This is a genomic window from Devosia sp. 63-57 (assembly GCF_001899045.1).
GTDB lineage: Bacteria > Pseudomonadota > Alphaproteobacteria > Rhizobiales > Devosiaceae > Devosia > Devosia equisanguinis.
On record NZ_MKUY01000005.1, the window covers coordinates 2,159,681 to 2,216,085 of the forward strand.

Annotated in this window: 56 protein-coding genes, 2 tRNA genes and 1 pseudogene (2 of these 59 running past the window's edge); 29 read left to right on the plus strand and 30 right to left on the minus strand. The window is 60.5% G+C overall.

Annotated elements, in window-relative coordinates:
* On the plus strand, positions 1–525 hold the final stretch of the coding sequence (locus BGO80_RS18630) for a Gfo/Idh/MocA family protein (RefSeq protein ID WP_126151615.1). 627 nt of this gene lie to the left of the window's left edge; the window shows 525 of its 1,152 coding nt (coding positions 628–1,152); the start codon falls outside the window, past its left edge; its stop codon occupies positions 523–525.
* A gap of 65 nt (positions 526–590) precedes the next feature.
* Here BGO80_RS18630 and BGO80_RS18635 read toward each other — a convergent pair whose 3' ends face one another.
* The 4 genes from BGO80_RS18635 to metC form a co-directional block, all read right to left on the minus strand.
* Positions 591–1,457, minus strand: a complete 867-nt coding sequence (locus BGO80_RS18635) for a TraB/GumN family protein (RefSeq protein ID WP_286722898.1) — start codon at positions 1,455–1,457, stop codon at positions 591–593.
* A gap of 127 nt (positions 1,458–1,584) precedes the next feature.
* On the minus strand, positions 1,585–1,890 hold the full coding sequence (locus BGO80_RS18640) for an ETC complex I subunit (protein ID WP_286722899.1): 306 nt from the start codon (positions 1,888–1,890) through the stop codon (positions 1,585–1,587).
* A 28-nt stretch (positions 1,891–1,918) separates the two neighbouring features.
* Positions 1,919–1,995 (minus strand) — tRNA-Pro (locus BGO80_RS18645).
* A gap of 96 nt (positions 1,996–2,091) precedes the next feature.
* Positions 2,092–3,279 carry a cystathionine beta-lyase gene (gene metC / locus BGO80_RS18650; protein ID WP_286722900.1) on the minus strand — a complete coding sequence of 396 codons (1,188 nt, stop codon included), beginning with the start codon at positions 3,277–3,279 and terminating at the stop codon, positions 2,092–2,094.
* A gap of 220 nt (positions 3,280–3,499) precedes the next feature.
* Between metC and BGO80_RS18655 the strand changes: the two genes are divergently transcribed.
* From BGO80_RS18655 to BGO80_RS18675, 5 genes are all read left to right on the plus strand, one after another.
* Positions 3,500–4,516: an amino acid ABC transporter substrate-binding protein gene (locus BGO80_RS18655; RefSeq protein ID WP_126151611.1), complete on the plus strand. Its 1,017-nt coding sequence runs from the start codon at positions 3,500–3,502 to the stop codon at positions 4,514–4,516.
* Between the two features lie 109 nt (positions 4,517–4,625).
* Entirely contained in the window at positions 4,626–5,816 is a 1,191-nt protein-coding gene (locus BGO80_RS18660) for an amino acid ABC transporter permease (RefSeq protein WP_286722901.1), read from the plus strand.
* Between the two features lie 9 nt (positions 5,817–5,825).
* A complete protein-coding gene (locus tag BGO80_RS18665; protein ID WP_126151609.1) occupies positions 5,826–6,953 on the plus strand; it encodes an amino acid ABC transporter permease in 1,128 nt (375 codons plus the stop codon).
* Positions 6,954–6,957: 4 nt separating this feature from the next.
* On the plus strand, positions 6,958–7,758 hold the full coding sequence (locus tag BGO80_RS18670; protein WP_286722902.1) for an amino acid ABC transporter ATP-binding protein: 801 nt from the start codon (positions 6,958–6,960) through the stop codon (positions 7,756–7,758).
* 229 nt (positions 7,759–7,987) lie between these two features.
* The gene (locus BGO80_RS18675) at positions 7,988–9,010 is read left to right on the plus strand and encodes a transporter substrate-binding domain-containing protein (protein WP_286722903.1); all 1,023 of its coding nucleotides are present in this window, start codon (positions 7,988–7,990) and stop codon (positions 9,008–9,010) included.
* Between the two features lie 6 nt (positions 9,011–9,016).
* On the opposite strand, the gene cls is transcribed toward BGO80_RS18675, so the two are convergent.
* Positions 9,017–10,435 carry a cardiolipin synthase gene (cls, locus tag BGO80_RS18680; protein ID WP_286722904.1) on the minus strand — a complete coding sequence of 473 codons (1,419 nt, stop codon included), beginning with the start codon at positions 10,433–10,435 and terminating at the stop codon, positions 9,017–9,019.
* Positions 10,436–10,710: 275 nt separating this feature from the next.
* Between cls and BGO80_RS19440 the strand changes: the two are divergent.
* Positions 10,711–10,875 (plus strand): annotated as a pseudogene (locus BGO80_RS19440) (glyoxalase superfamily protein); the annotation flags it as partial.
* A 633-nt stretch (positions 10,876–11,508) separates the two neighbouring features.
* Here the strand turns inward: BGO80_RS19440 and BGO80_RS18690 are convergent.
* The 5 genes from BGO80_RS18690 to scpC form a co-directional block, all read right to left on the minus strand.
* Positions 11,509–12,555: a cysteine synthase A gene (locus BGO80_RS18690; protein WP_286722906.1), complete on the minus strand. Its 1,047-nt coding sequence runs from the start codon at positions 12,553–12,555 to the stop codon at positions 11,509–11,511.
* Between the two features lie 162 nt (positions 12,556–12,717).
* On the minus strand, positions 12,718–14,130 hold the full coding sequence (locus BGO80_RS18695) for a cryptochrome/photolyase family protein (RefSeq protein WP_286722907.1): 1,413 nt from the start codon (positions 14,128–14,130) through the stop codon (positions 12,718–12,720).
* A 65-nt stretch (positions 14,131–14,195) separates the two neighbouring features.
* Positions 14,196–14,648 carry an SRPBCC family protein gene (locus BGO80_RS18700; RefSeq protein ID WP_286722908.1) on the minus strand — a complete coding sequence of 151 codons (453 nt, stop codon included), beginning with the start codon at positions 14,646–14,648 and terminating at the stop codon, positions 14,196–14,198.
* Positions 14,645–15,865 (minus strand): MFS transporter, encoded by a 1,221-nt coding sequence (locus BGO80_RS18705; RefSeq protein WP_286722909.1) that lies wholly within the window; start codon positions 15,863–15,865, stop codon positions 14,645–14,647. The genes BGO80_RS18700 and BGO80_RS18705 overlap by 4 nt, the downstream gene beginning before the upstream one ends.
* 116 nt (positions 15,866–15,981) lie before the next feature.
* Positions 15,982–17,487, minus strand: coding sequence for a succinyl-CoA:acetate CoA-transferase ScpC (scpC, locus tag BGO80_RS18710; RefSeq protein WP_286722911.1), 1,506 nt, complete (start codon positions 17,485–17,487; stop codon positions 15,982–15,984).
* A gap of 333 nt (positions 17,488–17,820) precedes the next feature.
* On the opposite strand from scpC, the gene ssb reads away from it, so the two are divergent.
* Entirely contained in the window at positions 17,821–18,345 is a 525-nt protein-coding gene (gene ssb, locus BGO80_RS18715) for a single-stranded DNA-binding protein (protein WP_126151600.1), read from the plus strand.
* A gap of 72 nt (positions 18,346–18,417) precedes the next feature.
* On the opposite strand, the gene BGO80_RS18720 is transcribed toward ssb, so the two are convergent.
* A complete protein-coding gene (locus tag BGO80_RS18720) occupies positions 18,418–18,942 on the minus strand; it encodes a hypothetical protein (protein WP_286722912.1) in 525 nt (174 codons plus the stop codon).
* A gap of 128 nt (positions 18,943–19,070) precedes the next feature.
* Entirely contained in the window at positions 19,071–21,470 is a 2,400-nt protein-coding gene (locus BGO80_RS18725) for an efflux RND transporter permease subunit (RefSeq protein WP_164550446.1), read from the minus strand.
* Positions 21,471–21,698: 228 nt separating this feature from the next.
* Here BGO80_RS18725 and BGO80_RS18730 point away from each other — a divergent pair, with 228 nt between their 5' ends.
* The 11 genes from BGO80_RS18730 to BGO80_RS18780 all read left to right on the plus strand — a co-directional run bounded on the left by BGO80_RS18730 (position 21,699) and on the right by BGO80_RS18780 (position 31,571).
* On the plus strand, positions 21,699–22,106 hold the full coding sequence (locus tag BGO80_RS18730; protein ID WP_286722913.1) for a winged helix-turn-helix transcriptional regulator: 408 nt from the start codon (positions 21,699–21,701) through the stop codon (positions 22,104–22,106).
* A 66-nt stretch (positions 22,107–22,172) separates the two neighbouring features.
* Positions 22,173–22,769 carry a winged helix-turn-helix domain-containing protein gene (locus BGO80_RS18735; RefSeq protein ID WP_286722914.1) on the plus strand — a complete coding sequence of 199 codons (597 nt, stop codon included), beginning with the start codon at positions 22,173–22,175 and terminating at the stop codon, positions 22,767–22,769.
* A complete protein-coding gene (locus BGO80_RS18740) occupies positions 22,766–23,989 on the plus strand; it encodes an MFS transporter (protein ID WP_286722915.1) in 1,224 nt (407 codons plus the stop codon). The genes BGO80_RS18735 and BGO80_RS18740 overlap by 4 nt, the downstream gene beginning before the upstream one ends.
* Positions 23,990–24,075: 86 nt before the next feature.
* Positions 24,076–26,826: a DNA gyrase subunit A gene (gene gyrA, locus BGO80_RS18745; RefSeq protein ID WP_286722916.1), complete on the plus strand. Its 2,751-nt coding sequence runs from the start codon at positions 24,076–24,078 to the stop codon at positions 26,824–26,826.
* 64 nt (positions 26,827–26,890) lie between these two features.
* Positions 26,891–27,391: a GNAT family N-acetyltransferase gene (locus tag BGO80_RS18750; RefSeq protein WP_286722917.1), complete on the plus strand. Its 501-nt coding sequence runs from the start codon at positions 26,891–26,893 to the stop codon at positions 27,389–27,391.
* Positions 27,392–27,460: 69 nt separating this feature from the next.
* Positions 27,461–27,955: a pantetheine-phosphate adenylyltransferase gene (gene coaD, locus BGO80_RS18755; RefSeq protein WP_126151593.1), complete on the plus strand. Its 495-nt coding sequence runs from the start codon at positions 27,461–27,463 to the stop codon at positions 27,953–27,955.
* Positions 27,952–28,539: a peptidylprolyl isomerase gene (locus BGO80_RS18760; protein ID WP_286722918.1), complete on the plus strand. Its 588-nt coding sequence runs from the start codon at positions 27,952–27,954 to the stop codon at positions 28,537–28,539. Before coaD ends, BGO80_RS18760 begins: the two co-directional genes overlap by 4 nt.
* Positions 28,540–28,661: 122 nt before the next feature.
* On the plus strand, positions 28,662–29,174 hold the full coding sequence (locus BGO80_RS18765; RefSeq protein ID WP_126151591.1) for a peptidylprolyl isomerase: 513 nt from the start codon (positions 28,662–28,664) through the stop codon (positions 29,172–29,174).
* A gap of 173 nt (positions 29,175–29,347) precedes the next feature.
* Entirely contained in the window at positions 29,348–29,797 is a 450-nt protein-coding gene (locus BGO80_RS18770; protein WP_126151590.1) for a DMT family transporter, read from the plus strand.
* Between the two features lie 68 nt (positions 29,798–29,865).
* Positions 29,866–30,948 carry a tRNA preQ1(34) S-adenosylmethionine ribosyltransferase-isomerase QueA gene (gene queA / locus BGO80_RS18775; RefSeq protein ID WP_126151589.1) on the plus strand — a complete coding sequence of 361 codons (1,083 nt, stop codon included), beginning with the start codon at positions 29,866–29,868 and terminating at the stop codon, positions 30,946–30,948.
* On the plus strand, positions 30,945–31,571 hold the full coding sequence (locus BGO80_RS18780; protein WP_286722919.1) for an exopolysaccharide biosynthesis protein: 627 nt from the start codon (positions 30,945–30,947) through the stop codon (positions 31,569–31,571). The genes queA and BGO80_RS18780 overlap by 4 nt, the downstream gene beginning before the upstream one ends.
* Positions 31,572–31,575: 4 nt before the next feature.
* On the opposite strand, the gene cysW is transcribed toward BGO80_RS18780, so the two are convergent.
* The 4 genes from cysW to BGO80_RS18800 all read right to left on the minus strand — a co-directional run bounded on the left by cysW (position 31,576) and on the right by BGO80_RS18800 (position 34,790).
* Positions 31,576–32,385, minus strand: coding sequence for a sulfate ABC transporter permease subunit CysW (cysW, locus tag BGO80_RS18785; protein ID WP_286722920.1), 810 nt, complete (start codon positions 32,383–32,385; stop codon positions 31,576–31,578).
* The gene (cysT, locus tag BGO80_RS18790) at positions 32,385–33,221 is read right to left on the minus strand and encodes a sulfate ABC transporter permease subunit CysT (RefSeq protein WP_286722921.1); all 837 of its coding nucleotides are present in this window, start codon (positions 33,219–33,221) and stop codon (positions 32,385–32,387) included. The genes cysW and cysT overlap by 1 nt, the downstream gene beginning before the upstream one ends.
* 109 nt (positions 33,222–33,330) lie before the next feature.
* Positions 33,331–34,329, minus strand: a complete 999-nt coding sequence (locus tag BGO80_RS18795) for a sulfate ABC transporter substrate-binding protein (protein ID WP_286722922.1) — start codon at positions 34,327–34,329, stop codon at positions 33,331–33,333.
* 209 nt (positions 34,330–34,538) lie between these two features.
* On the minus strand, positions 34,539–34,790 hold the full coding sequence (locus BGO80_RS18800) for a GlsB/YeaQ/YmgE family stress response membrane protein (protein ID WP_126151584.1): 252 nt from the start codon (positions 34,788–34,790) through the stop codon (positions 34,539–34,541).
* Between the two features lie 159 nt (positions 34,791–34,949).
* Between BGO80_RS18800 and BGO80_RS18805 the strand changes: the two genes are divergently transcribed.
* Positions 34,950–35,864, plus strand: coding sequence for a phosphotriesterase family protein (locus BGO80_RS18805; protein ID WP_286723090.1), 915 nt, complete (start codon positions 34,950–34,952; stop codon positions 35,862–35,864).
* Positions 35,865–35,972: 108 nt separating this feature from the next.
* Positions 35,973–36,710, plus strand: coding sequence for a GGDEF domain-containing protein (locus BGO80_RS18810; protein ID WP_286722923.1), 738 nt, complete (start codon positions 35,973–35,975; stop codon positions 36,708–36,710).
* A gap of 13 nt (positions 36,711–36,723) precedes the next feature.
* Here the strand turns inward: BGO80_RS18810 and rimO are convergent, their stop codons facing one another.
* Positions 36,724–38,049, minus strand: coding sequence for a 30S ribosomal protein S12 methylthiotransferase RimO (gene rimO, locus BGO80_RS18815; protein WP_286722924.1), 1,326 nt, complete (start codon positions 38,047–38,049; stop codon positions 36,724–36,726).
* A gap of 232 nt (positions 38,050–38,281) precedes the next feature.
* On the opposite strand from rimO, the gene BGO80_RS18820 reads away from it, so the two are divergent.
* Together BGO80_RS18820 and BGO80_RS18825 are read left to right on the plus strand one after the other, a co-directional pair.
* A complete protein-coding gene (locus BGO80_RS18820; RefSeq protein ID WP_126151581.1) occupies positions 38,282–38,665 on the plus strand; it encodes a DoxX family protein in 384 nt (127 codons plus the stop codon).
* A gap of 158 nt (positions 38,666–38,823) precedes the next feature.
* Positions 38,824–38,907, plus strand: a tRNA-Leu gene (locus BGO80_RS18825).
* Between the two features lie 239 nt (positions 38,908–39,146).
* Here the strand turns inward: BGO80_RS18825 and BGO80_RS18830 are convergent.
* The 3 genes from BGO80_RS18830 to BGO80_RS18840 form a co-directional block, all read right to left on the minus strand.
* Complete coding sequence (locus BGO80_RS18830; RefSeq protein ID WP_206437868.1) at positions 39,147–39,707, minus strand: DUF3817 domain-containing protein; 561 nt, start codon at positions 39,705–39,707, stop codon at positions 39,147–39,149.
* Between the two features lie 109 nt (positions 39,708–39,816).
* Entirely contained in the window at positions 39,817–40,125 is a 309-nt protein-coding gene (locus BGO80_RS18835; protein ID WP_126151580.1) for an AzlD family protein, read from the minus strand.
* Positions 40,109–40,837, minus strand: coding sequence for an AzlC family ABC transporter permease (locus tag BGO80_RS18840; protein ID WP_126151579.1), 729 nt, complete (start codon positions 40,835–40,837; stop codon positions 40,109–40,111). The genes BGO80_RS18835 and BGO80_RS18840 overlap by 17 nt, the downstream gene beginning before the upstream one ends.
* A gap of 273 nt (positions 40,838–41,110) precedes the next feature.
* On the opposite strand from BGO80_RS18840, the gene BGO80_RS18845 reads away from it, so the two are divergent.
* The gene (locus BGO80_RS18845; RefSeq protein ID WP_286722925.1) at positions 41,111–42,469 is read left to right on the plus strand and encodes an MATE family efflux transporter; all 1,359 of its coding nucleotides are present in this window, start codon (positions 41,111–41,113) and stop codon (positions 42,467–42,469) included.
* Between the two features lie 70 nt (positions 42,470–42,539).
* On the opposite strand, the gene BGO80_RS18850 is transcribed toward BGO80_RS18845, so the two are convergent.
* Positions 42,540–42,812 carry a hypothetical protein gene (locus BGO80_RS18850; protein ID WP_126151577.1) on the minus strand — a complete coding sequence of 91 codons (273 nt, stop codon included), beginning with the start codon at positions 42,810–42,812 and terminating at the stop codon, positions 42,540–42,542.
* A 96-nt stretch (positions 42,813–42,908) separates the two neighbouring features.
* Positions 42,909–44,492 carry a serine hydrolase gene (locus tag BGO80_RS18855; protein WP_286722926.1) on the minus strand — a complete coding sequence of 528 codons (1,584 nt, stop codon included), beginning with the start codon at positions 44,490–44,492 and terminating at the stop codon, positions 42,909–42,911.
* Positions 44,493–44,823: 331 nt separating this feature from the next.
* Between BGO80_RS18855 and clpS the strand changes: the two genes are divergently transcribed.
* The 5 genes from clpS (at position 44,824) to BGO80_RS18880 (ending at position 49,946) form a co-directional block, all read left to right on the plus strand.
* Positions 44,824–45,237 (plus strand): ATP-dependent Clp protease adapter ClpS, encoded by a 414-nt coding sequence (gene clpS, locus BGO80_RS18860; protein WP_502686574.1) that lies wholly within the window; start codon positions 44,824–44,826, stop codon positions 45,235–45,237.
* 9 nt (positions 45,238–45,246) lie between these two features.
* Entirely contained in the window at positions 45,247–47,586 is a 2,340-nt protein-coding gene (gene clpA, locus BGO80_RS18865) for an ATP-dependent Clp protease ATP-binding subunit ClpA (RefSeq protein WP_286722928.1), read from the plus strand.
* 156 nt (positions 47,587–47,742) lie between these two features.
* The gene (locus BGO80_RS18870; RefSeq protein WP_211199031.1) at positions 47,743–48,333 is read left to right on the plus strand and encodes a TetR/AcrR family transcriptional regulator; all 591 of its coding nucleotides are present in this window, start codon (positions 47,743–47,745) and stop codon (positions 48,331–48,333) included.
* Positions 48,334–48,346: 13 nt separating this feature from the next.
* Positions 48,347–49,555 (plus strand): GDSL-type esterase/lipase family protein, encoded by a 1,209-nt coding sequence (locus BGO80_RS18875; protein WP_126151573.1) that lies wholly within the window; start codon positions 48,347–48,349, stop codon positions 49,553–49,555.
* 25 nt (positions 49,556–49,580) lie between these two features.
* On the plus strand, positions 49,581–49,946 hold the full coding sequence (locus BGO80_RS18880; RefSeq protein WP_126151572.1) for a YciI family protein: 366 nt from the start codon (positions 49,581–49,583) through the stop codon (positions 49,944–49,946).
* 75 nt (positions 49,947–50,021) lie between these two features.
* Here the strand turns inward: BGO80_RS18880 and BGO80_RS18885 are convergent, their stop codons facing one another.
* From BGO80_RS18885 to BGO80_RS18920, 8 genes are all read right to left on the minus strand, one after another.
* Positions 50,022–50,654 carry a pyridoxamine 5'-phosphate oxidase family protein gene (locus tag BGO80_RS18885; RefSeq protein ID WP_126151571.1) on the minus strand — a complete coding sequence of 211 codons (633 nt, stop codon included), beginning with the start codon at positions 50,652–50,654 and terminating at the stop codon, positions 50,022–50,024.
* Between the two features lie 92 nt (positions 50,655–50,746).
* Entirely contained in the window at positions 50,747–51,394 is a 648-nt protein-coding gene (locus BGO80_RS18890) for a YoaK family protein (RefSeq protein ID WP_286722929.1), read from the minus strand.
* 54 nt (positions 51,395–51,448) lie between these two features.
* Positions 51,449–51,865, minus strand: a complete 417-nt coding sequence (locus tag BGO80_RS18895; protein WP_126151569.1) for an HIT family protein — start codon at positions 51,863–51,865, stop codon at positions 51,449–51,451.
* 16 nt (positions 51,866–51,881) lie between these two features.
* The gene (locus BGO80_RS18900; RefSeq protein ID WP_286722930.1) at positions 51,882–53,009 is read right to left on the minus strand and encodes a hypothetical protein; all 1,128 of its coding nucleotides are present in this window, start codon (positions 53,007–53,009) and stop codon (positions 51,882–51,884) included.
* Positions 53,010–53,062: 53 nt separating this feature from the next.
* On the minus strand, positions 53,063–54,259 hold the full coding sequence (locus tag BGO80_RS18905) for a GNAT family N-acetyltransferase (protein WP_502686566.1): 1,197 nt from the start codon (positions 54,257–54,259) through the stop codon (positions 53,063–53,065).
* On the minus strand, positions 54,228–54,989 hold the full coding sequence (locus BGO80_RS18910; RefSeq protein ID WP_286722931.1) for a glycerophosphodiester phosphodiesterase family protein: 762 nt from the start codon (positions 54,987–54,989) through the stop codon (positions 54,228–54,230). Before BGO80_RS18910 ends, BGO80_RS18905 begins: the two co-directional genes overlap by 32 nt.
* A 79-nt stretch (positions 54,990–55,068) precedes the next feature.
* Positions 55,069–55,527 (minus strand): RidA family protein, encoded by a 459-nt coding sequence (locus BGO80_RS18915; protein WP_126151566.1) that lies wholly within the window; start codon positions 55,525–55,527, stop codon positions 55,069–55,071.
* Positions 55,524–56,405: the 3' portion of a DNA polymerase IV gene (locus BGO80_RS18920; protein WP_286722932.1), read on the minus strand. 447 nt of this gene lie beyond the right edge of the window; 882 of the gene's 1,329 nt are visible here — the last part of the coding sequence; its start codon lies beyond the right edge, outside the window; its stop codon occupies positions 55,524–55,526. The genes BGO80_RS18915 and BGO80_RS18920 overlap by 4 nt, the downstream gene beginning before the upstream one ends.

A 56,405-nucleotide genomic window follows, 5' to 3' on the forward strand; every position in this document is an offset into this window, starting at 1 on the left:
CTCGCCCGCTTCGTCACCGGTCTCAAGACCGATTCCGTGTCGGCCGATCTCACTGCTTTTGTGCCGGGCCGTCAGCTCGACGACAATGTGCACATCATGTTGCGTTTCGAGGGTGGCGCCAAGGGCATGCTCTGGGCCAGCCAGGTTGCCGTGGGCAACGAAAACGGCCTGCTGCTGCGCGTTTATGGCGAGAAGGGTGGCCTTGAATGGCGTCAGGACAACCCGAACTACATGTGGTTCACCGAGTTCGGTAAGCCCAAGCAGCTTCTGACCCGTGGTGGTTCGATTTCGGTACCGCCGGCCGCGTCGATGAACGTGCGCATCCCCTCCGGCCACCCCGAAGGTTATCTCGAAGCCTTTGCGACGCTCTATAGCCAGTTCGCCGCCGTCATCCGTGGCGAGGGTGCTGATTACGAAAGCCTCTTGCCCAGCATGGCAGATGGCATCGAAGGCATGCAGTTCATCGTTGCGTCGGTGCAGTCGAGCCAGAACGACAGCAAGTGGACCAAGCTAAGCGCCGTTTAAGCGCTTGTCCCCCGCTCCAATAATGAATGCCCTCCGGCTTTGCCGGGGGGCATTTGCTTTTGCTGCTATTGTATGCGCTCGCTGGCATAGCCGCGCTTTTGCAGCATCTTGACCACGCTGGTCGAGCCGGTCATATGCGCGGCGCCGACAATCAGGAGCGCCTCCTCGTTTCGCTCCAGCATGCCGGCAATCTGGTCTGTCCAATTGGCATTGCGCTGATCGATGAGCCGGCTGACCATGCCACTGTCATATCCGCCCATCTGTTCCATGAAGATTTCGCCCAAGGCATCCGGATCACCGTCCATCCATGCGGCAACCATGGCGTCGAGGTCGGTCATCATGACGTGGAGCGTGTCGAGCGTGGCCTCGAGCATGGCAATCTGCTCGTCCATGGTTCCGCCGCCGAGAAAGCCGATCTGCTCCTCCGGTGTTTCCAGAAAGCCCTGACGCTCTTTAGGCACTTCGCGGCCCAGCACATTTTCGACGCCGAGGGTCGGATCGTATCCCGACCCCGCCATGACGCCGACAGAAATGGTGGTAGCGGCCATCCATGGCTGCATGGTGAGAAGGAAGGGCATCGGCATGTCATAGGCCTTGGCGGCCTCGCGCAGCCGATCGGTCAGTTCCGGGCCGATATGCTGGTTGAGCAGGGTGCCGTCATTGCTGAACCCCAGCTTGATTGTCAGGGGCGTAATCGTCAGCTGCGCTTCCGGACTGATGTCGGTTTCGAAGTAGACCCGGTCGGCCGTCTGCAGAAGATCGTCCAGGACTTCGCTGCGCCAGTCGATGTCGGGTGGCAGCAAGTGCACGGAGCCAAACAGCCAGATTGAACTGTCCTCGTCGCTGATCTTCCAAAGCGCGGGTGCCGCTGACGCTGACGTGCACATGGCCAGAACTGCGGAGAAAGTAGCGAGGAAATGTCGGGCTTTCATGGGATCACTCCGGCAAATGGAACATCTGACCAGCCGGCGAACCGAGCTGAACACGCTTACCGTAGTGCAAAAAAGCAAAGCGCCGCAATCTCTTGCGGCGCCAGACGGAATCACAATGTCAGCTGGATCAGTGCGTCCAGGGCGTCTTGCGGTCGGACCTGAAGTTGTCCGGATAGCTGACGCGCTTGGGCGTCGGCTCATGCGCGGGCTGGACGGTATAGGCAATGCCGTTGCGCTGAGCATAGGCCTCGGCCAGTTCAAGCGTCTCGAACGACAGGCGTACCTGCTGCTCCATATCGGATGAGCTTGTATAGCCCATCAGCGGATCGATGGTGCGCGGAACCGCCAGTTCATGCACCAGAACCCATTGCTTCGACTTGCCCCTGCCGGACTGCATGGCGTTGCGGGCAGGGCGGTAGATACGGGCGGTCATGCAGAATCCTCAACACGATGCGGTGTGATGGTCGGAGTACAAAGATTCGAACTTTGGACCCCCGGTTCCCAAAACCGGTGCTCTACCAGGCTGAGCTACACTCCGAGATCACGTGCATCCGTTAGCCTGTTCCTGGGCAAAGGGCAAGTGCCGAGCGGCAGATGCGGGCAGATGTTCACTGCCCGCAAAAAAACTCTTGGCTTACCGGGCCTTGGCGTAACGCGCCAAGCCATCGGCGAGGTCGGACTTGAGGTCTTCCATGTCTTCGAAACCGATATGCAGGCGCAGCAAATGACCTTCACTGTTCCATGGGACAGCCGTACGGTTCTTCACCAGCTTGGCCGGTAGGCAGAGGCTTTCATAGCCGCCCCAGGAATAGCCCATGCTGAAGATGCGCAGATCATCGACGAAAGCGGCAAGGGCCGATCGTGGCCCCGGTGGCAGGAGGAAGGAGAACAGACTGCCCGAACCGGTGAAGTCGCGCTTCCACAGCGCATGGTCGGGATGGCTCGGCAGGGCAGGGTGTAGCACGCTTACGACGCCATCCTGTTGCTCCAGCCAGCTGGCGAAATCAAGCGCCCGACGTTCATGCTCGCGCATGCGAATGGCAAGGGTCTTTAAGCCACGCGACAGCAGGAAGGCTTCGTCGCCTGAAGTGTAGAATCCAAGCAGCCGGCGGGTGCTCTCCACATCTTTCCACGCGGCCTCCGTGGTCGAGATGGTGCCGCCAAAGGTGTCGGAATGGCCGGAAAACATCTTGGTTGCCGAATGCACCACAATGTCGGCACCGAGCGCCAGCGGCTTATAAAACAGGGGGCTCGCCCAGGTGTTGTCAACGATGACCCGGATGTCGTGCTTGTGGGCGGCGGCGGCGATCGCCGGCAGGTCCTGTACTTCAAAAGTCAGCGACCCCGGACTTTCCACGAAGATGGCGCGCGTATTGGCCTGAATCAGCTCGGCTATGCCTCCGCCGATGCGCGGGTCGAAATAGCGGGCCTTGATGCCGACCTTGGCCAGGTAGCCGTCGGCAAAGGCGCGGGTTGGCTCATAGGCGCTGTCGCTGATCAGCACATCGTCGCCCGAGCGCAGACAGGACATCAGCGCGACAGTGATGGCCGCGAGGCCTGAGGGCACCAGCTGGGTGCGATGAGCGCCCTCGAGTGCCGTCACCACTGATTCGACACCATCGGTGGTGGGATTGCCTGCTCGCCCATAAAGATAGGGCTGCTGCTGGGAATCCAGATCCGCCAGAGTTTTGAACAGCACAGTCGAGCCCCGGAAGACTGGTGTGTTCACAAAGCCGAAATGGTCGTTCGGCTCACGGCCGCCATGGGTCAGGATCGTCTCGACCGCCGTGTTTGCTGGGATTTTGTTGTTCTGGTCGCTCATCTATCGACTGCTCAAAAACGGATCACATTCATCATCTGGCTAAAAAAGAGACAGAGATGCTGTCCCAATGTACCTTCTGCCCTTGACGTTACGGTCAATAGACGCTTGCATGCTTAACAGCATCACAACCGTCACACAAAGGCGGTGGTGCAATCGGAGCCTCGGCAAACTTGATAGGTTCCGAATAGACGACAGGGTCAGGAAACAAAAAGGCAAATAAATGCAAAAAGCGCTCGTATCGATCGCAGTCGCGGCCTCGCTGGGGCTCGGCGCGACCGCCGCACAGGCGGCAATCCTTGATGATGTCAAGGCAAAGGGATTTATCCAGTGCGGCGTGACCGGTGGCGTCGCCGGTTTCTCTGCTCCCGACTCCAACAATGTGTGGACTGGCCTGGAAGTCGACTTCTGCCGCGCCATGGCTGCCGCAATCTTCAACGACGCGGACGCCGTTCGCTTCACATCGCTGACCAGCCAGGAGCGTTTCACCGCCCTTTCCGCTGGCGAAGTGGATGTTCTCTCGCGCACCACGACCTGGACCATGAGCCGCGATACCCAGCTGGGCATCAGCTTTGTGGGCACCATGTTCTATGACGGTCAGGGCTTCATGGTGCGCAAGGAAGACGCCATCGATTCCGCACTCGACCTCAGCGGCGCTGCTATTTGTATCGAGTCCGGCACCACCACCGAACTCAACGCCGCCGACTATTTCGCCGCCAACAGCATGGAATTCAACACTGTTGTGTTCGTTGATCAGGACGAAGTGGTGAAGGCCTACGAAGACGGCCGCTGCGACGTTTACACCACCGACTCCTCTGCCCTCGCGGCGGAACGTTCTAAGTTCGCCAATCCAGACGATCACATCATCCTGCCCGAGATCATTTCCAAGGAGCCGCTCGGCCCCGTGGTTCGCGCCGGTGACACGCAGTGGTTCAACATCGCTCGCTGGACCTATTTCGCGCTGCTCGAGGCCGAAGAGCTTGGTGTGAGCTCGGCCAACGTCGATGAACAGCTCGGTTCTGACAACCCGGCCATCAAGCGCCTGCTTGGCGTTGAAGGCGAGTTCGGTGCGCCGCTCGGCCTCGACAATGCCTGGGCCTACCAGATCATCAAGCTGGTCGGTAACTACGCCGAGAGCTACGATCGTAACGTGGGTCCGGATACCCCGATCGGGCTGGAACGCGGCCTGAATGCCCTTTGGCGCGACGGCGGCATCCAGTACTCCCCGCCGATCCGCTAAGCTGAACGAATTGAGCCGGCGCTCCTTTTGGAGCGCCGGACTTTTTGTTCCGTCGACTGCGCGCCGTCTTGGCTGCGCGGCGGCTCTTCGCGGCCAAGGGACAGCATAAATGACAACTTACGATACGGGCCCCCAATCGGCCCCACGGCCCAGCTTTCTCAACGACCCGATGATCCGAGGGATCATTTACCAGGTGGTCGTGGCTGGCATCATCATCGCCTTCATTTCCTGGATCATCGGCAACACCGCCGCCAATCTGGCAGCGCAGAACAAGACCACCGGCTTCGACTTCCTGTGGCGGACCGCCGGCTTCGACATCTCTTTCTCGCTGTTGCCCTGGTCCCGCGCCTCCTACTACTGGGAAGCGTTTCTGGTCGGGCTCTTGAACACTTTGCTGGTGGCCGTGGTGGGCATTATCTTCGCCACCATTCTTGGCTTCACCATCGGCATTGCTCGGCTGAGCACCAATTTCATCGTCTCCAGCATCGCCACCGTCTATATCGAGGTGATCCGCAACATCCCTCTGCTGCTGCAGCTGTTCTTCTGGTATTTCGCCGTACTCAAATCCATGCCGGCGGTTCGTAACTCGCTGGAACTGCCCTTTGATTCCTTCATCAACCAGCGCGGCGTGATGGTGCCGCGACCCATACCGGACGAGCAGTTCAACTTCGTCTGGCTCGGCCTGCTGTTGGCAATTATCGGCGTCATCGTGCTGAGGCGCTGGGCCAAGAAACGGCTCGAAACCACCGGCCAGCGCTTTCCGGTATTCCTGACGTCCGTCGTTATCCTGTTTGGCGTGACGGCCTTGGTCTTCTGGGTCAGCGGTGCCAGCGTGGCTTTCGAAATTCCAGTGCTGGAGCGGTTCAATTTCCGCGGTGGCCTGCAATTGCCGCCCGAATTCGTTGCCCTCGCCTTTGGTCTCACCATCTATACGGCAGCCTTCATCGCCGAGACGGTTCGCGGCGGTATCCAGTCAGTCAGCCATGGGCAAACTGAAGCCGCCGCATCGCTCGGGCTCAAGGAGGGCGACCGACTGCGTCTGGTCATCGTGCCGCAGGCCATGCGGGTGATCGTGCCGCCGCTCACCAGCCAATATCTCAATCTGACAAAGAACTCTTCGCTGGGCGCCGCCATTGGCTACCCCGAACTGGTGAACGTCTTTGCCGGCACCTCTCTCAACCAGACAGGCCGGGCGATCGAATGTATCGCCATCACTATGGCCGTCTATCTCACATTCTCCCTGCTCACCTCGGCGATCATGAATTGGTACAACGCCCGGGTTAAGCTGGTGGAACGGTAGGAGGGCGCCATGACAGATATTGGTTTCGTCCGATCCGAAATTGTTCCTGCGCGTCCTGCGCCGATCCGCACCAGCGGCATTGTGGCCTGGGCTCGCAAGAACCTCTTCGCAACGCCGCTCGATTCAGTGCTGACTGTGCTCGGCGCGGCTTTCCTGCTCTGGGTGGTGCCGCCGCTTTACGGGTTTTTCTTCGGCAATGCCGTTGGCCCTGGTGGCACGGTGGAACAGTGCCGGCTTGAAAATGCCGGTGCGTGCTGGGCCTATATCGCTGCTGAGATGAACTTCTTCATCTACGGCTTCTATCCGGTGCAGGAGTTCTGGCGTCCGAACCTGGTATTTGCGCTGGGTGCACTGCTCCTGACGCCGATGCTGATCCCCAAAATGCCGTTCAAGCGCCTCAATGCGGTGCTGTTGCTGATCGTCTATCCGATCGTCAGCTACATCCTGCTTGCCGGCGGCCTGTTCGGCCTGCGAGTTGTGCCAACCGAGCAGTGGGGTGGTCTTCTGGTCACCCTGATCATCTCGGTGGTCGGCATCACCTTATCTTTCCCCATGGGCATCGTGCTGGCGCTGGGGCGCCAGTCCAACCTGCCGATCATCAAGACCGTCTGCATCATGTTCATCGAACTGATCCGTGCGGTACCGCTGATCACCATCCTGTTCATGGCTTCGGTGATGTTGCCGCTGTTCATGCCGCAGGGCATGACCGTGGACAAATTCCTCCGTGCGCTCGTCGGTGTCACGCTCTTCACCTCGGCCTATATGGCTGAAGTGGTGCGCGGCGGCCTGCAGGCCATCCCGCGGGGGCAATATGAAGCGGCGGCGGCCTTGGGTTTGGGCTATTGGAGACGGATGTGGTTCATCATCCTGCCCCAGGCGCTCAAGCACGTGATCCCGGGGATCGTGAACAATTTCATTTCCTTGTTCAAGGATACGTCGCTCGTCTACATCGTCGGCATGAGAGACCTGCTCGAAGCGGTTAAGACCAAGAACGACTCCGCCATTGAATGGCAGTCGGCCAATACTGCGACCACCGGCTATATCTTCGCCGCCATGGTCTTCTGGGTCTTCTGTTTCGGCATGTCCCGCTACTCCATCTTCATGGAGCGCCGTCTTAACACTGGCTACAAGAGGTAGCTCTATGTCTCAGGTTTCCGAAACCACCGTCGACCGTGTCGTCAACACCAGCCACATGCAGGTCTCCCAGACCGAAGTCGCGATCGAAGTCATCGACATGCACAAATGGTATGGCGATTTCCACGTGCTGCGCGACATCAACCTCAAGGTGATGAAGGGCGAGCGCATCGTCATCGCCGGACCTTCCGGGTCCGGCAAGTCGACGCTCATCCGCTGCATCAATCGCCTGGAGGAGCATCAGGAAGGCCAGATCATCGTCAACGGCACCGAGCTGACCGCTGATCTCAAGCGCATCGACGAAGTGCGCCGCGAAGTGGGCATGGTGTTCCAGCACTTCAACCTCTTCCCGCATCTCACCATCCTGCAGAACCTCACTCTGGCGCCGATCTGGGTGCGCGGCATTCCCAAGGCCGAGGCCGAGGCGACGGCAATGCACTATCTCGAACGGGTGAAAATCCCCGAGCAGGCCAACAAATATCCCGGCCAGCTTTCGGGTGGGCAACAGCAGCGCGTTGCTATTGCCCGCTCGCTCTGCATGCAGCCAAAAATCATGCTGTTTGACGAACCCACCTCCGCGCTAGACCCCGAAATGGTCAAGGAAGTGCTTGAGGTGATGATCAGCCTGGCCGAGGAAGGCATGACCATGATTTGCGTGACCCACGAAATGGGGTTTGCCCGTCAGGTCGCCAACCGCGTGATCTTCATGGACCAGGGCCAGATCATCGAGCAGAACGAGCCGGACGCGTTCTTCTCCAATCCGCAGCACGAACGCACCAAACTGTTCCTCAGCCAGATTCTGCACTGAGGCCAGCGGAACTCCTGCCCATTCCGGGCATGCCTTGCGGCACAATTAGTAGGGGGTCGAGCCGGTCCACGGCTTGACCCCATTTTTCTGGCTGCCAATATACGGGCAGGGACTGAAGCGTTCCGGCCGAAGCAGCAATTGAATTGCCGCCGGCCGACGCGCCAAAACAAGGACTTAGATCGTTCGCCGATTCAGGGAAACCGGCGAAACGACCTGGAAAGCCGGCAGATTGATCCGTTTTTGCAAGCCATTGCTGCTTCTGGCCGCGCTTTCGATCGGCCTCGCTGCGCCGCCGGCCGCCGCCCAGACGCTGGACGCTGTGCGTGAACGGGGTTTTCTGGTCTGCGGCTCGGCCAATCCGCTGGCCGGCTTTGCCCAGCAGGACAGCGATGGCCGCTGGTCCGGTTTCGATGTGGACCTGTGCCGTGGCCTCGCGGCGGCGGTATTTGGCAATCCCGATCTCATTGAGTTCCGGGCCTTTCGCGGCGAAGCGCGTTTTGCGCCGCTGCAAACCGGCGCCGTGGATGTGCTGATGCGGAACGGCGCCTGGGTTGCCGGGCGCGATATCCGCTATGGCGCCGAATATGTGACGCCCAGTTTCTTCGACGGCCAGGCTTTCCTGGTGCCGCAATCGCTGGGGGTGGTGTCGGCCTATGAACTTGACGATGTGAGCATCTGCGTGGTCGACGGCTCTGGCGAGTTGCAGGCGCTGGACGAGTTTTTCTTCGCCAATCAGACCAGTTTCAAGGAAGTGGTCTATGAGGAGGTGGCCGATCTCATGGTCGCCTACCGCTCCGGCCTCTGTCAGGTCGCATCGGCCTCCGGGCGGCAGTTGCAGGCCATTCGTCGGGAACTGCCCGATCCCGCCCAGCATCGCATCCTGCCCGAGCGCATTTCCAAGGAGACGTTGGCCCCGGTTGTGAGACAAGGCGACATCGAGTGGTTCAACATCGTGCGCTGGACCATTTTTACCTTGATCACCGCCGAGGAGGTTGGGGTGACCAGTCTCAACATCGACTCCCTGGCGGCTACGCGTACCCCGGCGGTCAAACGCCTGCTTGGCCTTGAGGATGATTACGGTGCCGCGTTCGGCCTGCGCCCCACCTTCATGGCCGACATTATCCGCGCCATCGGCAATTACGCCGAGCTCTATGACCGCCACTTCGGCCCGCAAACCGGCGCGGCCATGCTGCGGGGCCAGAACGCCCTGTGGAGCAATGGCGGGCTTCTCTACGCCCCCCCGATCCGCTAGGCCGGTTTACAGCAGTGGCGACAAGAGCCGCGCGGCCTGTGTCAGGAAATAATGCGGCAAGGAGCGTGTTTCGACCTCGGCCTTGCTGACCTGACGACAGGATTTGAAGTCGGTCAGCAACATGTCCTCGATCGCGTCCAACACAGTCTTGCCGGTGAACCAGAGCGTAATCTCGAAATTGATTGCGAAGGACCGGTTGTCGAAATTGACGCTGCCGACCGTGGCGATTTCATCGTCCATCAACACGACCTTCTGATGCAGGAAGCCGTCGACATAGCGATAGACGGAGATGTCGTGCTGCACCATGGCATCGGCATGGGCCATGCTGGCGAGCCAGACCATGGCGTGATCGGGATTGTCGGGCAGCATGATGCGCACATCGACACCGCGCAGGCGCGCGGCGAACAGTGCGGTGCGAATATCGGTATCGGGCACGAAATAGGGGCTGACGATCCAGAGACGCTTGCGGGCCCGCCCGATCAGGTCGGTATAGGCGATTGCGCACTCTTCCAGCTTGTCGGCAGGGCCCGAGCCCATCACCAGCACTGACTGGTCCCCTGGCGTATCCACAGTTTTGGGCGGCGTCGCTGGCAGCAATTCGCCCGTTGCCCACTCCCAGTCCTCGCGGAACAATAAAGCGCAGCCCAGGGCCGCCGGTCCTGACACGCGGACATGCGTGTCCCGCCAGTGACCGAATTTCGGATTCTCGCCGAGATATTCGACGCCAACATTGTGGCCGCCGACCCAGGCATGCTTGCCATCGGCCACCACGATCTTGCGATGATTGCGGTAATTGATGCGGGTCGGGCCATAAAGACGCATGAACTTATGGCGCTGATTGAAGCCTGCCACCTTGATCCCGGCATCGCGTAGCTGCGTGCGGAACCGCTTGGGCATGCCCGTGCTGCCGACATCGTCATACAGCAGGTAGACAGAAACGCCGGCCTTGGCGCGGGCTATCAGCCGCTCGGCCAGTTGCTGGCCAAGCTTGTCGTCACGGATGATGTAGAACTGGACCAGCAAATACTCCTGGGCCGCATCTATGCCCTCGAAGATCGATTGGAACGTTGCCTGACCGTCGATCAGCAGCTCGACGTCATTTCCGTTGAGAAAAGGCAGCTCCGACACGGCCACCTGTACCGGCCATTTGTCGTCGGTCTCTCGGTCGATCAGCGCAAGATCCTTGGCGCGCAAGGGCCGGTTGGCGCGGCCGTTCTTAATGCGGTCGGTTGCATAGTCGTCGAAGAATTTCCAACCGAAGATCAGGTAGAGAAAGGCCGTCGGAAAGGGCAGCAGGATCAGGGACAGCAACCAGGCGATAGATCCCTGGGACGTGCGGGAATTAAGGATTTCCCGGATCGCACAGACGATCGCAAGGGCGTAGATCGCCGCCATGACCAGGGCGACTATGTGTAGATCCGCCACTATGGCCCGCAGAATATCGTCTATGCCGAACACCTTGCCCCCGGGACACTGATTTGCGTCCGCACTGTATCAGGCGGCAAACCCGCGACAATCCCGAGTTGACAGCGTCTCTCGAGCGAGTAGCATTTGGATGAGGCTTCCTGCAGCCTGCCGCTCGCGCCCTAACAGGGACGGTGAATGCATGGTTTTGACACTGGTTTGACCCTGAACATGCGGGCAGGCCGTCAGCAATGCGAGCACTGACTACGAAATTGCCCGTCCGACAGGATCAGACCATGCATAGTTTCATGGACGCAAAACTCATGGCCAAATTGCTTCGGCAGGGGTTGGCAGAGCGAAATGTCAGCCTCAGCCATAGCGACTGTCTGGAACTGGTGGCCCGCCAGTTCGGGCTAGCCAACTGGAACATATTAAGCGCCCGTATCGACCTTGCCGACGCTGATATGCGACCGCTGGTCATGCCGGAGGGATGGCTCGACGCCAGCGTAAACCGCGATGGCTATTTTCGTATGGGACTTGATCCCGACAGGCTCGGCTGCGCCATGATCCAGAGCACACCGGTGGCATATCATGCACGGGATGCTCAGTTTGGCTCCATGGCCCAAATCATCAGTGCCGAACCGTATCGGGAGGCAGCGGTCCGGGTGGCTTGCGAATTGTCGTGCCGCGATCTTGATGGGGGCGTAACCATGTGGATGCGCATCGACGATGCTCAGGGCCGCAAGTTGCGCTTCAAAAATCTGTTGGATCGCCCGGGCATTGCCGCAAGAGGTTCCGAGGACTGGAAAGGTTTCGCGATCACGCTTGATGTCCCGGCGACCGCTGAAAGCATCTATTTTGGCTTTCTGTTGACGGGGCGGGGCACCGGCTGGGCTCGTAATTTCACGGTGGGGGCAGCTGAAGCCACTGAGGCGCTGAAGCGGCGTCGGCCTTATCGGTTTGACCGGCCAACCAACCTCGGATTTGGCCAGTGATGGCCAACGACCGGGCTGATCAGCCAGCCCGGGGTCGACGTAAACAGCGCCCTCGGGACGATCCGAGGGCGGTCCTGCCAAGCGGGGCGCGTTTGCCCATCAAGCCTCTGGCAGGATGACGCTCGAAATATCGATGGGCGTGCGTTCGACCATCCAGCGCGGCACCGGCAAGTTTTTCTCAACGAGGAATTCCGGATTATAGATCTTGCTGGCGTAGCGATTGCCATAGTCGCAGAGGATAGTGACGATGGTTTTACCCGGGCCCAGATCGCGGGCCATGCGCACGGCGCCAGCTATGTTGATCGCGCTCGAGCCGCCGAGGCAAAGTCCCTCATGTTCGAGCAGGTCGAAGATGTAGGGCAGGGCTTCTGCATCGGGGATCTGGTACGGCAAGTCGACCTTGAGATCCTGAAGATTGGCGGTGATGCGGCCCTGACCTATCCCCTCGGTGATCGAGTTGCCCGAGGACTTGAGCTCGCCATGGGCGTAATATTCGTAAAGCGCCGCCCCCTCGGGGTCAGCCAGCCCGATTTTTACATCAGGATTGCGCGCCCTCAGCGCCTCGGCGACGCCGGCAAGTGTGCCCCCGGAACCGACTGCGCAGATGAAGCCGTCAATGCGCCCATTGGTCTGCTGCCAGATTTCTGGACCCGTGGTTTCGATATGGGCGCGCTTGTTCGAGACATTGTCGAACTGATTGGCCCAGGCGGCACCATTCGGCAGTTCGGCATTGAGCTTTTCGGCCAGGCGCCCGGAAATCTTGATGTAGTTATTGGGATTCTTGTAGGGCTTGGCGGGCACTTCAATGAGTTCGGCGCCGTAAAGGCGCAGGGCGTCCTTCTTTTCCTGGCTCTGCGTCTCGGGAATGACGATCACCGATTTGAAGCCGAGCGAATTGGCCACCAGCGTCAGGCCGATGCCGGTATTGCCCGCAGTGCCCTCAACGATAGTGCCACCGGGTTTGAGCGCGCCCGATTTGACCATGTCATGGATGATGAACAGCGCCGCTCGATCCTTGACCGACTGGCCAGGATTGAGAAACTCCGCCTTGCCCCAGATGTCGCTACCGGTAAGAGCCGAGACGCGATTGAGACGGATGAGGGGCGTGTTGCCGATTGCGGAGATGAGGTCTTGGTGCTTGGCCATGGTCGAATTGTCGGTGGATCAAGCACTTATGGTAGGGGCGCCACCGGGACGGCGCAAGCGTTGCGGCGACTGAACGGCACGGCTTTTCCTCGCTCGCCTCTTCGGCGCAAGTGAGCTCGCCGGCTGATGCTCGCCGTGGAATAAGTTTTCGCCAGGTCCGGTTCAGCTTAGGGCCGCCGATGCATCAAGAGCCCGTTGCCGCGTGGCTTTGAGATCGGCGATGGGCCTTGGATAGGTCTTGCCGAGGACGATGCCTTCAGCGGTGAGGTCCGATGCCGCTGCCTCCCAAGGCTTGTGAACAAACTTGTCCGACAGTTCTGCGATCTCGGGCACCCAGCGCCTGACATAGTCTCCAGACGCGTCAAAACGTTCGCCCTGGGTTACGGGATTGAAGATGCGGAAATAGGGCGCCGCATCCAACCCTGAGCCGGCGACCCACTGCCAACTCGCGGGATTATTGGCCATATCGGCATCGACCAGGCAATCCCAGAACCACTTTTCGCCCAGGCGCCAGTCGGTCAGCAGGTTCTTGCTCAGAAACGAAGCCACGAGCATGCGCACCCGATTGTGCATGTACCCGGTCTCCCAAAGCTCGCGCATCCCGGCGTCGATGATGGGGATGCCGGTCTGGCCGGCTTGCCAGGCTGCAAGATCGTTCGGCGCGTGACGCCAGCGCATACCTTCATATTTGCGCTGCATGGATATCTCGGCGATATCCTGGCGGTGGTAGAGTTGGTGATAGCTGAACTCTCGCCATGCCAACTCGGACAGGAATTTTTCCACCGGCCCCGCCAATGTGGGCTCGGCATCGGCGCGCATGCGCGCGGCACGCCAGATCTGACGCGGACTGATTTCACCGAAACGTAGATGTGGGGATAGTCTGGAAGTGAGATCTTTGGCTGGGATATCGCGACCATCGGGGTAATCGGCGAGACGCTCATCAAGGAAGGCTCCAAGCGCGTCTCGTGCGCCTGCCTCGCCGATTGTCCAGTATTGCGCCATTTTCGGCGCCCAGAATGGAATGTCATAACCCCCGTCGACTGATCTGGTCTTGCGGGCTGCGCGTTTCTTGGGGGCCGGAAGCGGTGCTTCAATCGGTATGTTGCGGAGCGATTTCCAGAACGGCGTAAACACCGAATAGGGTTTGTGCTGGCCGGTTTCGATCATCCACGGTTCGACCAGCAAATTGCCCGGATGCGAGGTGACGGTGATCCCAGTTTTGCGTAGTTTCGATTTTATCGCTGCGTCGAGGTCGCGCTCTGCTGGCGCATAACGCCTATTCCAGTGGATCGCGGCAGCATCCTTATCGTGGGCGAATTTTTCAAGCACGGCCCCCGCCTGGCCCGACAAAACCTCGAAGACGATCCCGTGCTGGGCCAGGTCTGCTTCCAGCGCGACCAGACTATGGTGCAGCCACCACCGTGTTGCCGCACCCACGGGGCGCAGTTCCGGGTCGGTTTCATGCACATAGATGGCGATAACAGGCCGGCCATCATGCTCGGCAGCATGAAGGGCAGGATTGTCGGCTATGCGCAGATCGTTGCGCAGCCAGACGAGTGTGGGAGATGCGGTCACGTTCGGCTCCGGATGTCCGAGGAGATACGCCCGAAGCCCGCTTCCGGTTCACCCACGCCGGATGGTTATTCCATCAATTCGGCCAAGGTCTCGAGCGCCGCGCTCCAGGCTTCCATGGAGAAGATGCGCGTCTGTGCATCGGCGTGCGGCAAGCCCCGCTCGGTGAGCGTGATGCTGGTGCTGTCCTGGTCGATGGCCTTGAAGGTGAGGTCAAGCACGAACAGCAGTTCTTCACCCTCTTCCTCGTCACGGTGGACCCAGGAAAGCACAAGGCGCTCATCTTCGAGATAAGTCAGCACTTCGCCGCTGACCTCGTGGTCGGCTTCATCATCCTCTTCGGCAAAGGTGACGAAGCGATATTGTCCACCCTCGAACGCGTCGAACTCAGCCTCATCGGCCTGCCATTGCTCGATCAGTGCCGGATCGGTCCAGGCTGCGAATACGTCGCTGACATTGGCCTCAATGGTCCGCGTCAGGGTGATCTGGCTGTCGCTATCGCCTTCGAGTGCAGAGGTCATGCACGCTTTCCTTCAGGATAGAGTTCTGCGGTTCTCGGCAGGAAGATGGTGAGGATACCCAGCGCCGGCAAGAAGGCACAGATCTGGAACACGGCGATGATGCCGATCCAGTCAGCCAGCGCGCCCATGACCGCGGCGCCGAGTGCGCCGATGCCGAAGGCGAAGCCGAAGATGAAACCGGCGATCATACCCACCTTGCCGGGCACCAGTTCCTGCGCATAAACCACCATGGCCGAGAATGCGGACGAGAGAATGAGGCCAACCATGATGCTCATCACTGCCGTCCAGAACAGGTCCAGATAGGGCAGGGCGAGGGTGAAGGGCAGGGCACCCAGGATCGACACCCAGATCACCGCGAGCCGGCCATAACGGTCGCCGATGGGCCCGCCGAAGAACGTGCCTGCGGCCACTGCGCCCAGGAAGGCGAAAAGATAGAACTGGGCCTCCTGTGCGGACAGCTGGAATTTCTCAATGAGGAAGAAAGCGTAATAGCTCTTCAGCCCCTCGATATAGATGAACTTGCTGAGCAGCAGCGCCCCTATGACCACGAAGGCGACCATCAGCCGCTGGCGGGACAGCGCTGGCTTGGCAATGGCTGCCTTGGGGCGGCTGGCCGCTTGGCGCTGATGCTCGGCGTACCAGCGACCGACATAACTGAGAAGCACCACGCCGAGCGCCGCTACGGCCAGGAAATAGAACACGCTCGACTGGCCCAGCGGCAAGAGGATGAACGCGGCGGCAAGTGGGCCCAGAGCAGTGCCGGCATTGCCACCCACCTGGAATAGCGATTGAGCAAATCCCAGCCGACCGCCCGACGCCATGCGCGCCACGCGCGATGCCTCCGGGTGAAACAATGCCGAGCCTGTGCCGACGATAACGGCGGCGATGAACAACATCCAGAAGCCACTGGCAGCAGCAAGCGCCGCCACGCCGAGCGCCACGATCATCATGGAGATGGCAAGCCAATAGGGTTTGGGCTTGAGATCGCCAGACAGGCCGAACAGTGGTTGCAGCAAACAGGCGGTGATCTGCTGGCCGAGTGTCAGCAGACCAATTTGCAGATAACTCAGCCCGTATGTCTCCTTCAGCATCGGATAAAGCGCCGGGAGAAGGAATTGCAGCAAGTCGTTGAGCAGATGGGCTCCGCTCACTGCAAGAATAATGGTCAGGGCCGTACGCTGCGCTTCGGGCGCAGGTGGGGAAGAAACGTTGGTCATGGAAATGCTTCAGGACAGTTTGCACTGTCCTACCCCGGCGGCAGGGGAAGAGCAATCATTGTTGCACAAGAACTAGGCAGCCGCTTGTTGGCCCACGGCTTGCCGATGGGAGCGCCTCAGCTTTCCCGCATGCTTCCGGTCTTTTGGCGGCGCACATGCCAGGCGAAAGCTTCCTCGATGAGGTGCGGGGTATGTCCGCCTCGCGCCACGGCCCGCTCGAAATAGTCGCGCAACTGAGGACGGTAATCTGGATGGGCGCAGTTCTCGATGATCAGCGCGGCGCGTTCGCGTGGCGCCAACTCGCGCAGGTCGGCGAGCCCGCATTCCGTGACCAGAATATCGACATCGTGTTCGGTGTGATCGACGTGGCTGACCATAGGCACAACTGACGAAATGGCGCCACTTTTCGCCAGTGACTTGGTGACGAAGATCGAGAGATAGGCATTGCGCGCGAAATCGCCGGAGCCGCCGATGCCGTTCATCATCATGGTGCCGTCCACATGCGTCGAGTTGACATTGCCATATATGTCGAATTCCAGCGCAGTATTGATGCCAATAATGCCCAGCCGCCGGATGATCTCGGGATGGTTCGAGATTTCCTGCGGTCGCAGGATCAGCTTGTCCTTATAGGCCTCGAAATTGCCGAACACCCGTTCGGCGTAGGGCGCACTCAGGGTGATCGACGACGCCGATGCAAAGCTGAGCTTGCCGGCGTCGAACAGGTCAAATGTCGAATCCTGCAGTACCTCGCTGTAGAGACGCAAATGGTGGAAGGGGCCGTCTGCGAGACCCTGCAGCACCGAGTTAGCGATCGAGCCAATGCCGGCCTGTAGTGGCTGCAGCGTCAGGTCGAGCCGGCCGCTCGCGACTTCGCTCTCGAAAAAGGCGATGAGATGACGCGCGATAGCGCCGGTCTCGACATCGGAAGGCAGCACAGAGGATGCGCTGTCGGTTTCGTTGGTGATGACAATCGCAGCGATCTTCTCGGGTGGGATCGGCACATAGGGCGTACCCACGCGGCTGTCGCAGGCCATCAGGGGGATAGGCGCACGGGTCGGGCGCTTGGAGGGGATATAAATATCGTGCAAACCATCCAGTCCCATTGGCTGCGACAGGTTGATTTCGACGATGACCTTCTTGGCCAGGATGGCAAAGCTCGCCGAATTACCGATCGAGGTGGTCGGCACCAGTCCCCCGTCTTCATTGATGGCGGCCGCTTCGACGATGGCATAGTCTATGGGCCCGAGCTGGTTGGAGCGCAGATGCTCCACTGTTTCGCTCAGGTGTTGGTCGATGAACATCACCTCGCCGCGATTGATGGCTTTGCGCAGCGTCGGGTCGGCCTGGAACGGCATGCGCCGGGCGAGCACTTTCGCCTCGGTGAGCATGCGGTCGATATCGTGACCGAGGGAGGCGCCGGTAATCAGGGTGATCTTGAACGGATCGGCCTTGGCCCGGTCTGCCATCGCGACGGGAACGGCCTTGGCATCGCCGGCCTTGGTGAAGCCGCTCATGCCAATCACCATGCCATCCTTGATCAGTGCCGCCGCTTCATCGGCGGAGACGATGCGATCGAGAAGCGCTTTGTTGCGGATGCGGGCGGAGAGGTCGGCAGGGGTCATCGCAAACTCTGAATTAAAACGTCACGACTCCTCCTTGCCACGACTGTGTGGCAGCGCCTTGATCCCGGTCAAGCTCAACATTGTTGACACAGAAGTCGTGAGAACATAAAGTGAACAAAATGCATAGGCACGGTTTTCTGGGAACGGGGAAGGGCGCGCCATGTCGTGTCCGGGCCTGTTGAGAACCGCAGAATTGGACAGACTGACTTGCCTCGGAAAAGCTATGGTGCGGTCGAAGGGCAGGGCCGTGCACTGACGGCTATAGTCCTGCCCAATGGATCGAAAGCGTCCCGCGACAGGGCAGACCGGGACTGAATTGGAAGGAAGTGCGCCATGGCTGGCAGCGTGAACAAGGTCATTCTGGTGGGCAATCTGGGCAATGACCCGGAAGTCCGGAACCTGCCCAATGGCGGCAAAGTGGTTAATCTCAGTATCGCCACATCTGAAAGCTGGAAGGACCGCAATACCGGCGAGCGCCGCGAAAAGACCGAGTGGCACCGCGTGGTGATCTTCTCCGAAGGCTTGGTCCGTGTGGCCGAAAGCTACCTGCGCAAGGGCAGCAAGGTCTATATCGAGGGCCAGTTGCAGACCCGCAAATGGCAGGACCAGTCCGGCCAGGACAAGTACTCCACCGAAGTGGTGCTGCAGGGCTTCAACTCCAACCTGACGCTGCTCGATGGCCGCGGTGATGGCGCTGGAGCCGGCGAGGGCGGCGGTGGCTACCGCAGCAATGACGATGGCGGCTTCCGTGGCGTCAGCGATCGTGGCGGCAACGGTGGTGGCGGCGGCGGGCGTCGTCCGTCCTCCAACGCTCCAGCCTTCGAGCCCGGCGGCATGGATGACGACATTCCGTTCTAAGCGAACACAACAAAAAGGGCGGCCTCGGAGCCGCCCTTGTCATTCCATGGCTTTGCCCAAGGCTCGCCGATATCAGCGGCTGAACGGCACTTCGGCGCGCAGGCTGTCGCCGGATTCAACATAGACGACGTCGAAGGACACCTTGATGGCGTCGGCGCTGAGATGGATCTGCGCCGAAATATTGAGGTCCTTGCCGGCCTCGTCCTTGTTGCGTTCGCGCAGGTTGAAGGTCAGGCCGCCGCCCCGCTTCTGACCGACCGCGATACCGCTGAACGAGGCGTTCGAGGTCATTGCGGCTTCGAACCGCTTGTTGGCATCCACATAGGCCAGCGTACCGGCCACCGACAGATTGCTGCCGGCCAAAGTGCAGCGGCCATTATAGTTGACCTTGTCCTGGTTGCCCTGGCTCAGCGTCAACCGGCAGACCACGGTCTCCTGGTTGGCGCCGACCAGTACGCCACGGCCGCGCCACTCACCGATATAGGACTTGAGAAGCGCCACGTCGGCCGGCGCGGCGATAGCCGGACCAGCAGCGCCTGCCGTCGCCACCACCGCAGCCAGGGCGGCGGCTCGGGTCAGGTGTCCAAGTTTCGTCATGCTACAAAACCCTCCAGGATTCAAAAACCGGCCCCCCGGCAAAATCTCAGACCTTCTAGATAACAATAAATCGCGGATTCGGCGCGACGTTTTCATGCGGCGCCGAACTGGTGGAAACAAGCGCCACCTCAAACGGGCCGCGGTTCCCGCGCTTCGCCATCGGTGCCGCCATCGCCGGTGATTGTGTCGCCGGTAGGATCATCGGGCGTGGCCTCGTGGTCGGCGGTACGCACCCTGATTTTTCCGAGCGGCTGGAAGAACTTGCCACCCGCCATCAGCAGAGCGGGTAGGATGAACAGGTCCCCCAACACCGCCAGCGCCAGCGTAATCACGAACAGCGAGCCAAACAGCGCTACCTGCGGGAGCTCGGCGAACACCAGAATGGCCGTGCCGGCGCAGAGGATGATCGTCGTCGCCACGATAGCGCCGCCGATGCGCAGCAGCGTGTGCTTGACTGCATCCTCATGGCTACGCTTTTCCTCTCGTCGCCCGTGGAGATAGTGCGACAGGAAGTGGACTGTGTCGTCCACGGCAATGCCAAAGGCGATGGTCAGCGCGATCACCGTGGTCAGTTGCAGGCCGGAGCCTGACCACCACAGCCAGGCCTCGGTGCCTAGGATCGGGAAGAGGTTCGGGATGGCCGACGCCGCCGCGACGCGGAACGATTGGAAAGCAAAGCCGATCAGCGCCAGATTTACCAGCACGCTGACTGTAAGGTCACCCTGCAGGCCGCGCACGATATCGTCGGTTGCGAAGGTCGTGAGGATGTTAAATCCGCCCAGTTCGGCCTCCGGGATGCCCGAGGCATGCAGTTCCGCCTCCACCCGTGTCACCAGCGCCTTGAGATCGTTGCTGGCGATGACGGTGGGCATGAAGCCGGTGACCAGTGCCTGCGAGCCGTCTTCGGTGACAAAGCGTTTCCGCATGAATGGGCCGACAGCATTCAGCACCTCTTCGCGGGTGAAACCGGTATCGGTGTAATTGGTCATGCTCGCCGCCGAGATGACCTTGTTCTGGCCGAGTTCCTTTTCCAGAATCTGGTGCACGACGCGAATGCGCTGGTAGTCGACCTCGCCGATATTGGGATCGTGCTCGATCAGCGGCACACGCACATACAGCGGCGCCACGCCGCCGACGCCTTCGTCGATGCTTTCGGCAGCAGTCAGCGCCGTCGACCCCTTGGCGACGAAATCCTCGAATGAAAAGCGCGGTTGAATCAGGAAATAGGGGATGAGCAACAGGCCCGTGGCGACAATCGCCGCGATTGCGATGGGGCGCCCGAAGCGCTTGGCCAAAAACCAGCTGACCGGCAGTGGCGCGGTCAAGACAAGGCTGGTCTTGGGCGGCGCCCTGAAGCCCAGGCGCAGCGCCAATTTGAGCAGGAGCGGCTGGAAGGTCATGGTGCAAGCAAACAACAGGAACGATCCCATGGCGCCGGCCATGGAAAATTCGCGCACACCCTGGCCTGGCGTCAGCGATAGCGAGGCGAAGCTGACAATAGACACCAGCATGGTAAGGGCGGTAGCCGGCCCCACCAGCTTGATGGTGGCATCGACAGCCTTGTTCGGCTCCATGCCGTCCCGCCAATAGGCCAGCCAGTTGAAGGTGAAAAACATCGACTCCGCAAAGGAGATGACGAGTACGAGCGTGGTGACGATGATGGTGAGGAAGGAGAATGATCCGAAGAAAAGCAGGATCATGCCCATAGACCACATCACCGCCAGGAACGGTGTCGCGGCCACGATGAGCGCGCCGAAGAGCGACCGCAGCGCCACCAGCGCGATGATAGATCCCAAGGCGAAACCGTAGACCGTGAACTTGACCTGGTCGTCCACCGCCGCGTTGAGCATTTCGGTGGTCCATACCGGCGGACCGGTAATGTCGATGGTGAGATCTTCGCTTTGATAGGGGGCGATTGCGGCGCGCAAATCGGCGATCATCGCCTTGGCGCCGCGCTCGAGCACCGCCTCGCGGTTGGGAAACATGATGATCACCACGCCTGTGAGGTCTGGGGTGATCAGATTGCGCATCATCGGGTCATTGGCCTGCAGATCGGCCAAGGACATGGCCACCTCGTCTGCGGTCAGCATGCCTTCGGGAACAGCCGGCACAGAGCCGCCCTTGCCGTCGGGCTTGCGCAAGGTGAAGGGCGACATGGTGCCGACGGCAAAGTCGTTCAGTTCGAGATCGAAGGCGAGATTGCGGACCCTTTCGATCACGTCCGGATCGACCAGGTTCGGCGAGTTCACCAGCACATAGATGTCGTTCTCGAAGGTGCCGAACGTATCCGACAGTTTTTCATAGGCATCGTAATAGTGCCCCGAATGCGCATAGACCCGCAGCAGGTCGCCATCCACGTTGGCCTTCGGAATCTGCGAAAAACACAGGATCGAAAAGGCCAGCACGGCCAGCGCCATGATGCGCGGCCACTTCACCGTGGCCAGTCCTATATGCTCAAGGCCAAAACCGATGGACCGGTCATAAGTGATGCGGGCGACGATACGCTTGAACAAGGAAGGAGAAGACACCTGCACCCGACTCCGCACCACGGCGACAATTTGGCGCATTTTCTAAGTGTTTGTGGATCAACCGTCCAGCGATCCCGGTGATCTCGCGCCAACTGCGCCTGCGGGTGACGCAAGGCTGCAACTTGCAAGGCGGCAATGTGGAGAGTAAGTATCCAAAGGTGAGTTTGTGCGCGGATTGTGCAATCTGTTCCGCCCAGCTCAGCCAGACAGCCGTGACGAGGAACAACCATGCAGCATGCCGATCCAATAGCCGCCGCCTATGTGGAGCGCTGGAACGAGGCAACGTCTTCCAGCACGCCTGGAACCTGTCCCATCCGGCATGTCCTCGACAAGATCGGCGACAAATGGAGCATGCTATTGGTGATGACCCTGGCATCGGGCCCGCGCCGCTTTAATCAGCTGCACCGCGAAATCCCCGACATTTCTCAGAAAATGCTGACGCAGACCCTGCGCGACCTGCAGCGCGATGGCCTCGTGGCCCGTCAGGTCTTCGACACCAAGCCGCCTTCCGTCGAATATCGCCTGACAACGCTTGGGCAGTCGCTGATCGTGCCCTTCGGCCGGCTGATCGAATGGGCGAATTCTTCAATGCCGGGCATTGCTGCGGCGCGGAGCCATTTCGACGCGCTATCCTGATCGCAAACAAATGTTTGCAAAGATATGTTTGTGATGTAGTTTGCTCCACACCATTTGGAGCAGGCCATGTCCGAAAGCCGAACCATCAGTCGCGTGAAGCCAGACGCTATGGCGCTACGAGCGCTGGCGCATCCGCAGCGTTTGCGCATGCTGGGTATGCTGCGCATTGACGGTCCTGCCACCGCCACGCGGCTGGCAGAGCGAATGGGTCTCAACAGCGGCGCGACCAGCTACCATCTCCGCCAATTGGCACGCCACGGCTTCATCGAGGAGGACATCGAGCGGGGCAATGGGCGCGACCGCTGGTGGAAGGCGGCCCACGAGACCACGACGTTCCTGGAGGAGGGTGATGACGAGGATGCGCTCGATGCGGGCCTCGCTTTCGCCGAAGCAGCTTTAAGCGCCCAGATCAAGGAGATGCAGCGCGCTCTGGCACGACATCCCCAACTGTCGCCCGAATGGCGCAAGGCATCCACGATCAGTGACTATGTCATTCCTCTCACCGCAGAGCGGGCCGAGTCTCTTCTCCACCAGATCAACGCGCTTTTGCTTGATGCCATGGCACACGCGCCAAAAGCCGGCGAAGCTTATGCGCCTGGAGTCGAGCTGGTCAGCTTCATTTTGCACGCCTTTCCACGCGCTCCGGAGGAGGAAGGGGCATGAGTGGGAAGGGGCCGCTTGTCGCGCTGGCATCAGCGACCATTGCCTCTGTCGGTGGAACCCGGCTTTCGGTCATCGCCCTTCCATGGATGGTGCTGACCACGACCGGCAGCCCGGTGCTGACCGGCCTGGTCGGCCTGGCCGAGCTTCTGCCCTATGTCATTGCCAAGGCCTTGGCGGGGCCCTTGATTGACCGGATAGGCGCACGCCAGATCGCCATCTGGAGCGACTGCCTGTCCGCTCTGGCACTTACCCTCATCCCACTGCTGTTCTGGCTCGGAGTCCTTTCGCTGTGGGTGCTACTGCCAGCGGTCGCACTGGTTGGGGTGTTGCGTGCGCCTGCCGATGCGGCAAAGCAGGCCCTGGTGCCTTTGGTGGCCTCGATCGGCAATATGCCGCTTGAGCGGGTTACTGGCATCCTGGGCGCCAGCGACCGGCTAGCCGGCACACTGGGCGCTGCCGGGGCCGGGGTGCTGATTGCACTTATGGGCAGCGCGCCGGCTCTCCTCGCCAATGTGGCCGCTTTCGTCCTATCGGCCCTCCTTGTCCGGTTCGGCGTACCCGATCAAGAGGAACCGGGTGCCCAAAACAGGGCAAAAAGTTATGGCACCGATTTCACAGAAGGCTGGCATGCCTTGCGCAGCGATCCGGTGCTGGTCGGGCTGGTGGTAATGATCGCCATCACCAATCTCTTCGATCAGGCCTACGCCATCGTCTTGCTGCCAGTCTGGGTGCAGGCCATGGCGCTGGATGTCAGCTGGGTCGGCATCTTGCTGGCGACATTCTCTGGTGGCGCCATAGCGGGAGCCGCCTTGGCAGCGGGCCTTGCCGATCGCCTGCCGCGCCTCCTGATCTATGTCATCGGCTTTATCTGCGCAGGACCCATGCCCATGCTGTCATTGGCCTTCGCCCTGCCTCTGCCCGCCATCATCGCACTGTTCGTCATCGGCGGATTCATGGCCGGTTTCCTCAATCCAATTGTCGGCGCCATCCTGTTCGAGCGCATTCCCAAGCCCATGGTCGGGCGGGTAATTGCGCTGGTTGGTGCGCTGGCCTGGGCGCTGATGCCCTTTGGTGGCCTCTATGCGGGCGTCCTGACTGACAATCTGGGGGTTTTCACTGCCTTGTCGGTAACCGGCGTGCTTTATCTGGCCGCGGCCTTGTCGCCCATTGCCATCCCCGCCTTTCGGCAGATGAAGCGGCCTGTCCCGGTTTCGGGCTGATCTCCACAGGGTGGATAGGCGAAATTGGTGTTTTGTGCCGGAATGGCCTATATTTCCGGTCAACAAAACCAACGTAGAATCACAACGTGACAGATACGCCTGAAGATGTGAGCGGCGCCGCGCCGTCCTCCGACATCGCACCCATTTACATCACCGACGAGATGCGCAAGAGCTACCTCGATTACGCCATGAGCGTGATCGTGAGCCGTGCTCTGCCGGATGTGCGTGATGGGTTGAAGCCGGTGCACCGGCGCATCCTGTTCTCGATGAGCGAGAACGGCTACGAGTACAACAAGCCGTTCCGTAAATCGGCCCGCGTTGTCGGTGACGTTATCGGTAAATACCACCCGCATGGCGACAGCGCCGTCTATATGGCGCTGGTGCGTATGGCCCAGGAATTCTCCATGGGCGAGATGCTGGTGGAAGGGCAGGGCAATTTCGGTTCGGTGGATGGCGATATGCCGGCCGCCATGCGTTATACCGAAGTGCGCATGCAGCGCATCACCAATTCCATGCTCGATGACCTCGACAAGGACACGGTGGACTTCCGGCCCAACTATGACGGGTCCGAGCATGAGCCGACGGTTCTGCCGGCGCGCTTCCCCAATATGCTGGTCAATGGCGGTGGCGGCATTGCAGTGGGCATGGCCACCAATATCCCGACGCACAATCTCGGCGAAACCATCAACGCCGCCTTGGCCACGCTTGAAAACCCGGCCATCACCACCGAAGAACTGCTGGAGCACCTTCCGGGCCCGGATTTCCCGACCGGTGGCATCATCCTCGGTCGTGCCGGCATTCGCCAGGCATACGAGACCGGCCGGGGGTCGATCATCGTGCGCGGCCGCTCGAGCATCGAGGAAGTGCGCAAGGAACGCGAAGCCATCGTCATCACCGAGATTCCCTATCAGGTGAACAAGGCGGCGATGGTTGAAAAGATTGCCGAGCTGGTGCGCGAAAAGCGTATCGAAGGCATTGCCGACCTGCGCGACGAATCCAGTCGTGAAGGCATGCGCGTCGTTATCGAGGTAAAGCGTGATGCGCTCCCCGATGTGGTGCTGAACCAACTCTACCGCTTCACGCCGCTGCAAAGCTCCTTCGGCTGCAATTTCGTCGCGCTCAACGGCGGCAAACCAGAGCTGATGAACCTCAAACAGATTCTCGATGCCTTCATCGAGTTCCGTGAGGAAGTCGTTACCCGTCGCGCCCGCTTCCTGCTCAACAAGGCCCGCGACCGCGCGCACGTCTTGGTCGGCTTGGCCGTGGCGGTTGCAAATATCGATGAAGTCATCGCGCTCATTCGCACTGCGCCGGATCCGGCTACCGCCCGTGAGCAGTTGATGACGCGCCGCTGGCCGGCTGCCGACGTGGCGCCGCTGATCGCGCTGATCGACGATCCGCGCCATCGCATCAACGAGGACGGCACGTTCAATCTCTCCGAAGAGCAGGCGCGCGCCATTCTCGAGCTGCGTCTGGCACGCCTCACGGCCCTTGGTCGCGATGAAATCGGCGATGAACTCAATGGACTAGGGGCAGAGATCGAGGACTATCTCGATATTCTGCGGTCGCGCGATCGCGTGCGCGACATCATCCGCACGGAACTGGAAGAAATCCGCGACCAGTTCGCCACTGCCCGTCGCACCGAAATCTCCGATCATGCGGCCGATTTCGAGGACGAAGACCTCATTGCCCGCGAAGACATGGTGGTGACCGTCAGCCATGGCGGCTACATCAAGCGCGTTCCGCTGTCTGCCTACCGGGCGCAGAACCGTGGCGGTAAGGGCCGCTCCGGCATGGCCACGCGCGAGGAAGATTTCGTTTCGCGTCTCTTCGTGGCCAATACCCACACGCCGGTGCTGTTCTTCACCAGCCGTGGCATTGCCTACAAGCTCAAGGTCTGGCGCCTGCCGCTTTCCGCCGCCAATGCGCGTGGCAAGGCGCTGATCAACATCCTGCCGCTGGAGCAGGGCGAGCGCATCACCTCGATCATGCCATTGCCCGAGGACGAGACCTCCTGGGGCAATCTCGACATCATGTTCGCGACGACCCGCGGCACCGTCCGCCGCAACTCGCTGGCCGACTTTGTCGAGGTGCGCCAGAACGGCAAGATTGCCATGAAACTCGACGAGGGCGACGAGATCGTCGGCGTCGACACCTGCACCATCAATAACGACCTGCTGCTGACGACGGCGCATGGTCAGGCCATCCGCTTCCGCGTCGATGATGTCCGCCTGTTCAAGGGACGTGACTCCATGGGCGTGCGCGGCATTCAGCTTGCAGATGGCGATAAGGTCATTTCCATGGCTGTGATCAACCACTCGGACGCCTCTGCGGAAGAACGCGCCGCTTATCTCAAAATGAGCCGTGCTATGCGCGGTGAGATCGAGGACGCTGCGGGTTCGGACGAGAGCGACGTGGTCGCTGGCGACCTGCCGCAGGAGCGCTATGCCGAAATGGGTGCGCTTGAGCAGTTCATCCTGACCATTTCCGAGAACGGCTACGGAAAGCGCACCTCCAGCCACGAATACCGGATCACCGGGCGCGGCGGTAAGGGCATCGTGGCCATGGCGGTCAACAAGCGCAACGGTAATCTCGTCGCGTCCTTCCCGGTGGAAGATGAAGACCAGATCATGCTGATCAGCGACGGCGGCCAGACCATTCGCTTGCCGGTTGGCGGCGATAAGCCGATCCGCATCGTTAGCCGCGGTTCGCAGGGCGTGATCGTGTTCGATACCGCCGAGGACGAAAAGGTCGTCTCGGTCGAACGGATCAGCGAGCCGGAAAACGACGAGGACGAGGGCGGTGACGCTCCGCCCGCCGAACCTGTCGCAGAATAAGATCAAGGGGCGCTTCGGCGCCCCTTTCGTTAAGCGGCCACGTATATTTGAGAGACCAAATTCCTTGTCTCATTCAGACGCCGAGATCGTTGACCTCCGGCAGGCGCCAGAGTTTCTGGCTTTGGTCGCAAACCGTATCTGGCAGACCTGGTGGGAGGCGGATGGCTACACTTTGGCCGACGTCGTGACGGCGTTGGAGGATGTGAGCAAGGCGGTTGACCATCCGTTTACGCTGGTGGCAGTGCGCCAGCGCCAGTTCCTCGGCACGGTGACCAGCATCATGGATGACATTGGTGCGCGGCCTGATTGGGGGCCGTGCCTTGCTGCGCTCTGGGTTGAACCCGAGGCGCGCGGCGAGGGCTTGGGGGATGCACTGATGCATGCCGTAAGCCAACGCCTGTCAGCGCAGGGCTTCGAGCGCGTCTACCTTTCAGCCAAGCCCAAGATGCGGGCCTACTACCTGCTGCGTGGCTGGACCATGATCGACAGTGACATCGATAAGGACCATCAAGATGTGTTCATGCGCCTGTTGACCCCATGCCATGATGGTGCCGCCGAACGGTAATCCGGCTCCATCAGCTTGCCAAATCGCGGAACCCCGTGACACAAGTTTGTGCAGAAAAGGGGGAAGAGCATGAGCAGTCTGGTCGGGTTTTATCCAGGGTCTTTCGACCCGCTCACCAACGGCCATCTCGATGTCATCGAGCGTGCCTGCAAGTTGGTGGATACGCTTGTCGTTGCTGTCGGCGTCAGCGCCACCAAGAAAAACCCGCTCTTTACCCATCAGGACCGCGTCGCCATTCTCGAACAGGTGCTCCCGGCCATTGGCAAGCGCACCAACACCGAATTTCGTATCGTCGATTTCTCGGGACTGATGGTCAATGCGGCCCGCGATAACGGGGCCAAGCTGATCATTCGCGGCCTGCGCGACACGACCGACTACAATTATGAAATGCAGATGGTCGGAATGAACGCGCAGATGGCGCCCGACCTGCAAACCGTGTTTTTGCCCTCCAGCCCGCCGGTGCGGCATATCTCGGCCACATTGGTGCGCCAGATCGCCGAAATGGGCGGGGATATTTCCGCCTTCGTCCCGCAAATCGTCCTAAAGGCTCTGCAGTCCAAATGATCAAGCTGACCCGCCGCACCTTTGCCGCACTCGCCCTTGGCGCGACGCTCGTCGCCGCCAATCCGGTTTTCGCCCAGACCGGCACGCCCCATCTGATTCTGACGCTGGACGACGGCGTGGTCGATATCGAGCTGTTGCCTGCCATTGCTCCCAAGCATGTCGAGCGTATCGTCACCCTCACCGAGCAGGGCGCCTATGATGGTGTGGTCTTTCATCGAGTGATCGACGGCTTCATGGCCCAGACCGGCGACGTCCAGAACGGCAAGGTTGATAGCCCGAATTACAACCTCGCCATGGCCGGTACGGGTGGTTCCGATCTTCCCGACGTCGAGGCCGAGTTCAATTCCGAAAGCTTCCAGCGCGGTGTTGTCGGCGCCGCCCGCTCGCAGAATCCGAATTCGTTCAACTCGCAGTTCTTCATCACCACCGCCGATGCCAGCTTCCTCGATGGCCAGTACACGGTGTTCGGCAAGGTCGTCTCGGGCATGGAGGCCGTGGACGCTTTGGAGAAGGGCCCGCAGTCCCAGAATGGCGCCGTGGCCAATCCCGACAAGATCATCACCGCAAAGATCGAATACAAGTAATTCGAATGGCATATGGGGCGCCGATCGCGCTGCCCCCATCAAGCGCAAGGCTTTGCCTTGCGCTTGGCGTTTATTGCCCCTAAATCCGGGCCACCGTTCCTCTGAACCGAAAGAGACATGCCATGGCTTATGCCGATCCCGAAAACACCCTCGTTATCGAAACCACCAAGGGCAAGGTCGTCATCGCCATGCGTCCCGACGTGGCTCCCGGCCATGTCGAGCACATCAAGAAGCTCGCGCGTGAAGGCGCCTATGACGGCGTGGTGTTCCATCGCGTCATCGACGGCTTCATGGCTCAGACCGGCGACGTGAAGTTTGGTAATACCAATCTGCCGGAGTTCAATCCCTCGCGCGCCGGCACCGGCGGTTCGCAATATCCGAACATCAAGCAGGAATTCAGCGCCGAGCCGCATCTGCGTGGCACCGCGTCCATGGCCCGTGCCCAGGACCCGAACAGCGCCAATTCTCAGTTCTTCATCTGCTTTGCCGATGCGCCCTTTCTCAACCGCCAGTACACGGTCTGGGGTCAGGTGATCGAGGGCATGGAAAATGTCGACCAGATCAAGCGCGGCGAGCCGGTGATCAACCCGGACAAGATGGTCTCCGTCAAAGTCGCAGCTGACATCGCTGAATAAACTGGTACTGGCGGCTTCGGCCGCCAGTCTGCTTTATGGCCTGCCGATCGAAAGACGCGGCCGGAGCGCTGCGTCTTGCTGCCAGTCTCTGGACGATGACCTGCCAATCGAGTGAGCATGGGGCTATGGCCACTGATTCCGTGGCCATCGTCGGAAAGAGATCGACTTTGAAAATGGATGCTATTCTTTGGGCGCTGATGGGCGTCATCGCCGGCATGTGCATTGCCGTTCAAGCGCCGATCAATGCCAGTCTCGGGCGGGCGCTCGAGGTGCCGGTTGCGGCGGCCGCAGTATCGTTCTTGGCTGGCGGCATCGTGCTTTGGGCTCTGGCCTTCATTTTCAGCCATCTGAGTGGCGTTGCCATCAATTTTGGTGCTCCCCAGCCCTGGACCTTCGTCGCCGGCGGCTTGCTGGGGGCATTTTACGTGTTCTCCAACATCACACTGACGCCGATGATCGGCGCGGCAGCTGTCATGGCTCTATCGGTCGCGGGACAGTTGGTGGGGGGCCTGTTTCTCGACAAGATCGGCTTCATGGGCATGGCCGTGCGCGAAATCAGCATGGGGCGGTTGGCGGGGGCTGTGCTTCTGGTCGTTGGCGCGGTCATGATCCGTGTGCTTTAGCCGCATTACGGCAACTTTGCTGCCCCAGACCCGTTCCCGCTGCGCAGCACAAATGCTAACGAGCCGATATGCGCGTTTCTGATTTCGACTTCGACCTGCCCGAAAACCTCATCGCCCTTCATCCCGCCGAGCCGCGCGACAGCGCCAGGCTCCTGGTGGTCGAGGAGGGCAAGCCGTTGCTCGACCGGCACATTCCCGACCTCAAGCAATTGCTGCGTCCCGGCGACGTGCTCGTGGTGAACGATACACGGGTGCTGCCCGCCGAGCTAAAGGGAACGCGAATTCGCGGCGAGAACCGGGCAGGGGTGTCGTTCAACCTGCACAAGCGGGTCGACGCCCATACCTGGCGCGCTTTCGCCCGTCCGGCCAAGAAACTGGCGCTTTTGGACGAACTCGAGCTCGGCAATGGCGGCGCTGCCGACGCCCTCCTGGCCCGTGTCAGTGGGCGTGGTGAATCAGGGGAAGTGACGCTGGAGTTTGAACTCGGCGGCGCGGCCCTCGATGAGGCCATCAAGTCGCACGGCGCCATGCCGTTGCCGCCCTATATCGGCGCCAAGCGTGGCGTCGAGGAGCGCGACAAGGTCGATTACCAGACCGTATACGCGGCCGAGGATGGCGCTGTCGCCGCTCCGACCGCGGGCCTTCATTTCACCGAAAGCCTGTTGCAACAGCTGGCCGAGATGGATGTGGCCATGGAACGGGTGACGCTGCATGTCGGTGCTGGCACCTTCTTGCCGATGAAGGTCGACGACACCGACGACCATGTCATGCATTCCGAATGGGGCGAGATCGATCAGGCCACGGTCGAGCGCATCAAGGCACGACGCGACGCCGGTGGGCGCGTGGTGGCCGTCGGCACGACCAGCCTGCGTCTTCTGGAAACAGCATCGCTGGCTACCGGCGAGCTAATGCCTTTTGTCGGGGATACCGACATCTTCATCACGCCCGGCTTCCGCTTCCGGACCGTGGATCTGCTGATGACCAATTTCCATCTGCCCAAATCCACACTGTTTATGCTGGTCAGTGCCTTTGCCGGCTTCGACACCATGAAGGCGGCCTATGGCCACGCCATCGCTGATGGTTATCGCTTCTATTCCTACGGTGACTCGTCGCTGCTGCATCGCGCGCCACACCCCAGGGACCGCGCGTGACGCCCAGGCCGCGTCCGGTTACTCGTTACACCAACCGCATCGTCGCCGTGCTGCGGCGCGAAGCTGAGGGTGATGCCTCCAAGCTGACCATTGCGCGGCTGATTGAAGCCATGGGGCCACAGGCCCACAGGGTATTGATCCTGATGTTGACCCTGCTCAACATGATCCCGGGCCCCCCAGGCTTCGGCGGCACTATTGCCTGGACAACATTTGCGGTTGCTCTGGCCATGGTGCTGGGTCGCCCCATCCGATTGCCTGGCATCATCGGTCGCCGAAAACTGCCGCTCAACGCCTTGTTGAAAGGCAGCGAGCAGGTGGCCAAGGTGACGCGTTTCGTTGCACGCTTTTCCAAACCGCGCCTACGTTGGATGACCGGTGCAGCGGCGACTGTGCCCTATGGTATCTTCACCATGGTGGTGAGTGTGGCGATGACTATTCCCATTCCCTTCATCAATGCCATTCCCAATGTCGGGCTCTGCGTTCTTGCCTTTTCCGTGCTCAATCGCGACGGTGTCGGCGCCATTGCGGGTGTTTTGATAGCCTGCATCGGCTTGGTCATCGAAGTGCTTCTCATCCTCGGCGCTATCAATCTTAGTTTCGTGGCCTTTGACGCACTGTTTTAGCGCCTCAACGATGCTCCCATGCTTCCAGCAGCGATTTGGCGATCAACGTCAGTACGGCAATGAGTGCGAGCGTCGAGGCCGCCGCGAAAGCGCCGGTAATATTGAAGTCGTTGAAGAGAAGGTTGATCTGCAGCGGTAGCGTGTTGGTTTGCCCACGAATGGCACCCGACACCACCGACACGGCGCCGAACTCGCCCATGGCGCGTGCATTGGTGAGAACGGCGCCATAGACCAGTGCCCAGCGGATATTCGGCAATGTCACGTGAAAGAACATCTGCCAGCCATTGGCACCCAGCGAAAGTGCCGCTTCCTCATCCTCGGTGCCCTGCTGGCTCATCAGCGGAATGAGCTCGCGCGCGACGAATGGGGCAGTGACGAAAAGACTGACCAGGACAATGGCGAGCGGCGTGAACATGATCTGGATGCCGGCCGCCTGCAGTGTGGGGCCAAGCAGGCCCTGGCCACCATAGAGAAAGAGGTAGACCACGCCAGCGACGATTGGGCTCATGGCGGCGGGCAACTCAATGATGCTGATCAGCAATTGCCGTCCACGAAAACGGAACCGCGTCACCAGCCAGGCCAAGCACGTTCCTATCACGATATTGATCGGCACCACGATCAGCGCGGTCACCACGGTCAGGCCAATGGCGTGCAGCGTGTGCGGTTGGACGATATTTGCCAGGTAGACGCCGATGCCTTCGCGCAGGGCGAAGGAGAATATCAGCACCAAGGGCACCACCAAAACCAGTCCGGCCAGCAAGAAGGCGATGCCGATAAGGGTGATTTCTGGGAGCGAGCGGGCAGGGTGGTGCATCAGGCCTTCCGATCCACATAGCGGGTTTGCCAGGCAGCGAGTGCGTTGGTGGCGATCAGCGTCAGGAAGGCAACCAGCAGCAGCACGAAAGCCAATGCCGCAGCAGCTTCGTAATTATATTCGTCTAGCCGGATGAAAATCAGCAGCGATACGATCTCGGTCAGTCCTGGCAGATTGCCGGCGATGAATACCACGGCGCCGAACTCGCCAAGCGAACGGGCAAAGGACAGCACGCAACCGCCGATAAACGCGGGAAGAATGGCGGGCCAGATCACCCGCGTGAAGACCTGGAGCGACGAGGCCCCCAGCGTTTTCGCCGCTGCTTCCAACCCTTCGTCCAGATCTTCCAACACTGGTTGGACGGCGCGGACGACGAAAGGGATGGACGTGAAGGTCATGGCAGCAATGATGCCGAGTTGCGTGTAATTGACCTTGAGGCCATTGGGCTCGAGAAACTGCCCGTACCAGCCATTATTGGCAAACAGCGTCACCAGCACCAGCCCAGCCACCGCCGTTGGCAGCGCGAAGGGCAGATCGACCAACGCGTCCAGGATACGACGCCCTGGAAATCGGTAGCGCGTCAGCACCCAGGCCAGCAGCAAGCCAACAATGCCGTTGAGTACCGTCGCGACGAGGGCAGACGAGAAGGTGATCTGGTAGGCCGCGAGCGCGCGGCGCGAGGTGGTGATCCGCCAGAACTCAGCCCAGCCCATGCCGCCCACCTTGAGCAGCATCGCCGTGATCGGCAGCAGGATGATGAGAGTGACGTAGAACAGCGATACGCCCATGGTCAGCCCGAAGCCGGGGAGCAGATGCTTGCTGCGGGATCTGGGCATTGGCCGCCTTTTATGCGTTAGGCGGGCATTGCCCGCCTGTGTCATCCGCTGTTGATGGCAATCCACCCGCCCGCGTCGGCGACGCAGGCGGGTGGCTGTCGATGTGGGATTACTGGTTCACGAAAACCGTATCGAGCAGGCCGCCATCGGCGAAATGCTCTTCGGCAACCTTGGCCCATCCGCCGAACGCTTCGTCGATATTGACCAGGCGTACGGCCGGGAAACGGTCCGCGAACTCGGTCGCAACCGCTTCATCATTGACGCGGTGGTTGCGCTCCGCCGCAATGCGCTGGCCGTCGGTCGAGTAGAGGAAGTCGAGATAGGCCTTGGCGAGATCACGGCTGCCACGCGCGTCCACCACCTTGTCGACGATGGCAACGGGGAACTCGGCGAGCAGGCTCACCGACGGCGTGACGGCCTGGTACTTGTCGGCTCCAAGAAGGTCCACTGCGCTCAGCGTTTCGGCCTCGAAGGTGATCAGCACGTCGCCGAGCTCACGCTCGGTAAAGGCCGTGGTAGCGCCGCGGCCGCCAGTCTCGAACACCGGCACGTTGAGGAACACCTTGGTCAGATATTCTTCCACCTTGGCCTGATCGCCGCCAAAGGCTTCGTTAGCCCAGGCGCGCGCCGCGAGATAGGTGTAACGCGCATTGCCCGAGGTCTTGGGATTGGGGAAGATCACCTTCACATCGTCCCGGGCGAGATCGGCCCAGTCGGTGATGTTCTTGGGGTTGCCGGCGCGCACCAGGAAAGAGGGGAAGGAATAGAAGGGCGATGCATTATTGGCGAATTCGGTCTGCCAATCTGCAGAGACGAACCCGCCTTCGACCAGCTTGTCGATGTCTGTGACCTGATTGAAGGTCACGACATCGGCAGGAAGACCCTCGAGAATGGCGCGGGCCTGTGTCGATGTGCCGGCATGCGACTGGTTTACCGTGACCTCGGTGCCGCTCTGCGCCGCATAGGCCGGCACGAAAGCGGCATTCTCGGCTTCGAACAGCTCGCGAGCAATGTCATAGGAGGCATTGAGGATATCAGTGGGCTGGGCCAGGACCGGGGTGGCGCTTAAAACCAGCGCCGCGGCAAGGGAGGCAACAAACTTGTTCATCGGACGCTAAATCCATCTCGTTCGGGTCGAATTAGCGTCGTTGTTGCCGTGGTCCGAAGCGGGGGTAAAGCGGCAAAAAACCGTTTGGGATGACTAATTTAACCGCCATGGCGGTTTGGGAAAAGACGTTGCGCCACATGCTTGGACCACGCCATTTCCTTCCAGTCGGGAAATGGCCGGACACCGAAATAGGCGTCCGGCCGGACCTGTTATCGCGACACAGCGCGACCGATGAAGATGATAATGCAGGCGCCGATGAACCCGGCGATGAGGTAGCCAAGCCAGCCACCGAAAGAGATTCCCAGAAGGCCGAACACCAGGCTGGCGATAATTGCACCGACAATGCCGAGCAGCACATTCTTCAGGATGCCGCCACCAGCGTTCATAAACATGCTTGCCAGCCACCCGGCGACGCCGCCGATGATGATGGCCGCGATCCAACCCACTCCGTCAAAACCCATTTGCCTTCTCCTCGCATTGAGTCCTTCGACAACGCGAGCGTGGCACACTGGTTGCGAAAGGCAAGGCCCACGGCAGTCTCCCAAAATCTGGCGACGTCGATCGCATCTTTACACGCGGGAAGTGAGCAGTGACTGTGGCTAAAAAAGAGGGAGATGGTGATGCCGAAGTTGATAACGACACTGGGTCGCTTTGATCGTGAGCAATTGGGGCTGATTCTTCCCCACGAGCATGTGTTTGTCGATTTGCGCACCCCTGACCAGCCGGGCTACGCCACCGGGGATGGCGAGGATGTGGTGCGGCTGATGGCGCCAGAAATCGAGGCGATCAAGGCGCAGGGCGTGACGGCCCTGGTTGAGTGCTCCACCGGCGGCGTCGGTCTGCGGGTCGATATCGATCTTGCGGTGTCAAAAGCCACCGGCCTGCCTATCGTGGTGCCGACAGGCAATTATCGCGAGCCATGGATTCCCGACTGGGTCCGTGATGCCAGCGACGCCGACCTCGAGCGCTGGATGGTCAGCGAATTGGTCGATGGCGTCGGAGACACCGGCGTCGTGGCCGCCTGGATCAAAGTGAGCGCTGGAGACGATGGTATCACGCCGATCGAAACCCGGATCCTGCGCGCTGCCGCCCGCGCCTCGGCACAGACCGGCGCCATAATCGGGTCCCACACGATCAAAGGCCGAGTCGTGCTGGACCAGCTCGACATCATCGAAGCCGAAGGAGGATCGGCGAGCCGTTTCATCTCCATCCACACCCAGGAGGAGAAGGATTTTGGCCTTCACAAAGAGGTCTTTGCCCGCGGTGCCTGGCTTGAATTCGACCATATCGGTCGCGCACCCGACGACGACATTGTCGCTCTGGTGCGTCGAGCGCTCGAGGCCGGGCAGGGTGAGAGGCTGCTGCTCAGCCATGACCGCGGCTGGTACGACCCCGCGCAGCCGGGCGGCGGAACGCCCATGCCCTACACACATCTCGTGGCCTCGTTCCTGCCCGCGCTGCGGGCCGCGGGCGTGGATGAGGCAGTAATCACGCGATTGACCCACGATAACCCTTTCAACGCTTTCGCGCGCTAGGTTCGCCCGCCCGAAATAGAAGCAATTGCAGATAGCTCGCTCTGACTTTGTTTACGCGAGTCTGAGACCACAGGCGGGATGCGTGTCGGTCGGCTGAGAGTAATGCAAGTGAAATGGCCATCCCGTTATGTTCTGCGTAAGACGGCGTTGGTGTCGGTGATCGCAGCTGCGATTTCCATTTCTTTATCCACCGGCGTTCGCGCCGTACTTGGGATCGAAGCGGATACTGTGACGGTTCTCGTCCGCTTAATCCTGCCGTTCGCCATTGCCATTCCAATTGCCCTGGTAGGCTTTTCGAAGCTGGAAGAAACGCTGAACGCCTATCGTGACCTGATGCGCAAGAGCAGCGAACTGGCTCGGCGTGCGGCAACCGATCCGCTGACGGGGCTGCTGAACCGCCGCAGCTTCATCGAGCAGTTCGATCTCACCATGGCGCACGGTGTCGGCGGGCTTTTCGTGCTTGCGGACGCCGATCGCCTAAAGGCCATAAATGACCAATATGGCCACCTTGCCGGCGACGATGCCATCATTGCCCTTGGGAAAGCTCTGGAGACTGTAATGGGGTCTGATTGTCTCATTGCGCGCATCGGCGGCGACGAGTTCTGCGCTTTCGTGCCCAACCGCACCGCGACGCTGAATGACGCCCAGCTCGCTGAAATCAATCGGCTCGCCACTGAAGGTTTCGCCACCCGCAGCGGCAATGACCGCCAGCCCGTTTCCGCGACTTGCGGGTCGGTGGTGCTGCGACCACCAACCACCTTCCGGGAGGCAATCGAGCGCACCGACCGTCGGCTCTATGGTGAGAAGCAGGCACGCTCGAGCTCCGGCGCGGTTCAGTTCGCCTGAGCCACCGAGGCGTTTATTGGGCAGCAGGTTCGGCGAAAAGGTCGTATTCGTCGTTGTCAGTGACATTTACCGAGACGATGTCGCCGATCTTGATATTGGTCGCATTGTCGATGATGACCTGACCATCAATCTCCGGCGCGTCCCACTTGGAGCGAGCGATGGCGCGGTTTTCTTCCGGGCGCACGTCGTCAACGATCACGTCGATGGTCCGACCGACCTTCTTCTGCAACTGATGGAACGACACGTTCTGCGCCACTTCCATCAGCTGCGCAAAACGCTCTTCCTTGACCTCGTCGGGCACGACACCATCGAGTTCGTTGGCTGTGGCGCCGGTGACCGGCTCATACTTGAAGCATCCGGCCCGGTCGATTTCGGCTTCCTCGATGAAATCGAGCAGCATTTCGAAATCTTCCTCGGTCTCGCCAGGGAAGCCGACGATAAAGTTGGAGCGCACGGTGAGATCTGGCACCTGGCGCTTCCAGTCGAGAATGCGGTTGAGCGTCTTTTCCTGGTGTGCCGGGCGGCGCATGGCCTTCAACACATTTGGCGAAGCGTGCTGGAAGGGAATGTCGAGATAGGGCAGGACGAGGCCCTCTGCCATCAGTTCCATCACCGGATCGACATGCGGATAGGGATAGACATAGTGCAGGCGCACCCAGGCGCCGAGCTCGCCCAGTTCCTTGGCGAGGTCATAGAACTTGGCCTTCACCTCGCGACCGCGATACTTGGAGGTGGCATATTTGATGTCCAGGCCATAGGCACTGGTGTCCTGGCTAATCACCAGCAGTTCCTTGACGCCAGAGCGGATCAGGCCCTCGGCTTCGGACAAGATGCCGGCGGCAGGACGCGAGGCGAGGTCGCCGCGGATCTGCGGAATAATGCAGAAGGAGCAGCGATTGTTGCAGCCTTCGGAAATCTTGAGATAGGCGTAGTGGCGCGGCGTCAGCTTCAGCCCGCTCTCCGGCACCAGGTCAACGAACTTGTTCGGCACGGGCGGCAAATGGTCATGCACCGCCGAAACCACGCTTTCATATTGATGCGGGCCGGTGATGGCGAGCACCGAGGGGTGGGTCTCGCGGATGAGGTTTTCCTCGACGCCCAGGCAACCGGTAACGATCACCTTGCCGTTTTCATTCAGCGCTTCACCAATGGCCTCGAGACTTTCCTGCTTTGCCGAGTCGAGGAAGCCGCAGGTGTTCACCAGGACGATGTCTGCGCCCGCATAGTCTCGGCTGAACGAATAGCCTTGCGCCCGCAATGTCGTCATGATGCGCTCGCTATCCACAAGCGCCTTGGGGCAGCCGAGGCTGACGAGTCCGATTTTAGGCGCCTGAGTCATCTGCGCAGCATGGTCCAGTCATTTGAAAGATAGCGCGTCATATAGAATCTTTGACGGTTACGCAATGTGACTGCCCCCGCACGCGATGCTGGTCTGGTTTGCCGCCAACGCCCAACACGGCAAGTTGATAGTGTTTTCGCGAACAGTGCGTCTGACATTGGTGCAATTTTGCGATGTAATTGGATGCGCTACCAAATCCCCCCGCGCTAGTACCGGCGCAGCATGAAAGAGCATTTCCATGACCGATCGTCTCTCCGCATACGCGCCGCAGGCTCTTGCCGTGCTGCGCATCGTCGCCGCGCTCCTGTTTTTCCTCCACGGCACGCAAAAGCTGTTCGGCTTCCCCGCCACCGACTTCATGCCGCCAGTGGGTAGCATTTTCTGGTTTGCCGGCGTGATCGAGATCATCACCGGCATCGCCATTGCCCTGGGCTTCTTCACCCGCCCGGCAGCGTTCATTGCCTCGGGCACCATGGCCGTCGCTTATTGGATGGTACACGCGCCCGGCAATCTGTTCCCGGCCAATAATGGCGGCGACGCCGCGATTCTGTTCTGCTTCGTCTTCCTTTACCTGGTCTTTGCTGGCCCGGGTGCCTGGAGCATCAACAAGCGTTGATAAGCACCTGCGCCAGGATCGCACTGTGAATGAGGGCTGCTCCGCTGGAGCGGCCCTTCTTGTTGCCGAGGCAGTTGCGACGACCGCTCTGGTGGATGCGCGAGTTTTGCAGCTTGCGAGCCGCGAGCGGCGATGCTACGCAGGCACCGCTTTGGATTGCCCCTCTGGCGGAATGGTAGACGCAGAGGACTCAAAATCCTCCGCCGCGAGGCGTGCCGGTTCGAGTCCGGCGGGGGGCACCAAAGATTTCAAAGAGCGCAGTTATTTCACGTTTCTAGGTGGTTAGCGGGCGAACGTGCCCACCCCATTTCCGCGACGTGTCGTTTGTTACTTCATGGACTGGAGTAGCCTACAGGTTTTGGCTTCAGGCCGGATCTATCAATGTAACGCGCAGCGGATGGCAATCACACTATATCCGTGCCCTCGACCCGCTGGCCGACTGTAAGCGAAGCGGGCGCCCCCCTCAACGGCCGGCGGCAACTTACTGCGATAGCTCAGCCTCTTTGCGCTTCAGGAACGAGTCGTTCAGAAACGTCCCGAACGGGAAAAACGATGCGATTGTGGTTCTGGCCCATTCCAGAACTGTGAAGCTTTTTCCCCATAGGGCAACGATCATCATCAACAGATAGGCCAGAAAAGCCCATCCATGGATGGTGCCGACTGGAGGCACCAGATCTGGGAAATCGAAGAAGTACTTTGCTGGCATGGCTACGAAAAATAGCGCCAGGGTGGTCACGCCTTCAAGAATGGCGACGTATCGGAAAGCTTTAAACATGCTGCCGATATCGTACTTCACCCTCGAGGTGTCGTCGTGACCGATTGTCGCCCTGAACTGGCTTCGTCCATAGACCACGCGTTTGAGGCGACGAGTGACGCGACGCGTATGGTCAGTTTTACGCCGGAGGAAGACCAAACGCCTCGACGCCCATCCATCGCTTGAACGGGTGCGGCGTTTGCCCCGAATGAAGTCGGCAGCGCTGACGCATAGGCAATGGCTTGTGGATCCTGAGAAAATTACACTTTGGTCTTTGATCGCCGCCATCGTTTTGCAGTCTCGATAGGTCTCGTCAGCGCATTCTTCGGATAATTGGCCCGGGCTTACATTGCGATGCTGACGGAGCTCAAGCGCTACTCTCACAAAAACGCCTATCTTACGCGCCCAGCCAGAGGCGCATGAGAAAGATTGTCAGTACGCCGCTGGCCATTGCCGCGAAGAGATTTCGCGTGACGAGGAACACGACAGTTGTTGCGGCAGCAGCGATGACTTCGGCGATTGATCCAGAGACGAGGGCCGGCGCGACAAGGGCAGCGAGCACTGCTCCCGGGATGTGACGAAGCCAAGCTGCAGCAAAGCCGGTGCGCGGCAGGCGATCAGCCAGCAAAAGGCCGCTCGCCTTGATGGCAATGGTCATAAGCGCCATGCCGAGAATTGCGAGGACCGCTTCAGGACTGGTGTGCATGTTTGCGCACCTCCATGATTGCACCCGCCAGGCTGCCGACGATACCACCCACAAGAATGTGCCAACTCCCCTGCAGCCAATGCTGGGTGACAATGGCGGCCAGGGCGGCCACAAACCATGGCAGAAGATCGCCCCGGCCTTTCCACATCCCCAGCAGCAGGGCGAGGAATGTAGCCGTGAAGGCAAAGTCGAGCCCCCAGCGCGAGGGGTCATCAATGGCCGAGCCCAGGAAATAGCCGGTGAGATTTGTCGACATCCAGGAAATCCAGGCGAGCGCGCCTCCGCCCATCAGAAACGCCACGCTACCCTGGCCGCGCGCCATTGCGGCGACGGTCATGGCCCAGTTCTCGTCCGTCACCAGATACATGCTGAGCGCCCCGCTCCCGAGTTTGTCCTGGGGAAACAGCGGTCGCAGCGTAGCTGTCAGAAGCAGGTAGCGGAGATTGACAATCAGTGCCGCCAGCACGAGCGGGCCGATGGGCAGGGTCGCCGGGGTACTGGTCCAGAGGTCGAGTGCAACGAATTGCGCCGACCCCGCAAACACAAAGCCGCTCATCATCATGACTTCAAGCGCGCTCAACCCCGCCCCGCGCGCCAACACGCCCCAGACCAGACCATAGGCAGCGACCGAAATGGCCACCGGCACGCATGCGCGTGCTCCGGCCAGAAACTGGTCTAGGACGAGGGACGGGTTTGGATTTTGCGCACTCATCAGGCTCGCATATCACGGAGCCGGCAGCAGAATGCCATGATTATTGCTGATGGGGATCATCGCTGCCACTGATGGCACTCCCGTCTCGATTGACGAGGGCTTGAGCCGGGCGTAGATAGTCCGCCGTGTCATTGCCGAGCCTCCAGCGCCCGTCCAGCCAGCATCCGTCTACTTCGGTGCAAAGCGGTCCCACCGGCGCACTAGTCCGCTAGTTGTGCCGCCCCCGGGGCCGAGCGAGTTGACCTGCGCGTTTTCGTTCCCCGGAGTGTTCACATGAACCCCCATTCGACTCGACCGCTGTGGCAGCGGTTTGCCGTCTTCCTCGTCCCGCTTATGGCCTCGAATATTCTTCAGGCGTTGTCGGGGACGATCAATTCTATCTTTATCGGCCAGATGATCGGAGTGGATGCGCTGGCGGCGCTTGCCACCTTCTTCCCGATCCTGTTCTTTCTCATCAGCTTCATCATCGGCCTTTCCGCCGGCTCGACCATCCTGATCGGGCAGGCCTGGGGCGCCCGTAATGTCGACCGCGTCAAGCAGGTGACAGGCACAACCATTACCGCCGCCGTAGTAATGGGCCTGGTCGTCGCGATCATCGGCTCGGTTTTTATCGAGCAGATCATGAGCGTGCTCGGCGCGCCGGAAAATATTCGGCAGACCGCCATCGACTACGGACGCATCATGTTCCTCGGCATGCCGGGTTTCTTCGTCTTCCTCGTGGTCACTTCGGTGCTGCGCGGGGTTGGCGACACCATCACGCCGCTGTTCTCGCTTCTGCTCTCCATGGTCGTTGGCATCATCCTGACGCCGGCGTTGATCGAGGGCTGGTGGGGCCTGCCGGCACTGGGCGTCAACTCGGCCGCCTGGGGCTTTATCGCCGGCTTCGTCATCGTCTTGGTGTTTCTGTTCTTCTACATGCGTGCCCGCAAGATGCCGCTGGCTCCAGATGCGACCATGCTTCGTGCCTTGAAGCCGGACTTCAAGCTGCTCGGTCTTATCCTAAGGCTAGGGGTTCCTGCTGGGCTGCAGATGGTTGTGGCGTCTGTGGCCGGCATCGTGGTGGTCGGGCTGGTCAATCGCTTCGGTTCCAATGCGACAGCTGCCTATGGCGCTCTCAACCAGGTGCTGAACTATGTGCAGTTCCCAGCCATGTCGATCGGCATCGCCACCTCGATCTTCGGCGCCCAGGCGATTGGGGCGCGGCGGCAGGAACAGCTGGGCGCCATCACCCGCACGGCCTTGATGATGAACCTGATCATCACCGGCGCGCTGATTGCCTTGGCCTATCTGTTCAGCGAACGCCTGGTTGCACTGTTCATCACCGACCCTGAGGTGATCGATCTTACTCAGCATTTGCTGCACATCGTGCTCTGGGCCATTCTCCCCTTTGGCTGGGGTGTGGTGTTTTCGGGCATGATGCGCGCCAGCGGCATGGTCTACGCACCCATGGCCATTGCGTTGGCGGCGATCCTCATCATCGAGCTGCCCGGCGCCATCTGGCTGAGCCAGACCGATTTTGGCCTCTCGGGCATCTGGATTGCCTATGCAGCCAGCTTTACCGGCATGATGCTGATGCAGGCGGCCTGGTATTATTTCGTCTGGCGCCGCAAGGACATCGTGGCGCTGGTCTAGGCGCCGCAAACGAAAAGACCGGCGACATGTTGGTGTCGCCGGTCGCTCAAAGGCAAATCTGTCGGTTCTGTCAGTTATCGCCCAGTGTCAGCCTAACGGCGCGTTTGCCACCGGGGGCGAAGACATCGACTTCGACATGGACCGGATCCTGTGCCATGCGGCGGGTCCGGGCAGACAGCGCCATCACCACCGCCAAGAGGTCGCCGACCGAACGGCGCTGACGGGGCATTATGCTGTCGCTAAGACCGGCCAGCACCCGATTGCGTACGCGCATATCGGGCGAGGCGAGGGGAGAGCGGCCGATGAAACCGGCCAGTTCGATGAGGGCGTTCCGTTCACTCATGGGGCTACTCCAAACACAAGCACCAAGCTGTTTCCCCGTTCACCGGCCGGCGCTTGTTCGCGCCGTACCTATTCTTCTTGCGGCTGTTTCCAGCCTTTAGCCCTGCATGGCGAGACACGCCAGGCTCTGATCCTTGAGACGGTTGCACATGGTCGTGGCGTCGTCGCGATTGCCGAAACCGACGAAGCGGGCACGATAGAACGTCTGACCGTTCTTCTCGAAGCGTTCGACATAGGAGCGGAAGTCACCAAGGCCATTCACCTTGCGGGCCGCATCCGAAAGCATGGCGCGAGCGCTGTCCTCGGAGGGGCCGGCACCGATCTGCACGATCCAGCCACCGACATCAGGCGTCGCCTGAGCCACCGAACCCGAGGTCATCAGGTCGATCGGCTGGTTGTCATTGGCCTGAACGCTGCCCGGGGGCAACAGCGGCGCGGATGCCGGAGTCTGGCCGAGGGCAGCCGGTGGAGCGCCTAGATTATAGGTTTCGCTGAGCCACGCACCGATCACGTCCTGGCTGGGATAGGCAGGCTGCGGCGCCTGGGTGGGAGCAGCGAGGACGGCGGCAGCCTGCACGGCGGGCTGCAATGTCTGTGCAGTCGGGGGCGGCAGCGGCATGGGTGCGGTGCTGGCCACGGCAACAGGCTGTGCCTGCATCGGCTGGCTCTGCGGCTGCGCACCATTGGCAGCCACCAGCGCGGCGAAGCGGAAGGCGGGCATCGGCATGGGGGTGACGAACACCGGCTGCGTCGGCTGAGCGACGGCAACCTGCACATTATTGTTGCCCTGGCGGCCCGGCAGCGGCACCAGCGCGGTGCGCTGATAATCGCCGCGGCGACCCTTGGGCAGGTAGTTGGCCACAAGCTGACGCACCTTTTCATCACGCGCGCCGGCCGAATTGAAGCCAAAGGCGACGATGACGATGTGGCGGTTATCTTTGCGTGCGGCGGTCAACAGATTGGAACCGGCAGCATTGATGTAGCCGGTCTTGATGCCGTCGACGGCACCCATATAGCCGAGCACGCGGTTATGGTTGCCATAGGTCTTCCCGCCGAAGCGGAAGGCCGTGGTCTGGAAATACTCGTAATATTGCGGGAAATGCTGGTAGACGGCGATGCCCAGGATAGCCTGGTCGCGCACCGTGGTCAGCTGACCGCCATCGGGCAGGCCAGAAGCGTTGCGGTAGGTGGTGTTGCGCATGCCCATGGCGCGTGCCGTAGCGGTCATGCGCTCGGCGAACTTGGTTTCCGAGCCGGAAATATTTTCTGCAATGACCCTGGCAATGTCGTTGGCCGAGAGGGTCACCAGAGCCTTGATAGCGTCCTCAACCGAGATGGTGGCACCGGCCCGCAGCCCCAGCTTTGTCGGAACCGCCGAGGCGGCGTGACGGGACACGGTCATCTTGGTGGTGAGCGAGAGATTTCCGGCGTTCAACTCCTGAAACAGGATGTAGAGCGTCATCACCTTGGCCACGGAGGCGGGGTAACGCTTGGAATCGGCGGCTTCCTCGTAGAGAACCTGTCCGGACTTGGCGTCCACGACGATGCCGGCATATTTGCGGAGGTTTTCGATCGCGTGCGCCGGTGCTGCAGCGTGCAGGCTGACGGCAAGCGACAGAAAAAGTGCTGCAAGGGCGCGGAAAAACACGACGCGCCAGGGGGTCTTCGCCAGGAAAATCACCCGGTACTCCAATTACTCAATCGGGCGGCCTCATGCCCGTACGCAACACAACAATCGATGTTCCGAGTGGTCCCCAAACCCCGCAACATCATCCTTTTCGACAATATGGCCTGCGCCGTTACCATTCCGTAAAATGCAATCGATTTTTGGTGCTGAGTCTCCAAATGGCCACGAGGCAATGCGATGCCTCTTCAATCCCGGCCTGACCGAACCTCCGCGGCGCGGTCAAATAATCGGGATGGCATGGCCCTTAACACCGCGCCATTTTTGCTTACATAATGCACCTAACCAGCTGCTTCGTTTCCTCTGGCGACAGTCGACCCCAATGACCATGATTTCTCTTCAGCCCATCCTGTCCAAATCCTCCGCATTCCAGCAGCGCCAGGGCTTTGCCTTGGTCAGCGGACCTGCGAACAAGGACGATGGGAAAGGCGGCGGCAACGACGCAGGTTTTGAAACCGGGACGGCGACCAAGACGCGTCCCAAAACCAAGCGGCCGAACCTCTATCGGGTTCTGCTGCTCAACGACGACTACACGCCGATGGAATTCGTCGTTCTGGTGCTGCAGGACGTCTTCAACAAGTCGCGAGAAGACGCCATGCAGATCATGCTGCACGTTCACCAGAAGGGGGTGGGTGAGTGCGGCGTATATCCTTACGAAGTCGCCGAAACCAAGGTGACCCGCGTCATGGATACGGCACGCAAGAACCAGCATCCGCTGCAATGCGTGATGGAAAAACAGTAGGAACATCATATGCCCTCATTTTCGCGCGGACTCGAAAAGGCCCTGCATCAGGCAATGAACCTGGCTCGGGAGCGTAACCATGAGTTCGCCACGCTCGAGCACCTCCTGCTGGCGCTGACCGACGACCGCGAGACGATCGCCGTGCTCACCGGCTGCGACGTCGATATCGACGCGCTCAAAAGCGACCTCGAAGATTTCATCAATGAAGAACTGGACAGCCTCGTCGTGCAGAACGGCCAGGATGCGCGCCCGACGGCCGCGTTCCAGCGCGTCATTCAGCGCGCCGTTATCCATGTTCAATCCTCCGGCCGCGAAGAGGTGACTGGGGCCAACGTGCTCGTCGCTATTTTCGCCGAACGCGAGAGCCACGCCGCCTATTTCCTCGAACAGCAGGACATGAGCCGGCTGGACGCGGTCAATTTTATCTCCCACGGCATCACCAAGTCCGGCCATAGCGAAGAGCGCAAGGTGCGCGGCGCCGAGGAAGGGGAGGGCTCTGCCGAAGGGGGTGCAGAAGGCAAAAAGAGTTCGGCTCTCGCCGATTTCTGCGTCAACCTCAATGACAAGGCCAAGGCCGGCAAGGTTGATCCGTTGATCGGTCGTGATGCCGAACTGCGCCGCACCATCCAGGTGCTCTGCCGCCGCTCCAAGAACAATCCGCTCTATGTCGGTGACGCCGGCGTGGGCAAGACCGCGATTGCCGAGGGTCTGGCCCGCAAGATCGTCGAGGGCGATGTTCCAGAGGTGCTCAAGGAAGCGGTGATCTACTCGCTCGATATGGGCTCGCTGCTTGCTGGCACCCGCTATCGCGGTGACTTCGAGGAGCGTCTCAAGCAGGTGATGAAGGAGCTCGAGAAGATGCCGCATGCGGTGCTCTTCATCGACGAAATCCACACCATGATCGGTGCCGGCGCAACCTCCGGCGGCGCGCTCGATGCGTCGAACCTGCTCAAGCCAGCCTTGGCCAGCGGGGCGATCCGCTGCATCGGCTCGACCACCTACAAGGAGTACCGTCAGTTCTTCGAGAAAGATCGGGCTCTGGTTCGTCGCTTCCAGAAGATCGACGTCAATGAGCCGTCTGTCCCGGACGCCATCGAGATCGTGAAGGGCTTGCGGCCCTATTTCGAAGAGTTCCACAAGATCAAGTACACGGACGAGGCTCTCAAGGCCGCCGTGGAACTCAGCGCGCGCTATATCACCGATCGCAAGCTGCCCGACAAGGCCATCGACGTGATCGACGAGACCGGCGCCAGCCAGATGCTGCTTCCCGAGGACCAGCGCAAGAAGCTGATTGATGTGGAGGATATCGAAACCACCATCGCCTCGATTGCTCGCATTCCGCCTAAGTCGGTGTCCAAGTCCGATGCCGAACTCCTGTCGGGACTGGAACAGAGCCTGCGCACGGTTGTGTTTGGACAGGACGATGCGATCACGGCACTGTCCTCGGCGATCAAGCTGGCCCGTGCCGGCCTGCGCGAGCCGGAGAAGCCGATCGGTTCGTACCTGTTTACCGGTCCGACCGGTGTCGGCAAGACGGAAGTCGCCAAGCAGCTGGCCGATACGCTCGGCGTCGAGCTCCTGCGATTCGATATGTCCGAATATATGGAACGCCATACTATCAGCCGCCTGATCGGTGCGCCCCCGGGCTATGTCGGCTTCGACCAGGGCGGATTGCTCACCGATGGCGTCGACCAGCATCCGCATTGCGTGGTGCTGCTGGACGAAATTGAGAAGGCTCATCCGGACCTCTACAATGTGTTGCTCCAGGTGATGGACCACGGCAAGCTGACCGATCACAATGGCAAGGCGGTCGACTTCCGCAATGTCATCCTGATCATGACGTCGAACGTTGGTGCATCCGAACTGGCCCGCTCGCCCATCGGCTTTGGCCGCAAGCGCGAGAAGGGCGACGACGAAGAGGCGATCAACCGCACCTTCTCGCCGGAGTTCCGCAACCGCCTCGACGCGATCATCTCCTTCGCGCCGCTGCCGCGTGAAGTGGTGCGCCGCGTCGTCGAGAAATTCGTGCTGCAGCTTGAAGGCCAATTGGCCGAACGCGGGGTCACGATCAACCTTACGCCCGAAGCCGCCGACTGGCTGGCCGAGCACGGTTATGACGAACGTATGGGTGCACGCCCGCTAGGTCGCGTGATCCAGGAATACGTCAAGAAACCGCTGGCCGATCAGGTGCTTTTCGGGGAACTCGTCAATGGCGGCAATGTCACCGTGGCCGTCGTCGGTGAAGGCTCCGAGGCCAAGCTGGAACTGGTAGCCACCCCACCGCGTCCAGCAAAGCCCAAGGCGTTGCCTAAGCCGAAGAAGCCAAAGGCAACGGCAGACAAGAGTTGACGCTGCCAGCAGCGTTCACCATGAAGAGGCCGGGAGCGATCCCGGCCTTTTTGTATTCGATGTCCGCACGCCTGAACCCCCGGCATGTCACTCCGTCGGCATCTTGCCAAACAAAACTAACACTGTTAGGAAAAAGGCTAATACATATCGTTTTGGGTGCATGCGGTGGTCAGGGTAGGCCTAACACGAGACAAAATCATCGCGGCGGCGGCCAGGCTTGCCGATGAAGACGGGTTTGACAGTCTGACGCTGGCGGCAATTGCACGACTGTTCGACGTGCGGTTGCCCAGTCTCTATGGCCATGTGGAAAGTGTGCACGAGCTCAAGAAGGGCGTCGCTCTTCTCGCTCTGCAGCGTCTGGCTGACCGGACGGAAGAAGCGGTCGCAGGGCGGGCAGGCAGAGACGCTTTGTTCGGACTGGCCAATGCCCATCGCGACTTCGCGCGCCAGCATCCGGGCCTGTTCCAGGCGTCTCGTTATCCACTTGATGGTGCAAGCGCCGCAGCCAGTGGCGGCGCGCGCCTGGCGCGGGTCAACCACGCGATGCTGCGGGGCTATAACCTCGAAGACGAAGACCGTGTCCACGCCACGCGGTTGATCGGCTCATTCGTCTTGGGCTTTTCCCTGCTGGAGCTGGCCGGGAGCTTCAGCCACAGCGCCCCGGATGTCGAGCTGTCCTGGAACCGCGACATCGACGCCCTTGATGCTCTGTTGCAGAGCTGGGCGAGCCAAACAAACAAGAGCTGAAAGCGCCTGCAAGATGAAAGCCCCCCGCTTAACGATCACCACAGCAATCGCACCATCTCTGATGCGCGGCTTTGCCGAGCTTGGGCGGACTGATTTTGGCGTGCTGCCCCACCGCCTGCCGGCGAAGGCGCGCGCACAATGTTCAGATCCACAGTTGGCTATGGTTGAAACCGAGCCCTCTGCCGTTCGGCTGGTGTTTCAGACCGTCGCCACCGCTATCGAGCTCGACGTCATGACCACGCGGCGTCAGATTGTCGGCGTTCCTCCTCGGCCGGTCGGCGTCTTTGACTTGTGCGTCGATGGCCGACTTGAACGCCAGTTATCGGCAAAGGACGCAACCATCCTGCGTTTCGACATGGCCTCTGGAGCCATGGCTCGCGAAGCGGCGGCAGTACAAACGCTTCGCTTTGACGGCCTGGCAGGTAATGAGAAACGCGTAGAGATCTGGCTACCGCACAACGAGGTCACCGAGCTCGGCGTCTTGAGGTCGGATGCGCCGCTCAACACGGTTTCGGAAGAGGGCAGGCCGCTTTGGGTGCACCACGGAAGTTCGATCAGCCACGGCTCCAATGCTACCTCGCCGACAGGAATCTGGCCCGTCATTGCGGCGGCATCCGCTGGCCTCGATCTGATGAATATGGGATTTGGCGGCAATGCTCTGCTCGACCCGTTCACCGCTCGCGCCATCCGCGACAGGCCGGCCGATGTCATCAGCGTCAAGATCGGCATCAACGTGGTCAATGCCGACCTGATGCGGCTGCGCGCTTTCGGACCTGCTGTGCATGGATTTCTCGACACCATTCGCGATGGCCATCCCGACACGCCGCTGCTCGTCATTTCGCCGATCTACTGTCCGATCCACGAAACCACGCCCGGTCCAGGTATGTTCGACCTTGATGCTCTAGCGAGGGGCGAGACAAAATTTGTCGCCCTTGGCAAGGCCGAGGAGGTCCGCTCGGGCAAGCTAACCCTCAGCGTTATTCGCGAGCAGCTTGCGGCCATTGTCGAGCAACGGAGCGGTGAGGACGCCAACATTCATTATTTGGACGGGCGGCATCTTTACGGCGAAGCCGACCATGAGCGCCTGCCGCTGCCAGATCGTTTGCATCCCGACGCTGAAACGCATCGCCTCATTGGCGAGCGGTTCGGACCGGTCTTGCAAAAATTGATGCCAATGTCGAATTCCGCCGCTCTCGCTCGTCGTGGTTCAGAACGCCCATGATACCGGGGCACACAGGAGACTGACGATGCGCTACTTCATGTCCATTATTCCGCCGGCCGACCTCAAGCCCGAGGATGTTAGTCAGGAGCTCATGGATGCCATGGGGCCCTGGATGGAGAAGAACCTGGCCTCAGGCGCGCTGGTGTCCACTGGCGGCCTTAAGCCGGTGAGCGAGGGACGGCGGCTGGGTGGGCAGACTGGCGCGGTAGTCATAACCGATGGCCCTTTTGCAGAAGCCAAGGAAGTCATTGGCGGCTACGCGGTTTTTGAGGCGCCTGATGTAGAAGCGGCGTCGCGGATCGCCCAGGAGTTTCTGCAGCTGCATATCGATTCAGGTCTGATCGATGTGGTGCTGGAACTGCGCGAGATCGCTGGCGGGGTCAATATCTGAACGAGCGGTTTAGCGGGCAGGCGCCTATGGGCTCGTCGCCCGTTTCGTTTAGCGGCCATGTGCAGTGGGCACCGGTCAGTAAAGTGTGCGCTTGTAGTCTTCTTCCAAGCCGGCATCGATCCTGGCCATTTCCTCCGGACCCGGCGCGACCGAGGTCTCATCCAGGATAATCTTGATCAGCGACGGCATGGCTTTGCGGTCCTGGTGATGCGCAGGGTCCCAGAGATGCGAACGCCGGAATGCCTTGGCGCAATGCATGAAGACTTCGCGAACCTCCACGACGATGGCGAGCGTCGGCCTGCGATTGTTCACCACCATTGTCTCGAGCAAGGTCGGGTCGGTGGTCAGTTTGGCAGTGCCGTTGACGCGAAGCGTATCGTCGAAACCGGGAATGACGAACAGCAGTCCCACATTGGGGTTGGCAACGATATTGGACAGGCTGTCGAGCCGATTATTGCCTGGGCGGTCGGGGATTGCGAGCGTCTTGTCATCGAGTATGCGCACAAAGCCAGGCGGATCGCCGCGCGGACTGACATCGGCGCGGCCCGCAAGGTCCTGTGTCCCGATGCAGACAAAGGGCGAGCGAGCAATGAATTCGCGTGAGTGTACGCCCAAGCTACTCTGAAATTTCTGCACCGCCAGGTCGTGCGTGGCGGGATAAAGTGCACGCAGCGTCTCCTCGTCCTCGATCAGGTGAGTTGCGTCCATATCGTCCTCCTCGAAACGGATGTGGTGGCCTTACCACGTTCATCTCAAAATGAGGTACGTACATCATTCTTGTCAAGCGCAAGAATCGTGCCTCACCCGGCCTCTCTGCTGCCGGCCAGAAGATGGCCCATAGTGAAGGCACCGTAGACGGCGATAGGGATGTAAAGCGCGTGAATTCCAGCCCAGCGATAGGCGAGGGCGCCGGTGGTGGCGCCGCCGAGAAGCCCGAACCAGATACCCAGATGCTGCAGCCAGCGCAGCGGAGGTACCTTGCCTTGTAGGGCGAGGGCCAGCTCCTGGCCTGCAGTATAGAGCGTGCCGGTAACGAAAGTAGCGCCGAGTCGCACTGTGCTTCGCATCGGCAGGATGGCATTTTGCGCGCCGGCCGAGGCCGCGAGGACCAGCATGGCGATGGCGGACGGCACGCCGGCCAACACCAAGGCTGTCGTAAGGCAGACCCCAACAAACACGGCGCCGCTCACCGCCGCAGGGCCCCACCGAACATTTGAAAAAGCCAGCGCCGCACCGATCACTGAGCCGATGAAGAATAGAGCCACCAGGGCCATGGTCATGCCGAAGACTGGGTAGGCGCCTGCCACGAGCGCGGCGCCGCCTTGGGTGGTATTGCCGCTCATGAATGAGACGAAATAGCCGCCCAATTCGATAAAGCCGACTGCATCTATGAATCCCGCCGCGCCGGTCAGCAGCATGCCGAGGACGAGATGCCGTGCTGGAGCCATCGGCAATACCCCTTTGGTCTCGCGGCTACACGCCGCATCGTTGGGCGATGAGGACTAGATGTGGGCGCCGATGTCTTTGGCCAGAGCTGCCAGTTCAGCGTCATTAGCGCGGCCGCCGGCATGGGCCCCAAGAGCCACGCCCTCATAGACTGGAATGAGGTGGAAATGCAGGTGGAACACGGTCTGTCCAGCCGGTGCCTCGTTGAACTGGGCCAACCGCACGCCGTCGGCATTAGTGGCCGCCTTTACTGCCTGCGCCACCCGCTGCACCAGTGGCATCAGGGCACTGAGCGCCGCCGGATCGGCATCGAGCAGGTTGCGCGATGCAGCCTTGGGGATGACCAGGGTATGGCCCTTCGACTGCGGAAAGATGTCCATCATTACCAGAGCGGTCTCGTCCTCATAGACCTTGTGGCAGGGCATGTCGCCCTTGAGGATCGTCGCGAAAATATTGTTGGGATCGTAGCTCATCGCACCCTCATGGATTTTATTCGCCTGCCGTAGCCGGGGCTTCCTCGCCCTGGTTTTTGGCGTAACGGAAACGGAAGAAGTTGAGAACGGCCAGGCCGGTCAGCGTCACCGGTACATATTTAAAGCCGCGCGTAATGAAGAACAGCGCGATACTGACCGCGGTTTCGGCACTCATCGCGCCCTTGCCCATTGCCGAGGTAAATGACGATGGCACGATGTGGCGGTAGATGAGATCGTTCGAGCGATAATAGCTGCGCGCACGGGCGGCAAAGGCACGCTTTGAGGACGAGTAATCCTTCAGCTCGTCTAGTCCCATATCGCCGTGAAACTCTACCTCAGAGCCGACAGCCCAGACTTCGGGAGCGGTCAGGCGTGCCTTGCCGTGTTCCACAAAGAGATCGATGAGATCGCGAAACGTCACATAATTGGCATTCCAGCAGTCATCGCTCTTGGCGCCATGCGCCAACACTAGAACATCGGCGCGCTCGAGTTTGTCACGGATCGCATCATACTGCCCGGGTGAAAAGTCCACGCCCGATTTGGCAGTGTCGACAATGGCCCCGCGTTTTTGCAGCGCCTTGACCATGGCCGCGCCGAAAGCGCCGCTTGCGCCGGTGACGAGAAACCGCCGGCCCTCGATCTGGCAGGTGGTGCCCATGATCAGGTCAAAGGCATTGGTGAATGACGAAAAGAAATTGTGCGGATAGACGTGATGCATGGCATGGTAGTTGTTGTTCACCCACAACAATCCCTGTTTGCCGCCGACACGGTCCATCGACATGTGATTGTAGTCCAGTCCCTCTTCACGCAGCGTTTGCACCAGCATCACCGTGCGGATGATCGCCACAGCGGCAATGGGTGGCCAAGTAAACACCAGCAAGAACAGTGCGGTTCCGACCATGCCGGTCAAGTACTCCGGCAGAATGTGAAACCAGATATTTGCCCGGGCATAGGCCGGGTTGACCTGCATATCCAGTCCTAGAAATTTGTGGTGCACCCAGTGCCACGACGAGAATTTGCGCAGCAGCGGATTGGTGGAGCGCTCCCAGCGATGCAACAACCAATGGAGCGCGTCGAATAAAGCCGTCGATACGACGAAAACGAGTCCTGCCTGCAGCAGGAAGATCAGAATGTCCCAAACCATGATGCCTGTTTAGGCCCTGCCGTCGCCCACGCAAAGAACTTTTGCCCCTCGCATCACCGTTGTTGCCGGTCACCGCGCCGGAATGGCGTAAATTCTTCGAGAATTTCTTGCTCGCGCGCCACGGTGGCCTGTTCTTCACGAAGATAGTCGGCCACCGCGTGGCGCAGTCCCGGATGGGCGATCCAGTGCGCGGAATGAGTCGTCACCGGAGCATAGCCGCGTGCCAGCTTGTGCTCGCCTTGGGCGCCAGCTTCGACGACAGCCAGTTTGTGCGCGATGGCATAATCGATGGCCTGGTAGTAGCACACCTCGAAGTGCAGGAATGGCACGTCGCGCGTCGCGCCCCAGTTTCGGCCGAACAGACGATCGCGGCCCCGGAAATTGATGGCGCCGGCGATAGGCTCGTTGCCATCATAAGCCAGCATCAGCACCACCCGATCGGCCATGTACTGCCCGAGCAGCGAGAAGAAAGCGCGGTTGAGATAGGGGCGCCCCCATTTCCGCGCGCCGGTATCCTCATAAAAAGCGAAGAAGGCGTCCCAGTGCTCCTCGCGCAATTCAGTGCCTGAAAGCCACTTGACCGTTATTCCGTCGGCCAAGGCGTCGCGACGCTCGCGCCGGATGACCTTGCGCTTGCGCGATGACAGGGTGTCGAGGAACTGCTCGAAATCGGCAAAGCCCTCATTGCGCCAATGGAATTGCGTGTCTTTGCGAGTCAGCCAGTCCAGTGAGCCGGCCAGTTCCACCTCTGCATCGGGCAGGAAAGTGAGATGCACCGAGGACGCATTCCGCTGTCCGGCCAACTGCTGGGCCGTGGAGAGCAGGGCCGCCTGAATGTCGATCTGTCCCGATGGCACCAGCAGTTTCGAAGCCGTCGCTGGGGTAAAGGGCACCGAGCCCTGCAGTTTGGGATAGTACTGCCCACCCGCACGCTCCAGCGCATTGGCCCAACCGTGGTCGAACACATATTCGCCCATGGAGTGGGATTTGAGGAATAGGGGCAGTAGGCCGACCGCCACGCCTTCGGCATTGTTCAGCAGCATGTGCTGCGGCTGCCACCCGGTGCGTGCAGTGGCGCAACCGGATTCTTCGAGCGCCAGAAAGAACGCGTGGTCGAGGAATGGATTGTCGACCACGCCATCTGTCGAAGGGACAAGGCTGTTCCACACCGCGGCGGGGATGGACGCCGTGGTGGGGTGGATATTTGCCGTTAAGCCGTCAGTCGACACGGTCGGGATTGAAGCCTTCAAAGACGATCTGATCGATATGGGGACGCGCGGCCTCCGCTTCAACGGCGGAGCGGATGGTCCAGGCGGTGATCGGTTTACCAAGCGCGCGCCAGAACACGATCGCCGGCAGTGTCAACGCGGCCTTGTCGCAGGAAATGAAATCGAACTGCGTCTCATGCCAGTGGAGAAGGTGGCGCATGCTGTAGCGCTGCTCCTCTGTGATCCCTGGCGGATAGTCTTCACCCTCATAATCGTAGGTGATGATCCCGCGCGGACCGGCAAAGCCGAAGTCACGGATCAGGCTGATCAAGCGCGGATCGAATGACTCAACGGTCACTGCGCCGGTGTAGCGGGCCAGCGAGCCGGCCGCCGCCTCTGCCAGGCGCCGGGTGGCCTCGGCATCGGGCTGGTGCTTGAGTTCGATCTGCAGCAGGGCGCGGCCATCGATCTGCTCGAGGAAAGCATCCAGCGTCTGCGGCCGGTCACCGGCTTTGCTGTCCTTGAGGCCGATATGGGTCAGCTCAGCAACCGGCCGATCACTGACCAGGCCGGTTTCACCCGTCAGCCGGTCGAGCACCTCGTCGTGAAAAACCACTGGCACCCCGTCCCGGCTCAGCTGCAAGTCGCACTCGATGGCAAAATGGCCCGCAATGGCCGCTTCGAATGCGGCGGCACTGTTCTCGACGATGCCGGCGGCGCGATCATGCAGGCCGCGATGCGCGATGGGACGGGAAAAAAGCTGGCTGGTCATGGCTTCCTGCCGAAAAGGTGAAGGCGCGTCGGATGCCACAGCTTCATGACAAACCGATCACGCCTCACCGGTAGATCGATTAAACCTCGATCACCGCATCAATTTCGACCGCAGCGCCGAGGGGCAGGGCGGCTACGCCGAAAGCGGCGCGAGCATGCTTGCCCTTGTCGCCTAGGACGCCGACCAACAGGTTCGATGCCCCATTGGCCACCAGGTGCTGCTCGAAGAACTCTGGTGTCGAGGCGACCAGCACGGTGAGCTTGAGGATCTGCTTGATCTCATGCAGCGGCACGCCGGCCATATTGACGACCTGAGAGAGAATGTTGACGGCGGCCAGTTCAGCCGCGTTGCCACCTTGGACCACATTCATGTTATCGCCGAGCCGCCCTTGTACGACGCCCTGCTCATTGCTCGAAATCTGGCCGGAAACATAGATGAGGTTGCCGCTGCGGGTCACCGGAACATAGCTGGCCACCGGTGCCTTTGCGGGCGGGAGCTCGTAGCCATACTCGCGCAGCTTCTGGATCGGATCGGTCATCGTGTCTTGCCTTCGATATCGTCTGTTTCTTCCGCGGACTGCGGCTGGGAATCGGGCCGCGCCGTATAGAGTTTACCTCGTACCACGGCCTCGCGCCCAAAGCGCGTACGAACACGGTCCATGGCCCGTTCGGCGGCAGCCTTTCGCGCCACCTGAGGCTCCAGCAGATCGGCCGGGTCAGACCCATCTGCCGCATCGAGACCGGAGACCCCGATGCCGATCAGCCGGAATGGCGTACCGTCCGCCTCGTGCTGCAACAGACCCAGCCCGGTTTCATAGAGCATGCTGGCCAGTTGCGTTGGCATCATCAAATGCCGCGCCCGCGTGCGCAACCGAAATCCGGCAGTTTTTAGCTTCAGCGTCACCGTGTCGCCGACCACGCCCTTGGCCTTGAGCCGCTCGGACAGGCGCTCGCAGCATTTGAGCAGTTGGGTGGAGAGCTCTTCGATGCTCGTGATGTCGGTGTTGAATGTGGTTTCCGAGGAGATGGTCTTCATCTCGCCGTCTATGCTGACCCGGCGACTGTCCTGGCCCCGTGACAATCGCGCCAGGCGCGCGCCGGATTCGCCATAGAGCCGCAGCAAGCGCACCGGGTCTTCCTGCTGCAACTGGCCGATGGTCACATAGCCGTCCTTGCGGAGCGTTTCGCTGAACACCTTGCCGACGCCGAAGATCAGGCCGATAGGCCTCGGCGCGAGAAAATCGAGGGTTTCGGCGGCACCGATCACCGCAAAGCCGCGCGGCTTGTCGAGATCGGAGGCAACTTTGGCCAGAAATTTGTTGTGGCTCAGCCCCACCGAAATGGTCACGCCGACATCTTGCTCAACCGTGCGGGCAAAGCGCGCCAGGGACAGGGCAGGGGGCGCCTTGTGCAGGCG

Excerpts from the sequence above, each read along its gene's own strand:
- BGO80_RS18760 (WP_286722918.1), top strand. The coding sequence starts at position 27,952 with ATGATCAAGCTGACCCGCCGCACCTTTGCCGCACTCGCCCTTGGCGCG.
- BGO80_RS18705 (WP_286722909.1), bottom strand. The coding sequence starts at position 15,865 with ATGACCAACGTTTCTTCCCCACCTGCGCCCGAAGCGCAGCGTACGGCC.
- rimO (WP_286722924.1), bottom strand. The coding sequence starts at position 38,049 with ATGACTCAGGCGCCTAAAATCGGACTCGTCAGCCTCGGCTGCCCCAAG.
- cysT (WP_286722921.1), bottom strand. The coding sequence starts at position 33,221 with ATGCCCAGATCCCGCAGCAAGCATCTGCTCCCCGGCTTCGGGCTGACC.
- BGO80_RS18665 (WP_126151609.1), top strand. The coding sequence starts at position 5,826 with ATGACAGATATTGGTTTCGTCCGATCCGAAATTGTTCCTGCGCGTCCT.
- BGO80_RS18805 (WP_286723090.1), top strand. The coding sequence starts at position 34,950 with ATGCCGAAGTTGATAACGACACTGGGTCGCTTTGATCGTGAGCAATTG.
- BGO80_RS18655 (WP_126151611.1), top strand. The coding sequence starts at position 3,500 with ATGCAAAAAGCGCTCGTATCGATCGCAGTCGCGGCCTCGCTGGGGCTC.
- BGO80_RS18800 (WP_126151584.1), bottom strand. The coding sequence starts at position 34,790 with ATGGGTTTTGACGGAGTGGGTTGGATCGCGGCCATCATCATCGGCGGC.
- BGO80_RS18890 (WP_286722929.1), bottom strand. The coding sequence starts at position 51,394 with ATGGCTCCAGCACGGCATCTCGTCCTCGGCATGCTGCTGACCGGCGCG.
- BGO80_RS18885 (WP_126151571.1), bottom strand. The coding sequence starts at position 50,654 with ATGGACGCAACTCACCTGATCGAGGACGAGGAGACGCTGCGTGCACTT.
- clpS (WP_502686574.1), top strand. The coding sequence starts at position 44,824 with ATGATTTCTCTTCAGCCCATCCTGTCCAAATCCTCCGCATTCCAGCAG.
- BGO80_RS18795 (WP_286722922.1), bottom strand. The coding sequence starts at position 34,329 with ATGAACAAGTTTGTTGCCTCCCTTGCCGCGGCGCTGGTTTTAAGCGCC.
- BGO80_RS18895 (WP_126151569.1), bottom strand. The coding sequence starts at position 51,865 with ATGAGCTACGATCCCAACAATATTTTCGCGACGATCCTCAAGGGCGAC.
- BGO80_RS18700 (WP_286722908.1), bottom strand. The coding sequence starts at position 14,648 with ATGACCTCTGCACTCGAAGGCGATAGCGACAGCCAGATCACCCTGACG.
- BGO80_RS18830 (WP_206437868.1), bottom strand. The coding sequence starts at position 39,707 with ATGGCGGCGATCAAAGACCAAAGTGTAATTTTCTCAGGATCCACAAGC.
- ssb (WP_126151600.1), top strand. The coding sequence starts at position 17,821 with ATGGCTGGCAGCGTGAACAAGGTCATTCTGGTGGGCAATCTGGGCAAT.
- BGO80_RS18635 (WP_286722898.1), bottom strand. The coding sequence starts at position 1,457 with ATGAAAGCCCGACATTTCCTCGCTACTTTCTCCGCAGTTCTGGCCATG.
- queA (WP_126151589.1), top strand. The coding sequence starts at position 29,866 with ATGCGCGTTTCTGATTTCGACTTCGACCTGCCCGAAAACCTCATCGCC.
- BGO80_RS18690 (WP_286722906.1), bottom strand. The coding sequence starts at position 12,555 with ATGGCCAAGCACCAAGACCTCATCTCCGCAATCGGCAACACGCCCCTC.
- cysW (WP_286722920.1), bottom strand. The coding sequence starts at position 32,385 with ATGCACCACCCTGCCCGCTCGCTCCCAGAAATCACCCTTATCGGCATC.
- BGO80_RS18900 (WP_286722930.1), bottom strand. The coding sequence starts at position 53,009 with ATGGTTTGGGACATTCTGATCTTCCTGCTGCAGGCAGGACTCGTTTTC.
- BGO80_RS18840 (WP_126151579.1), bottom strand. The coding sequence starts at position 40,837 with ATGAGTGCGCAAAATCCAAACCCGTCCCTCGTCCTAGACCAGTTTCTG.
- BGO80_RS18735 (WP_286722914.1), top strand. The coding sequence starts at position 22,173 with ATGTCCGAAAGCCGAACCATCAGTCGCGTGAAGCCAGACGCTATGGCG.
- BGO80_RS18770 (WP_126151590.1), top strand. The coding sequence starts at position 29,348 with ATGGATGCTATTCTTTGGGCGCTGATGGGCGTCATCGCCGGCATGTGC.
- BGO80_RS18670 (WP_286722902.1), top strand. The coding sequence starts at position 6,958 with ATGTCTCAGGTTTCCGAAACCACCGTCGACCGTGTCGTCAACACCAGC.
- BGO80_RS18730 (WP_286722913.1), top strand. The coding sequence starts at position 21,699 with ATGCAGCATGCCGATCCAATAGCCGCCGCCTATGTGGAGCGCTGGAAC.
- BGO80_RS18765 (WP_126151591.1), top strand. The coding sequence starts at position 28,662 with ATGGCTTATGCCGATCCCGAAAACACCCTCGTTATCGAAACCACCAAG.
- metC (WP_286722900.1), bottom strand. The coding sequence starts at position 3,279 with ATGAGCGACCAGAACAACAAAATCCCAGCAAACACGGCGGTCGAGACG.
- BGO80_RS18740 (WP_286722915.1), top strand. The coding sequence starts at position 22,766 with ATGAGTGGGAAGGGGCCGCTTGTCGCGCTGGCATCAGCGACCATTGCC.
- BGO80_RS18640 (WP_286722899.1), bottom strand. The coding sequence starts at position 1,890 with ATGACCGCCCGTATCTACCGCCCTGCCCGCAACGCCATGCAGTCCGGC.
- BGO80_RS18850 (WP_126151577.1), bottom strand. The coding sequence starts at position 42,812 with ATGAGTGAACGGAACGCCCTCATCGAACTGGCCGGTTTCATCGGCCGC.
- BGO80_RS18910 (WP_286722931.1), bottom strand. The coding sequence starts at position 54,989 with ATGACCAGCCAGCTTTTTTCCCGTCCCATCGCGCATCGCGGCCTGCAT.
- BGO80_RS18660 (WP_286722901.1), top strand. The coding sequence starts at position 4,626 with ATGACAACTTACGATACGGGCCCCCAATCGGCCCCACGGCCCAGCTTT.
- coaD (WP_126151593.1), top strand. The coding sequence starts at position 27,461 with ATGAGCAGTCTGGTCGGGTTTTATCCAGGGTCTTTCGACCCGCTCACC.
- BGO80_RS18835 (WP_126151580.1), bottom strand. The coding sequence starts at position 40,125 with ATGCACACCAGTCCTGAAGCGGTCCTCGCAATTCTCGGCATGGCGCTT.
- BGO80_RS18915 (WP_126151566.1), bottom strand. The coding sequence starts at position 55,527 with ATGACCGATCCGATCCAGAAGCTGCGCGAGTATGGCTACGAGCTCCCG.
- BGO80_RS18845 (WP_286722925.1), top strand. The coding sequence starts at position 41,111 with ATGAACCCCCATTCGACTCGACCGCTGTGGCAGCGGTTTGCCGTCTTC.
- BGO80_RS18875 (WP_126151573.1), top strand. The coding sequence starts at position 48,347 with ATGAAAGCCCCCCGCTTAACGATCACCACAGCAATCGCACCATCTCTG.
- BGO80_RS18880 (WP_126151572.1), top strand. The coding sequence starts at position 49,581 with ATGCGCTACTTCATGTCCATTATTCCGCCGGCCGACCTCAAGCCCGAG.
- clpA (WP_286722928.1), top strand. The coding sequence starts at position 45,247 with ATGCCCTCATTTTCGCGCGGACTCGAAAAGGCCCTGCATCAGGCAATG.
- BGO80_RS18720 (WP_286722912.1), bottom strand. The coding sequence starts at position 18,942 with ATGACGAAACTTGGACACCTGACCCGAGCCGCCGCCCTGGCTGCGGTG.
- scpC (WP_286722911.1), bottom strand. The coding sequence starts at position 17,487 with ATGACCCCTGCCGACCTCTCCGCCCGCATCCGCAACAAAGCGCTTCTC.